We start from the raw sequence: 57,671 nt of genomic DNA, 5'->3' as shown, positions 1-57,671 counted from the left end.
TTCTGCAACGGCCGGCTGGACGCGTTCGAGACCTGGGTGCGATCGCTCAAGCGCCGCGATGTCCTGAGCTACATCGACGTCAATCTGGGGCATGGCGGTTTCATCCAGGGGCATCGATTGATGGCGCAGCTCGACCGCACCCTGGGGGCAGTGGATTTTGCTGACCTGCAGCGCCCGCTGGGGGTGGTGGCCACGGACCTGTACAGCGGCCAGGAGCGCTGGCTGCGCAGGGGGGATCTGGCCAGCGCGGTGCGCGCGTCAATGGCGCTGCCGGGGCTCTTTACCCCGGTCTACCGGGATTCCGAGTGGCTGGCGGATGGCGGGCTGGTCAATCCGGTGCCCATTTCACTGTGCCACGCGATGGGGGCCGATCGGGTGATCGCCGTCAACCTCAGCGACGGCCTGATGGGCCGGCGCATTCCGGCGCAGCCCGCCGATGCCAGCGCCCCACCGGGGGTGCTCGATGTGATCGCCACGGCGGTGAACGTCATGCAGGATCGCATCACCCGCAGCCGCATGGCTGGAGATCCGCCGGATCTGTTGATCGCCCCGCAGCTCGCCCACATCGATCTGCTGGAACTGCATCGTGCCGATGATGCGATCGCCGAGGGCGAGGCGGCGGTTGCGCGTCTGCAGCCCGCCATCGAGACCTTCCTGCGCGACTAGCCGCTCAGTGCAACAATGCGGTTGAGCACCGGCCAGGCCACCAGCATCTGCGCGAAGCGGACTGTGGATGGCTGCGTGGCGCCGTTGACCGGATCACCCGCTGGCGCGTCCAGTCCCACAAAGGCGGAGATCGCATATTCCAGGGTCTCAAGGGCCGTGGGCGCCATGTAGCCGTCGACATGCAGCACATTCACCGATTGGCCGCGGAACTGACTGGGCACGGTGGCCAGCATGAAGGGCATGGCGGTCTGGCGGGTCATGTTGCTCAGATCCACCGGCAGGAACAGCGACTGCTGATCATCGTCACGGGGCGTCACGATCAGTTCCAGGTGATAGCAGGTCTCGGGCATTTCGGCGCTCAGCTGGCCCACGGCCAGTTCGCTGAGCTCGCTGGGGTGGATGCGCAGGATGACATCGGCGACATCCTGCTGGCCGGCGATCCAGCGGTCGTACTGATGGGCCCGTCGCTCGATCTCGGCGGCCACATCGGATTCCGCATAGCCGCGTTCCCGCGTGTCACGGCGCTGCTTCCAGTCGCGCTTCACGGCGGCGGCCGTGTCCACATACACCGAGAAGTCGAGCAGCGGACGGAAAGCCGGATAAAGGGTGTGCAGGCCCTCGATGACCACCACCGGCGTCGGCGTATGCAGGCGCGGCGCGCGGAATGTGCCCGAGGCATGGTCGTACACTGGCACCTCGACCGCTTCGCCGGCGCGCAGGCGCTTGATGTGGCTGACCGCGCGATCGAGGTGGTTGGCCTCGGGATCCAGCGGGGTGCGTCCGGATACGCGGCGCGTCGCCCGATCCTCGGCATGATAGCCGTCAAGACTGATCTGGCTGACCCGCTCGGAGCCCAGCAGCCATTCGATGCCCTGGGTATAGGTGCTCTTGCCGCTGCCGCTGTCGCCGGCGACACCGATGATGATCGGCCGCTCCCGCGCCGCCAGTCGGGCAGGCAACTGATTGGCGCCGGGGCGCGGCGCCTTGTCGGGGGAAAAGCTGGCTGTCATCGCTCGACCTGCGCCGCCATCCGGCCACACGGGCCGCGTAGCGGTATTGTCCGCCGCCGCGGCGGCGTGTCAAACCAGACGGCCCGCGGAGTTGCTCACGGATCAGTGGCCGGTTAGCGTTGGGGCATCATCCAAGGAGTCCCGGAATGGCAATCAAGACAACCGATCTCTGCGACGACCATGCCGACGCGCTGCGTGTGCTGGCCCCGATCTTCGGTGACTACGGCGGCCGCCACGGCTTTGCCGGCGTGATTCAGACCGTGAAGACCTTCGAGGACAACAGCCGGGTGCGGGAGGTGCTCGATACCCCGGGCGAGGGTCGGGTGCTGGTGGTCGACGGCTCGGGATCGCTGCGCTGCGCACTGATGGGCGATCAGCTCGCGGCCAAGGCGCGGGACAATGGCTGGGCCGGGCTGCTGGTGTATGGCTGCGTGCGGGACGCGGCCGATCTGGCCGATCTGGACATCGGCATCAAGGCACTCAACACCCACCCCTGCCGCAGTCAGCCCGACGGCGCGGGCGAGGTGGGCGTCGTGGTGACCCTGGCCGGCGCCACCATGACCCCCGGTGAGTGGCTCTGTGCCGATCGCGACGGTATTGTCATCGCAGAACAGGCGCTGGTGTAAACGGCGCGGCGACTACCGGAGGAGAGTCTGATGCCCAATACCATGCGATCGCTGCTGCGCGAGGGAAACGGATCCCTGCAGGCACTGGGGCCGGAGAGCACGGCCGCCGACGCCGTTGCCCTCATGAACCGGCGCAACATCGGCGCCGTGCTCGTGATGACGCCCGACGAAACCCTGCTGGGGATCTTTACCGAGCGCGATGTGCTGCGGCGGGTTCTGGGTGAGCGGCTCGATCCCGCCACCACGGCCCTCGAGTCGGTGATGACCCGCGAGGTGTTCTGGATCGGGCCTTCGGGCACCACCGATCAGGCCCTTGCCCTGGTGGCCGAGCGCAATGTCCGGCATCTACCGGTCATGGATGAGCAGCACGTGCTGGGAATGGTGTCGGTGCGGGATCTGAGTGCCGCCGTCGTGCGCGAGCGCGACATGGAGGTGGCGGCGCTGACCAGCTACATGCACGGCAGTTACACGGGACACGCGGATGGCTGAATCGGTGCGCCTGGACCGCTGGCTGTGGGCGGCGCGTTTTTTCAAGACCCGGCGGCTGGCGGTGGATGCGATCAAGGGCGGCAAGGTGGAGGTCGACGGCGTGCGCGCCAAGCCGGCCCGGGCGGTCCGTGCCGGTAACCGGCTGCTGATCCGCAAGGGCCCGCAGACCTTCGAAGTGGATGTCGAGGGCCTCGCCGAACAGCGCGGCCCCGCCCCCCAGGCGCAGGCCCTTTACACCGAGACCGAAGCCAGTGTCCGCGCCCGCGAGCGCCAGCGCGACGAGCTGCGGGCGGCCGCCGCCGCCCAGCCGCGGCCTGATCATCGCCCCGACCGCCGCGACCGGCAGCGTCTGGCGGCTTTCAAGCGGGGCGGGCGGGACTGATCAGCGCCGGGCGCCCATGAACTCGCCGAGCAACCGGCCGGTGTGGGACGTGGTGTTGCGGCAGACCTGCTCAGGCGTGCCCTGAGCGACGATGCGCCCGCCGCCATCACCGCCTTCCGGGCCCAGATCGATCAGCCAGTCCGCCTCGGCGAGGATGTCGAGGTTGTGTTCGATGACGACCACGCTGTGGCCTGCCTCCACCAGCCGGTGGAGGACACCGATCAGGCGCTCGACGTCGGCGATGTGCAGGCCCACCGTGGGCTCATCGAGGATGTAGAGCGTCTTCGCCGCCCGTGCACCGCCGGATTCGGGGCGTGCCTTTGCCAGCTCGCTGACCAGCTTGATGCGCTGCGCCTCGCCGCCGGACAGGGTCGGGCTGGGCTGACCCAGGGTCAGATAGCCCAGCCCGGTGTCGCGGAGCAGTCCGAGCGTGTGATGGAGGCGGTGATGGGCGGCGAAGAAGTCCACCGCCCGATCGATCTCCATGTTCAGCACCTCGCCGATCGAGCAGCCGCGCCAGGTGACCGCGAGTGTTTCCGGCGTAAAGCGCTGCCCGTGGCAGCTCTCGCAGGGCACGGTGACATCCGGCAGAAAATTCATCTCCACCCGACGCATGCCCTGACCTTCGCATTCCGGACAGCGGCCGTCGCGGGTGTTGAACGAAAACCGCCCGGGCCCGTAGCCGCGGATACGCGCCTCCTCGGTCTGGGCGAACAGCCGCCGGATCTCGTCGTAGATGCCGACATAGGTCGCGGGGCAGGAGCGCGGCGTCTTGCCAATCGGGGTCTGATCCACCTCGAGGACACGATCCAGGGATTCCCAGCCACGGATGGATCGGCAGCCGCGGGTCGGGCGGTCGGGGTCGCCGCGCCGCCCCAGGCGACCGGCGAGGCTGCCATGCAGGACATCGCGGACCAGTGTGCTCTTGCCCGATCCGGATACTCCGCTGACGCCGATCAGGCGCGCCAGCGGGAGACGGGCGTTGACCCGGCGAAGGTTATGAGCGTGCACACCAGTGAGTTCGATGGCATCGGCGGCATGCGGGTCACGACGCTGACCGCGCAGGGGATGGGTCAGGGGATGCGCCAGCGCGCGCCCGGTCACTGAATCGGGGTTGTCGAGTAATTCCTCGAGGCGTCCCTCGGCGACGATGCGACCGCCTTCCACGCCCGCGCCGGGGCCCAGATCAATGACATGCTCCGCCCGACGGATGGTGTCCTCGTCATGCTCGACCACCACCAGCGTGTTGCCCTTGGCCTCCAGGGCCGAAAGGGTGTCCAGCAGCATGCGGTTGTCCCGGGCATGCAGGCCGATGGTGGGTTCGTCGAGGATGTAGCACACCCCCTGGAGGTTGGAACCGAGCTGGGCGGCCAGCCGGATGCGCTGCGCCTCGCCGCCCGACAGGGTGGGCGCGGCACGGTCGAGGGTCAGATAGCCCAGGCCCACGGCCTCAAGAAAGCCCAGGCGGCTCCTGAGCTCGGCGATGACATCATCGGCGATCAGGGCCTGGCGGGGCTCGAGGGCAACGTCGCGGAAGAACGCCGCCGCCTGCTCCACCGAGAATTCGCCATAATCGGCGATCCCGCGGTCCAGAAACCGCACCGACAGCGCCTCGGGCCGAAGCCGATGGCCATGGCAGGCCGGGCAGGGGCGGGCCGGGTCCTCGTCGGTCTGGCGCCATTGACGCTCCTCCCCGGTCTGGTCTTCATCAAAGCCCTGGATCAGCACGCCCGTGCCAAAGCAGCGCGGGCACCAGCCATGCCGGGTGTTGTAGGAAAACAGCCGCGGGTCGAGCGGGGCGAAACTGCGATTGCAGCCCGGACAGGCGCGTTGGGTGGAATACAGGGTTGACTGGCCGTCGGCGGTGGCGACCCGGACCTGGCCCTTGCCATAGCCGAGGGCATGCTCCAGGGCGCTGTCCAGTGCCTTCTCCCGGGCGGGGTCGGGGGTCAGCGTGACCACCGGCAGGTCGATGTCATGCTCCTGGTAGCGATCCAGCCGCGGCCAATTGTCGGTCGGTTGATCCGTGCCGTCGACATGCAGATGGGTGAACCCCTTGCCGGCCGCCCATTGGGCGAGATCGGTGTAGTAGCCCTTGCGCGCCACCACCAGGGGGGCGTACAGCGTAATGGCCTCGCCACGGTGGTCTTCCAGCAGCCGCGCGGCGATGGACGCCTGGCTCTGCTCCTGGATGGGGCGGTCGCATTGTGGGCAGTACTGCGTGCCCAGCTTGACGAACAACAGGCGCAGAAAATGATGCAGCTCGGTCATCGTCGCCACGGTGCTCTTGTGCCCGCCGCGACTGGTGCGCTGCTCGATGGCCACGGTGGGCGGGATGCCGAACACCGCATCAACATCCGGCCGTGCCGCCGGCTGCACGAACTGACGGGCATAGGCATTGAGCGATTCCAGATAACGCCGCTGCCCCTCGTTGAACAGGATGTCGAAGGCGACCGTGCTTTTGCCCGATCCCGACAGGCCGGTGATGACGGTGAGCTTTTCCTGGGGGATGCGCACATCGATGCCGCGCAGGTTGTGCTCGCGGGCATTGCGGATCTCGACCGCCTTCGGCGGCCGGGGCGTGGTAACGGGGCCGGCAGGCTCGGCCACCGCCACCGCGGTATCGCCTGGGGCGGCCTGCTCGGCCAGGTAGCGCTTGAGCGCGATGCCGGTGTGACTTGCCTCGACCTGCATGACCGTCGCGGGCGGGCCGGCCGCCAGCAGCTGTCCGCCACCGGTGCCGCCCTCCGGACCTAGATCCACCAACCAGTCGGCGGCGCTTATGACGTCAAGATTATGCTCGATGAGAATGACGGAGTGACCCACGGTGAGCAGCCGCTCGAGGGCAGTGAGCAGGACCCGGATGTCCTCGAAATGCAGGCCTGTGGTGGGCTCGTCGAACAGAAACAGCTTGTGGCCGCCGCCGCGCCGGCGGGCCTTGGCCAGGTGCCCGGCCAGCTTGAGACGCTGGGCCTCGCCGCCGGACAGGGTCGGCACCGGCTGACCCAGGGTCATGTACCCCAGGCCCACCGCGGCCAGCGGCTCGAGGCCGCGCAGCACATCCGGCTGATCGGCGAAAAAGCCCCGCGCCTCGTCCACGGTCATGTCCAGACACTCGGCGATGGAAGCCGGTGCGCGGTCGCATTCCGCCGCCGGGGCCAGACGCACCTCGAGCACGGCATCGCGGTAACGGCGCCCGTCGCAGGTCGGGCAGCGCAGATACACATCGGACAGGAACTGCATCTCGACATGCTCGAAGCCGTTGCCGCCGCAGGCCGGGCAGCGGCCGGCACCGGCATTGAAGCTGAACGTGCCGGCGGTATAACCGCGCTCGCGGGCCAGTGGCTCGCGGGCGAAGGCCTTGCGGATCGGGTCGAAGGCGCCGACATAACTGGCCGGGTTGGAGCGTGTGGTGCGGCCGATGGCGGACTGATCCACCAGCACCACCTCATCGATCGGCCGGTCATGCTCGATGGCGTCGTGCTCACCGGGCGGGTCCACCGCCTCGCCCAGCCGTTTGCGCAATCCCCGATAGAGGATCGATTCAAGCAGGGTGGATTTGCCCGAGCCCGAGACGCCGGTCAGGCACACCAGGCGGTTGAGGGGCAGGTCCACGTCGATGCCGGTCAGGTTGTGCTCGCGCGCGCCGCGGATTCTCAGCCACTGCTCCGGCGCCGGCCGCGCCGGCGGCTGGTCGCTGGCCGCCACCTGGCGGCGCCCCTGCAGATAGGCACCGGTCAGGGATCGGGTGTCCGCGGCCAGCGCCTGCGGCGTGCCATTGAACATGATCTGGCCCCCGGCGCGTCCCGGTCCGGGGCCGATATCGATCACCCGGTCGGCGGCGCGCATGATGTCGGGATCATGCTCGACCACCAGCAGCGTGTTGCCGGCATCGCGGAGTTGATGCATCACGCGGGTGATACGCCCGATATCGCGGGGATGCAGACCGATGCTCGGCTCATCGAGCACAAACAGCGTATTGACCAGCGAGGTGCCCAGGGCGGTAGTCAGGTTGATGCGCTGGACCTCTCCGCCGGACAGTGTCCGCGACTGGCGGTCAAGGGTCAGGTACCCCACCCCCACCTGAGCCAGAAAGCCCAGTCGGGTCTGGATGGCCTCGAGGAGCAGGGGCACCGCCTCGTCCATCGGCGGCGGCAATTGCAGGGCGGCAAAGAAGGCCTCGGCCTGACTGAGCGGCCGGGTCATCAGGTCGTGCATGTTCAGGCCCGGCAGGGCCTCAAACCGGGATGCCCCGAGGGTGAGCCCGCGCGGCCGGTGGCGCTCGGCGGGATCCATCGCTGCATTCGCCTCGGCATGATCGCCCAGGCGCCAGAGCAGTGCCTCGGGATTGAGTCGGGCGCCCTCGCAGTCAGGGCAAAGATCGTAGCTGCGATATTTCGACAGCAGCACCCGGACGTGCATCTTGTAGCTCTTCGACTCCAGCCAGTCGAAAAAACCGCGGACGCCATACCAGTCATTGCGGCCGCGACCGTCGCCCTCGAGCACCCACTCACGATCCGCCGCCGGCAGATCACGCCATGGGATATCCGTGGCAACCCCACGGCGGCGTGCATGGCGCATCAGATCCTTCTGGCATTCCGCCGATTTGCCGGACTGCCACGGGCGGATGGCGCCGCCGGCGAGGCTCCTGGACGGGTCGGGAATGACCAGGCCATCGTCAATGCCCATGATGCGACCAAACCCCCGACACGTCTCGCAGGCCCCCACCGGGGAGTTGAACGAGAAAAGGCTGGGGCTGGGATCGCGGTAATGGCGGTCGCAGTCGGCGCAGTGCAGGGCCTGGGAGAAGCGGTGCTCGGCGATCGGCTCGCGCGCATCATCGAGGACCTCCACCACCAGGTGGCCGCGGCCATGCCGGAAGGCGGCCTCGGCGGCCTCCACCAGCCGGTCGCGACGTCCCGCCTCGACCCGGACTCGATCCTGGGTGACACGCAGATGGTGGTCGTCGAGTTCGCGGATGCGGGTATAGCCCTGGCGCTCGAGGAGCGTACGCAGTTCTGCGGCGCTATATTGCTCGGGAATGGGGGTGTCAAAACCGATCACCACCCGTGAGGCGGGACAGCGCTGCTGGAGCTGGTGATAGACCCCCTCGGCGGTATCGCGGGTGACATGGCGGCCGCAGCCGGCGCAGAAAAGCCTTGCGCCCCGCGCGAACAGCAGCTTGAGGTGGTCATTGAGCTCGGTCATCGTGCCCACGGTGGAGCGCGAGGTGCGGACCGGATTGGTCTGGTCGATGGCAATGGCGGGTGGGATCCCCTCGACCCGGTCGGTGGCGGGCCGGTCCATGCGGTCGAGAAACTGCCGCGCGTAGGGCGAGAAGGTCTCCACATAGCGGCGCTGGCCTTCGGCATAGATGGTGTCGAAGGCGAGCGACGACTTGCCCGACCCGGAGACGCCGGTGATGACCGTGAACTCGCCCGTGGGCAGGTCCAGATCCAGGTTGCGAAGGTTGTTCTGGCGGGCACCGCGAATGCGGATGCTGGAATCACTCATCGTTGATCCTCGGGCTTTGGGCAATCAATTGGCGCAGTCGGGCGATCGCCGCCCGGCGTCCTGCCACGCCGCCGGCACGGGCCAGGGCGCCGGCCTGCTGGGGTGTCTCGACCGCGGCGGTGAGCAACGCCCGGTCGTGCGCGGAGCGGACAGCGCCGGCGGCGCTCGATGCCGCCCACCGGCAGAGTGCGCCATGGGTATCGAGCAGCGAGCGATGCCCCAGGGCGAAGGCGCGCAGGTCGGCGGTGTCGATGCGCCGCCGCGCAGACTCGTCCGGCGGGTCGCGCCAGAGCCGCTTGCGCAGCTCAGAAGACAGATCGCGGAGGCTGTGGTTCAGTTGGTCGGGCAGGTGCACCGCCAGGCGCAGGCCGGCCTCCCGACACAGCTGCCTGCCCACCGCATTCAGCCCTTGTAGAAGGATAACCGAGAATGTCCCGCTGCGGGCATCCTGGTGATTGCCCACGCGCACCGGCGTCAACCCGCAGGCCATCCAGAAATCCAGCAACCCGGCCGTCATCCCGAAACTGGTGCCGAGCCAGTCCTCGCCGGCCGCCTGTGCATCCTGCCGGGCCGCTGCGATCAGCCGTCGACCGATTCCCTGGCGCCGGGAGTCGCCACGCACGGCAATGCGCTGGATGCGCCGTCCGTGGTGTCGCGCGGCCCCCGCCACGCCGGCATGAAAGGTGAGCGACTGGGCGATCAGATGCCCGGCGGGGCGGCGTCGGCCCCGGTGGATCTCGTGGCATAGGTCGGCATCCAGACCGCCTTCGATGCGGGCCGCCAGAATGCCGACAATCCGGCCCTGACTGCGGGCGGTGTACAGGCGGATGGCCGGATCGTCGAGCAGCTGGCGCAGATCCCGGGGACGTGTCTGGTAGTGGCCGGCCACGAGCAGGCCGAAGGCATCGCGCAGGTCCGATTCGTCGGCGGCCAGATCCCCGGCGCTGATGGCCGTGACCGTGACCGGACCCGCGGGCGCGGGCCCATCGGGCTCGGCACTCAACAGCAGGAGGCGGTCGATGAGCGCCTCGAGGGGGTCATCCGCCGCCCAGCGGACCGGCTGGTGCATGATCAGATGCTCGAGTGGACGCTGGCTGAGCGCCTCGGCCAGTCGCAGGATCAGGCCCCGACCACTGCCTTCGTAGCCGTGCACCGTGCCCGTCAGCACGCAGCGCGGGTTGTCATTGACCTGTCGAACGATCAGCGGCAGCGGCAGGGCGGCCGCCTCGTCGATGAGTAGCAGTGAGTCGTCCGGCGTGACGTCCTCGGGGGCAATGAACCGCGGGGCCGCGTCCCCGGCGCGGCTGATCGCGGTCGCGGCGGCCGCCCGGGACGGAGCGGTGAGACGGGTGGGACGATGGGGCTCCAGCGCCTGCAGCGCCATGCCGAGGGCGGCGGATTTGCCCCGGCCACGGTCAGCGGTCACCAGTAATGTGCCTCCGCCGGGCCGCTCGGCAAGGGTCGTGATGGCCCGGATGATCCGGCGCTGATCGGTGGTCGGCTGATCATCGGGTGACGTCGCGGACAGGGCGGCGGGCCGCGGACAGGGTATGACCCGAGTGGGGCGGTGCACGGCCGGGTCATGGGCGAGGCAGTCGGCCAGGCGGCGGATGAACACCGAGTCCCCAGCGTCGGCCTGGAGTGGCCAGTCCTCCGCCGGGGGCGTCAGCAACACGGCCATGCCGTTACCGTCGATGGTGCCCACAAGGGCGCCCAGGTCATCCGGATCAAGGCCCACATGGGCATCAATCACCCCCGCCGCGAGGGTCTGGCCAAGCAGCGCTCGCCCATGGCCGGGTCGCAGCGGTTGCAGCCGCGGGGCGAGTGGGCCGGGCCATCCCGTCAGCGGGGCCCCGATCCAGCCGATCCTCGACGCCGGCCACTGCGCGAGCAGTGTCAGCGCCTGATGCCGACAGGTCCCGGCGTCACCCTCGATCCAGATCAGTGATCGCCGGCCGCCCGGCATCACTGATAGCCCGCCGCCTGCAGCCGGAACAACCGGGCGTAGTGGCCGTCGGCGGCCAGCAGCGACTCGTGATCGCCGCGCTCGATGATGTGGCCGGCGTCGACCACGAGGATTTCGTCGGCCATCCGCACGGTGGAAAAGCGGTGTGAAATGAGGATCGCCATACGGTCTTCGGTCAGCGTGCGGAAGTGCTCGAAGATCTCCGCCTCGGCGGCGGCATCCATCGCCGCGGTCGGCTCGTCCAGCACCAGCACATCGGCGCCCTCACGCATGAAGGCGCGGGCGACCGCGATCTTCTGCCACTGACCGCCCGAGAGCTCGCGGCCGTCGCGGAACCAACGACCCAGCTGGGCATGGTAGCCGCCGGGAATCTCCTCGATGAAGGTCTCCGCCAGTCCCTTTTGGGCAGCGCGCTGCCAGCGCTCCTCGTCCTGGAAATGCGCCACGTCGCCGGCTCCGATGTTCTCGCCGACCGGCAGTTGGTAGCGCATGAAATCCTGGAAAATGATGCCGATCCGCTCGCGCAGGGCGGCGCTGTCCCAGTCACGCAGATCGGTGCCATCGAGCAGGATGCGCCCGGCGGTGGGTGCATACAGTCCGGCCAGCAGCTTGATCATCGTGGTCTTGCCCGAGCCGTTGCTGCCCACCAGCGCAATGCTGCGCCCGGGTGTCAGATGCAGCGACACATCGCTGAGCGCGTCACTGTCACTGCCGGGATAGCGAAAGCTCACCGACTCGAAGCGCAGACCATCACCGGGGATGTCGCCGGCGGTGGCCTCGCCCTGACCCACACTCACCGGCTGTTCGAGATACTCGTACAGGTTGGACAGGTAGAGGTTGTCCTCGTACATCCCGCTGATGGCGGTCAGGCTTGCGCTGACCGCGCTCTGGCCCTGTCGGAAAACGCTCAGGTACATGGTCATCTGACCCAGCGTGATGCGCCCGGCGACGGTGGTCACCACGATCCACGCATAGGTGCCATAGAATGCCAGCGTGGCGATCAGCCCCAGGGCAAAGCCCCACAGATCGCGCCGCAGTGTCAGGCGACGGTCCTCGCGATAGAGCCGTTTGAAGATGTCGCGATAGCGCTGCAGCAGCAACGGACCCAGCTGGAAGAGCTTGACCTCCTTGGCGCTGTCCTCGCGGGCCAGAACGGTCTCCAGATACATCTGCCGGCGGGTATCGGGGCTGCGCCAGCGGAACAGCCGAAACGCATCGCCCGAGAACTTCGCCTCGGAGAAAAACTGCGGCAGTCCCGCCAGCACCAGAATCAGCACCGCCCAGGGCGAGAAGCCGAGCAGCAGGCCGGCAAAGCTGGCCAGCGAGATGCCGTTCTGGATCAGGCCGAAGGTGCGGTTGACCAGGCTGAGCGGCCGGCTCGAGGCCTCGCGCCGGGCACGAGTCAACTTGTCGTAGAATTCCGAGTCTTCGAAATCGGCGAGCTGCAGCGACTGGGCCTTTTCCAGAATCATGACGTTGACCCGCTGCCCGAGCTGGGCGCGCAGCAGCGACTGGGCGATCTGGATGGCGCGCTGGGCCCCGGCGATGCCCATCATGATCGCCCCCTCGAGGGCGACCAGCCAGAGCAGTTCGGTGGGAATGCCCTGACTGGCATCAATGGCCGCGACCACCCCATCGACGATCAGCTGTCCGACCCAGGCGGCGGCGGCCGGCAGCAGACCGGCGACGAGCGTGCCGGTGGCCAGCACCAGGGTCAGCAGGCGACTGGTCTGCCAGACCAGTTCGATGGCGCGGCGGCTGTAGCGAAAGACGCCCAGGTACTGTGAGACTGCCATCCACCCAGTCTAACGCGTCAGCGACTGGCGGGGTCGGGCAGCGTGGCCAGGGTCTCCAGAAAGGCTTCGCCGTAGCGCTCGAGCTTGCGGGCGCCGACGCCAGGCAGTGCCGCGAATTCTTCAAGACTGCGCGGATGCTGCTCGACCATCGCGAGCAGCGTGGCATCGTGAAAGATGACGTAGGGCGGAACCCCCTCGGTTTCCGCCAGTCGGCGGCGTTGGGCGCGCAGCGCCGCCCAGGTGTCCGGCGCCATGGCCACATCCGATGCGGCGACCCGGGCCCGGGACTGAGGCCGCTGGGCGGGCAGATCCTCGCGCAGCTCGAGTCCCTGTTCCCCCCGCAGCAGGGGCCGACACGCGTCATTCAGGCGCAGACCGCCATGGCCCTCTGGGTCGGGTTCGAGGTAGCCATGCGCCAGCAGCTGGCGGATCACTGACTGCCAGGTGCTGCGTGACAGGTCGGTGCCGATGGCGAAGGTGCTCAGCTGGTCGTGGCCGCGCTGCCGGATGCGGTCGTTGTCCTGGCCCAGCAGCACGTCGATGACGTGGGCCGCGCCGAACCGCTGCCCGGTACGATAGACGCAGGACAGCAGCCGGCGGGCCGGGTCCGCCGCGTCCCAGGTGCGCGGAGGGGACTGGCAGTTGTCGCAGTACTCGCAGCGTCCGGCATAGTGCTCGCCAAAATGCCCCAGCAGGGTGGGGCGTCGGCACTCGTGGGTTTCGCAAAAACCCAGCAGGGCCTCCAGACGCTGTTTTTCGCGGCGCTTGTGCCCCTCGCCGGCGCTGGATTCGGCCCCCATCTGGCGGATGCGGTAAATGTCCTGCAGGCCATACACCAGCCAGGCATCCGCGGGCAGGCCGTCGCGGCCGGCCCGGCCCGTCTCCTGGTAGTAGGCCTCGAGGGTCTTGGGCAGGTCGAGGTGGGCGACAAAGCGGACATCGGGTTTATCGATGCCCATGCCGAAGGCCACCGTGGCCACCATCACCAGCCCTTCCTCGCGCAGAAACCGGGCCTGGTGGTGGGCGCGCAGGGTCTGCTCAAGCCCGGCATGATAGGCCAGTGCAGGGACGCCACGGGTATTCAGCCAATCGGCGATCTGCTCGGTGGCGCGCCGCGACATGCAGTAGACGATCCCCGACTCACCGGCATGACGGCTGCGGATGAACGCCAGCAGCTGCTCCCGGGGCCGTTCCTTGAGGCCCACTTCGTAGCGGATGTTGGGCCGGTCAAAGCTCGAGACGAACGAGGCGGCGTCATCAGGCAGCAGTCCGCTGCGGATTTCCTCGCGGGTGCGCTGATCCGCCGTGGCGGTGAGGGCAAGCCGCGGGACATGGGGGAAGCGCTCGCCGATGGCGCCGAGCTGCTGGTACTCGGGCCGGAAATCATGCCCCCACTGTGATACGCAGTGCGCCTCGTCGATGGCGAACAGGGCCACGTCGATGGCGCTCAGCCGATGCATCAGATCGCTGTTCAGCAGCCGCTCCGGGGCCACGTACAGCAGATCGATCGTACCGGCCTGCAGGGCGCGCTCGGTCTCGGCGCGGGTCTCGGCGGGCAGGCTCGAATTGAGCGCCGCCGCCCGTACCCCCTGCTGTCGCAGGGCGCTGACCTGGTCGGTCATCAGGGCGATCAGCGGCGAAATGACCACCGCGACCCCGGGGCGCACCAGCGCCGGGATCTGGTAGCACAGGGATTTGCCGCCCCCCGTGGGCATCAGCACCAGGGCGTCACCGCCATTGATGACATGCTCGATGATTTCGGCCTGGCGGCCACGGAACTGCGAATAGCCAAAGACCGATTCCAGGATCTGGCCGGCTTCGGTGACCGCCGGGGGGCTCGACATCGCGTTGTGCATGGGCTGGATCAATGGGCGTCCGGTTGACTGAATGCCCCTATCCTATCGCCACCGGGTGCGTGCCGTCAGTGGAAATCCCGTGATCGGGTCTGCAGTTCGCCCAGAAGGTGGCTGTGATCCTCGAGTCGTCCGGCAATCAGGTGGCAGACATCGTCGCGCTGCTCCCAGATACCGATGACGCCGAGCAGACGCGCGCCGATCACCTGCGGGCGCTGGCGCTCGGCAAGGTCCTTCCAGACCACCACGTTGACGCTGCCGGTTTCGTCTTCGAGGGTCAGAAAAACCACGCCACCCGCCGCGCCCGGGCGCTGGCGATTGATGACCAGGCCCGCTGCCCGGGCAATGCGGCGATGACCGTGATCGGCCAGTTCCGTGGCCGGTCGAAACCCCTGTTCACGGAGTCGTGGCCGAAGCAGCGCCAGCGGATGGCGGCCCAGGCTGAGCCCCAGGCCGCGATAGTCGCCCAGCAGATCCTCGGCCTCGGAAGGTGCGGGCAGGTCCGGCGTGGATTCCCGGGCCGGCGTTGATGCAAGCAGCGGGCCGCGCGCCTCGATGCCCAGCACCTGCCACCAGGCCCGGCGGCGATGCCCGCCGATGCCGGCCAGGGCCCCGGCGTCGGCCAGTGCCCGCAGGCTGCCCCGGTCGAGACGGGCGCGCCGGGCAAGATCGGCGACATCGCGAAACGGCCCGTCCTGCTCGCGGGTCTGGCACAGGCGCCGCGCGGCCTGTGTGCTCAGTCCGCGGACCAGGCGCATGCCCAGTCGCAGACTGGGTGCCGCCGTCGAGTCGCGATCGCGCTCGAGGGTGGAGTCCCAGTCGCTGAAACGCACATCAACGCCGGTCACCTCGACGCCATGGGCACGGGCGTCGCGAACCAGCTGCGCGGGGGCGTAAAAGCCCATGGGCTGGCTGTTGAGCAGTGCACAGGTGAAGACCGCCGGGTAGTGGCACTTGAGCCAGGCCGAGACATAGACGAGCAGGGCAAAACTGGCGGCATGGGATTCGGGGAAGCCGTAATCGCCGAACCCGCAGATCTGCTCGAACAATCGCTCCGCGAACTCGGGTGCATAGCCACGCTCGCGCATGCCCTCGAGTAAACGCTCCCTGAATGGCCCCAGCCCGCCACGCTTTTTCCAGGCGGCCATGGCGCGACGCAGTGAATCGGCTTCGCCCGGGCTGAAGCCCGCCGCGACAATGGCGAGCTGCATGACCTGCTCCTGGAAAATCGGTACGCCCAGGGTGCGCTCGAGGACGCCGCGAACGGCGTCGCTGGGATAATCCACGGCTTCCTGCCCGGCCCGGCGTCGCAGATACGGGTGCACCATGTCGCCCTGAATCGGTCCCGGACGAACGATGGAAATCTCGATGACCAGATCATAGAAGCAGCGTGGCCGAAGCCGCGGCAGCATGGCCATCTGCGCCCGCGACTCCACCTGAAAGACCCCCACGGTATCGGCACGACCCAGCATGTCGTAAACCGCCGGGTCCTCGGCCGGGATATCCGCCAGCGCCAGCGGGCGTCCGTAATGCCGCTCGATCAGTGCCAGGCTGCGCCGGATGGCGCTGAGCATGCCCAGGGCCAGGCAGTCGACCTTGAGCAGTCCCAGTGTCTCGAGGTCGTCCTTGTCCCACTGGATGATGCTGCGTCCGGCCATGGCCGCATTCTCGGTGGGCACCAGCTCGCTGAGCGGGCCCTGACTGATCACGAAACCGCCGACGTGCTGGGAGAGGTGACGCGGGAATCCCACCAGTTCATGGACCAGTGTCAGGAGGCGATGGATCATGGGATTGTCCGGGTCGAATCCCGCCTCGATGAGTCGCTCGGGCTCGATGGACTGTCCATCCCACCACTGCAGGGTGCCGGTGAGGCGTTCGATCTGATCGCCATCCAGTCCCAGCGCCTTGCCGACGTCGCGCACTGCGCTTCGGGGGCGGTAGCAGATCACCGTGGCGGCCAGGGCCGCCCGATGCCGGCCGTATTTGCGGTAGATGTACTGAATGACCTCCTCGCGCCGGTCGTGCTCGAAGTCGACATCAATGTCCGGCGGTTCATTGCGCTCGCGCGAGATGAACCGCTCGAACAGCAGACTCGACCGGGCCGGATCCACCGCGGTGATCCCCAGGCAATAGCAGACGGTGGAGTTGGCCGCCGAGCCGCGCCCCTGGCAGAGGATGCCCTGGCGGCGGGCGAATTCGACCATGTCGTGAACGGTCAGAAAGAACGGTTCATAGGCCAGCTCGCGGATCAGGGCGAGCTCGTGCTCGATGGCCGCGTGGACCGATGCCGGGGCGCCGTCGGGCCAGCGTGCCCGGGCCCCGGCCTCCACCCGGTCGCGCAGCCAGCTGGCGGGGGTATGCTCGGCGGGGACCAGCTCTTCGGGGTATTCATAGCGCAGTTCGTCGAGACTGAAATGGCAGCGCTCGGCGATCCGCAGGGTTTCGCTGATCATGGCCCGCGGATAATCGCGGGCGATGTGCCGTCCCGGGCGCAGATGACGTTCGCCATTGGCCATCGCGGCCGCGCCCAGCTCGCTGAGCCGTCGGCCGTGGCGGATGGCGGTGAGGGTGTCCTGCAATGCCCTTCGCCCGCGGCGATGCATCACGATGCCACCGCTCGCCACGGCCGGCAGGTCATGACGATGGGCAAGGTCCTGGCAATGCCGGATTCTTTCGGCGTCGCGGCCATCGCGCTGGATGGCGGTGCTAAGCCAGGCCCGATCGGGGAATGTGCGCCGGATCCAGGCAGCGTCTTCCGCGGGGCTGTCCGGCTGGGTGACCAGCAGTGCCAGACAGCCGGGGACACCATCCTGAAGATCGCTGCGCTCGAGCCGATAGTGACCCTTGTCGGCCTGGCTGCGGCCCAGTGCGATCAGCGCTGACAGCCGGGCATAGGCCGACCGGTCCGGAGCCAGCAGTACCAGGTGCAGGCCGTCCGCCAGCCGGAATTCACTGCCGATGATGAGCGACAGGTCGCCATCGCGGGCGGCGGCATGGGCCCGGACCACACCGGCGAGGGAGCATTCATCGGTCAGCGCGAGTGCCCGGTAGCCAAGGGCCGCCGCCCGGCGCACCAGCTCTTCGGGATGTGAGGCCCCGCGCAGAAAGCTGAAGTTGCTGATGCAGTGAAGCTCGGCATAGGCCGCGTCGACGTTTGCCATGATGGGTCAGCCGAGCAGTCGTCGAGCGAAACCCGGTACGGTGAGGCCCATGACCGCCACGGTCAGCATGATGGCGCCGAGTAGTCCGAACGGGCCGAGGGCCTCGCCCAGCAGGGCCCAGGCCAGTAGCGCCGCACCCAGTGGCTCCAGCAACACGAGGATGCTCGAAATGGTGGCTGTGGTGTGGCGCAGCCCACTGAAAAAGCAGACATATCCGAGCGTAGTGGGGATCAGCGCCAGATAGGCGAGGGCCGGTACCGTCAGGGCCGCGGTCTCGATCAGCGGTGCCAGACCCTCCATGGATAATGCCGGCACCATCACCAGTGCACCCACTCCGAACCCCAGCGCGGCGCTCTGCATGGGGTGGACGTGATCGGCGGCATAGCGACTGATCAGGGTGAAGGCGGCATACACGCCGGCCGCGAACAGTCCGTAGCCGACGCCGGCCCAGAGGCCTTCACCAATGTTCATGGCCTGGGGGGAGATCACCAGCAGGGCGGTGCCGGCAATCGCGAGGGCCAGGGCCGTGAGGACGCGGCGGGTCAGTGCTTCGCCCAGCAGCAGCGTGCCCAGCAGGGCAACAAGAACCGGCGCCAGGCAGAGAGTGATCAACGTGGCCAGACCGGCACCGATCTTTTCCACCGAGCTCAGATATCCCACCTGGAAACCCGCCTGGGCCAGCCCGAGCAGCAGTAGCCAGCGGCCGGTGGCGGGTGGCAGGCGCAGGAAGCCGCGCCCCTGGTGGAGAAGGCCGATTGCCGTGAACAACGGCGCGGCCACGGCTAGCCGGATGAACGCCACCATCAATGGCGAGATCTCGGTCTGCTCGAACAGCACCCGCGAGACGACCCCGGTGGTGCTCCAGAGCAGGGCCGCCACTGCCACGAGCGCCATGCCCCGGCCCGGCGTGAACCTGAAGTGACCCGCGGGCATATCAGGCGAATATCCCGTGCAGATACCAGTCGCGCGGTCCGCGCCGATTACGGAATATCCAGACGCGGCGTCCCTCGGCGGTGCATGCGTGGTAGTAGTCGCGGGTGACATCGAGCCCGTCCCACCAGCCGGTCTCGATGCGCTCGGGCCCCGTCTCGAGCACCAGCGGGGCGTTGTGGTACTGCGGGCGTCCCTGGCAGCTGCGCAGTGGCAGCGGACGTTCGAGCAACCAGGCGGGTCGCGCGCCGGTGCAGGGCGAGGGCGCTGACGGGTCGACCCTAGCAGGCCGTCGATAGGCCCAGGCCCGCTCGGGTCGATGTTCGGCCATGGGGGTGATCATGCAGACGCGTTCCTCGCCGAGTCGGCTGTCGAAGGTTTCGATGAGTGCTTCCCAGTTCGCGTCCCGCGCCGGCCGGTCATCGCGGTCGAGCAGGTCGAATGCCCCGCTTGTCGCCTGCATGGCATGGAAGCGGCCAGCGCGCAGAGTAACTGCGGTGACGTCGGCCGTCAGCTCGAGACGCTCGAAACGTCGCTCGACCAGCCATTTCAGGTGACTGGCATCGCGGGTTGGCGACATGACCCCCACGGGCAGGCAGGTTGGATCGCGGTCGCGGTGCCAGAGCATGAACCACAGCCGCATGATGGCAGTATCGCGCTCGCGCAGATGGCTGCAGAGCGTATCCAGCAGCTGCTGGATCAAGGGATGGAGGCCGGCCACGTCCGCAACCGCCTCGGGGCAGTCGATGAGTTGCTCGAACTGACCGGGCGGCTGCCAGTTCTGGCGTGGATCGGGGCGCTCTCCATGGGCCCGCTGGAGTGTTTCGAGCAGCGGGCGGCCCAGTCGCCGGGTGGCGCCATCGCTGGGCAGCGACCGGACGGCATCCACGCATTCGCAACCCAGACCTTCCAGGGCGTCGCGAACCCGTTTTTCCAGCGGCAGTGCGTGGACTGGCAGGGGCGCGAGCCGATCGGCCAGTGCCGCGCGGGTCGTGACCGGCGTGCTGTCGCCCGCCCGGGCCAGCATCCACGCCGCAGTGGGTGTCGGGGCGATGCCGGTTCCGGCCCGATGCCCGCGTTGCTCAAGGCCCGCCGAGATCCGCTGACGCAGTGACTCGAGCCCCTGGAAGTAGTGCAGGCTTCCGGCCACCTCCAGAAGCAGCCCCTCGGGCGGCTGGAGGCTTACCCGCGGCGTGAACTGCAGGGCCCAGGTCGCCAGGTGCTCCAGCGTGCGGCGTTCGCGCTGGGGATCGCGGATGCGGTGAAGCCCCGCTTCGCTGATTGCCCGGGCAGCTGTCGGCAGCATGCCGGGGCGGATCCCCAGGCGTCGCGCCGGCCGGTTGGCACCGATGACACGGCCCGCCTCGGAGACAAACAGCGGTTGGGCGTTGTCCTCGCCGCTGCTGAAGCACTCCACCGGCAATTCGCGGAAATGCAGGCACAACCAGAGCATTGCCGTTCATTCACCCATGAGGGAATGGCCCCTCAGTCCTCCAGCGGCAGGGGCTGTTGTGTGCGCACGGGCGCCGTCGACCAGCTGTCGAGTGCCACCGACCCGGGCGGTGTGCCCCGGCACTTGAGTACCCGGAGGTTGAGCTGCTGAGCGCTGCTCTCCCCGAGTGCCAGCCGGAGTGCCGCTGGTGAGCGCTCCTGCGCGGCGGCGGCGTCACGGAACAGCAGGGCGAGACTGTCCCCGGATTCGGCTGCCAGCTGAAGACGCCGCAGGCTGCGATCGTCACAGCGGCTGGGCCAGGCCAGCACGGCCGCGCAGGTCCCGCTTCTGAGGGCCTGTTCGATGGACCACAGCGCCTGGGGCTGATCCCCTGGGTGGACGATCAGCAGCCGCGACAGGTCGATCCCCTGGGCGGCGAGTGCCGGTGCATAGGGCACGAAGGGGGGAGCGATCATGGCGATCCATCGACCGCTGCGCGACAGCCGTGCGAGGGCCGGCATGACCAGCCGCAGCTCGCCGACGCCATGGCCCTCGTGGAGGATCTCGGTGAGGGCGCTGCCGGGAAAACCGCCACCGGGCAATACCCGATCCAGTGCCGCGAAGCCGCTGGGTATATGGTCGAGGGCGGCGTCCGAACCCCCGCGCTGCGGATCGTTGGCGCGCCAGATGCCGGGCTGGTCAAGCAGCTCGTGAATGGCTTCCTTCATGATGAACCTCCTGTCGATTCAGCGTTAGAGCCCGGAACGGATGACACCGACACCGATTCCCTCAATGACGAGTTCCTCGTGTCGCAGGTCGAGTTCAATGGGCGCGAATTCGGGGTTTTCCGGGAGCAACCGGACCCGATGGCCGGTGCGGGAGAAACGTTTGACGGTGACCTCGTCCTGAATGCGGGCGACGACGATCTGGCCGTCGCGGACGTCGGTGGTGGAATGCACGGCGAGCAGGTCGCCGTCGAGGATGCCGGCGTCGCGCATGCTCATGCCGCGGACCCGCAGCAGATAATCCGCATCCGGCGAGAACAGACCGTCGCTGACCCGGTAGTGGTGGTCGATATGTGCTTCCGCCAGTAGGGGGCTGCCCGCCGCCACACGGCCGACCACCGGCAGTCCGTCCGCCTCGGCGGCGTCGACATCGTCGCTGGCGACGACCCCCCGGTCGCAGAGGCGGATGCCGCGTGATGCGCCGGGTTGAAGGGTGATGAAACCCTTGCGCGCGATGGCCCGCAGGTGCTGCTCGGCGGCGTTGGCCGATCGGAATCCGAGCTCCGCCGCGATTTCGCTGCGTGTGGGCGGGTAGCCGGTACGCGCCAGAAAGCGCTGGATAAGCTGGAGGATCTGATCCTGACGAGGTGTCAGCGTGTTCATGGTTGGCGACCGATATGGCTTCGATGTAACTGTTAATCTATACAGTACTGTATGGATATTCAATACCCATAGGCGCTAGAATCTGAAACATGGTGAAAGTGAGCGACAATCCGGTCGTCGATCGGCCCGGTGATCAGTCCGCGGCGGAGTGGATCGCCGCCATGCCCCGGTCGCCGGGGGCGGAAGAGCGCGCCCGGCTGACCGCGGCCTGGAAGTACGCCGCCGCTCATTATGGTGATGATCGGCGTGCGGCCGGGGACCGCCGCTTCGATCATGCCGTCGCGGTGGCGGACATCCTGAGCAGCCTCGAGCTTGACGCCGATACCGTGATTGCGGGGCTTCTGCACGACCTGCCGGACGCGGGCGGGCCGGACCTCGCCGCCATTGCCGGGCAGGCCGGCGCCACGGTCGCCAGCCTCGTGGAGGGTGGTCTGCGGATGGGGCAGGTCAGTCGTCTGCATGCGGGGTCGGGTAGCGCGCAGGAGGGCACGCGTGCCGAGGCGCTGCGCAAGATGCTGCTGGCGATGGCGCGGGATATTCGGGTGGTGTTTCTGGTGCTGGCCGAGCGCCTGCATGATCTGCGCCTTCTGGGCGCCCTGCCCGAGGCCGAACGCCAGCAGGTGGCCCGTGAAACCCTCGACCTGCACGCGCCGCTGGCGAACCGGCTGGGCATCTGGCAGATCAAGTGGGAGCTCGAGGATCTGTCGTTCCGCTATCTCGACCCCGACAGTTACAAGCGCATCGCCCGGCTGCTGGCCGAACGCCGGGTCGATCGCGAGCGTTTCATCGAGGCCATGAAAGCGCGTCTGGGCACGCATCTGGCCGAGGCGGGCCTGAACGCCGAGATCAGCGGCCGGCCCAAGCACATCTACAGCATCTGGCGGAAGATGCAGCGCAAGGGACTGGGTTTTGACGAGCTCTTCGACCTGCGCGCGGTGCGTGTGCTGGTGGACACCGTGCCGGCCTGCTACACCGCGCTGGGGATCATTCACAGCCTCTGGCAGCCGATTCCCCGCGAATTCGACGACTATATCGCCAGCCCCAAGGAGAACGACTACCGCTCGCTGCATACCGCCGTGATGGGCGAGGGTGGACGCCCCGTCGAGGTCCAGATCCGCACCCGCGAGATGCATGACCAGGCCGAACTGGGCATCGCCGCCCACTGGCGCTACAAGGAGGGTCGCAGTGCCGATCCCGACTTCGATGCGCGGGTTGCCTGGCTGCGTCAGCTACTCGAATCGACACCGGACAGTGAAACCGATGGCGATCTCATCGACCGTTTCCGTGCCGAAATCTTTGAGGACCGCGTCTATGTGATTACGCCCGGGGGCGATGTGGTCGACCTGCCCAGGGGCACCACGCCGCTGGATTTCGCCTACACCATTCACAGCGAGATCGGGCATCACTGCCGGGGCGCGCGGGTCAACGGGCGAATGGTCCCCCTGACTCACTCCCTGCAGAACGGCGACCAGGTCGAGATCCTCACCGCCCGCCATGCCCGGCCCAGTCGCGACTGGCTCAACCCGGCACTGGGCTATCTCAACTCGCCCCGCTCGCGGGCCAAAGTGCGCGCCTGGTTCCGTCAGCAGGATCAGGACAAGACCATTCAGCTGGGCCGCGAGCTGCTCGAGCGCGAACTCCATCGGCTGGGGCTTGCCGACGTCAATCTGGAGTCACTGGCCGCGCGGTCACGCTACGCCCGGCTGCCCGATTTTCTGGCTGCCCTGGGGCGGGGCGATGTGACCGGCGGGCAGATCGCCCATCTGCTGCGTGACCGGCTGCTGCCCGCCGAGCCCGAAAGCCGCGAGCAGCTTCTGCGCCGCCGCAGTGGCAGTGCCTCGACCCCCACGGATCCCGAGGACGACATCAGCGTCTATGGCGTTGGCAACCTGATGACGCGGATGGCGCGCTGCTGTCAGCCCACGCCGGGTGACGCCATCCTCGGCTTCATCACCCGCAATGAGGGGGTCACGGTCCATCGCAGCGACTGTGCGAACATCCGGCGGTTGCAGGAGACGACGCCGGAGCGCCTCATCGAGGTCAGCTGGAGTCGTGGGTCGGGGCGTGCCTATCCCGTGGATATCGTGGTCGAGGCCTATGATCGCCCGGGTCTGATCCGCGACATCTCGTCGCTGCTCAATAACGAGGGCATCAATGTGACGGCGGTCAACACCCGCACCGATCCTGATGATCAGGTGGCGCGCATGGTCATGACCGTTGAGGTGGCGGACGTCGATCAGCTGAGCGGAGTCATGCAGCGGATGGTGGGTCTGCGCAATATCCGCGATGTCCACCGGGCGGTCTGAGGCATGACAACGTCGGGTGACCGCAGGCGCTGGTGGCTGGGTGCCGGGTTGATCGGTCTGGTTCTGGCGCTGTCCAGCGCCGGCGTTCAGGCCCGTCCGGCATGCGGGGCAACGGGGGCGACTCCGCTCACGGCAATCCTCGGTCTGAAGGGTGAGGCCCTGCCGGCCGGCCGGGAGGTTGAGGTCCAGGCCCTGGTCAGCGGGCGTTTCCCCGGCGACTCCGGACTGAACGGGTTCTATCTGGTCTCCGAGTCATCGCCGGCCGGGATTTTCGTCTATGCCCCCGATCTGGCAACCGCCGAAACCCCGGATCGCCAGACGCGCCTGCGGATCCGCGCCCATACCGGGCGTTACCGCGGACGGATCCAGCTCGAACGGGTCGTGGCCATGTCTCGCTGCGGGGTGGGTACGGTCGACCCCGTCCGGCTGGAGCCGGGGGATCCGACGACCTACGCACGTCTGCGCGACCGCCCGGTGCGCATCGACGAGTCGCTCAGCATTGCCGAAGTCTACAATCTGGGGCGCTATGGCAGTCTGCGCCTCGCCCGGGGCGGGCGGCCGTTTCATCCCAACAACGGGGTTGAGGGCGGCGAGCGGCTGGACCTGCTCCTCGATGACGGCAGCTATCGGCGCGACCCGCGGCCGGTTCCGCACACCCGGGATGGCATCCGACGGGCCGGCGACCGGGTCGAGCGGGTGACCGGGATCCTCACCCGCGCCTTCGGGCGCTGGCGCATTCATCCCACCGAGCCGCCGTCCTTCCAGGCCCGCAATCCGCGCCCGGCGGCGCCACCCCGCGGGCCGGGCCTGCGCCTGGTGCAGCTCAACCTCCAGAACTACTTCACCGACCGCCGTGGCCGCGGTGCACCAACCGAGCGCGCCTTCGAGCGCCAGCGCGAGCGCCTGCGGGACCTTGTGCAGGCCCTCGATCCGGATCTGCTGGTTCTTCACGAGGTCGAGAACAATGCCGCTACCGTCGACAATCTGGTCAACCTGCTGAACGCCTCGACGCCGCCGGGGGATGATTATCGGGCGGCCGTGGATGGCCGGGGTGACGCAGTCATTCGCAGCGTCGTGCTGTATCGCCCCGATCGCCTGAGCCGGCGGACGGCTGACCACCAGGCGCACCCCGTCCATCCGCGGCAGCCCATTGTCGCCCGGTTCCGGACGCCGGCGGGGGCTGAATTCCGCGTGGCGGCCGCGCATTTCAAGTCCCGGGGTGGCTGCCCGCAGCGCGGCGATGTCGATCGCGGCGAAGGGTGCTGGGCGGATCGGCGCCAGGCCCAGAGCCGGGCGATGATCGACTGGCTGGCGGGCCGTCCCGCGTCGGACACGCCATTGCTGGTGCTGGCCGACCTCAATGCCTATCCAGCCGAGCGGGCGGTTGGCGCATGGACCACCGCCGGGTATCACGACCTGCTGGCGCGTCATGTGACGCCCCTCGACCGGTATACCTACAACTACCGCGGTCGTGCCGGCTACCTCGATCACGCACTGGCCAACCGCGGCATGCTCGCGCGCATCGCCGCGGTCCGCGTCTGGCCGATCAATGCCGATGAGTCCGCGCACCTGGCGCGCGAGGGGCATGGCGTCTGGCGGCTGTCGGATCACGATCCGATCATCATCGACCTGCACCCGCCGACGTCGTGAGCGCATTGGGCGACATCGCCATGTTGCGCTGCTAATGTAGTCATCGCATTGTCATATCGCCGGGGAATCCCATGGACGAGACCGCGATCGAGCTGCGCGGGATTTACAAGCGTTTTGGTGATCTGGAAGTCATCAAGGGCATCGACCTGACCGCCCGGCGCGGGGAGGTGGTGGCGCTGATCGGGACCAGTGGCTCGGGCAAGAGCACCCTGCTGCGCTGCGTCAACCTGCTTGAGCGCCCGGATGCCGGCGAGATCCTGTTCAACGGTGAGTCCATTGATCTGCGCGCCGGCCGCGACGGTACGCTGCGCCCCGCCCACCACGAGCAGATCACCCGGGTGCGCGCGGGCATCGGGTTCGTGTTCCAGAACTTCAATCTCTGGCCTCACATGAGCGTGCTTGAGAACGTCATTGAGGCGCCGATCCATGTCTCCGGCCTTTCCCGCCGTCAGGCCGTTGCCGAGGCCGAGCATCTGCTCGAGAAAGTCGGGCTCGGCGATAAGAAGGACGCCTATCCGGCGTTCCTGTCGGGCGGCCAGCAGCAGCGCGCGGCCATTGCCCGGACGCTGGCGATGAAGCCCGCCGTCATCCTCTTCGACGAGCCCACCTCCGCCCTTGACCCCGAGCTGGTGGGCGAGGTGCTGGGCGTGATCCGGCAGCTCGCCGAAGAGGGCCGGACCATGCTGATCGTGACCCACGAGATGCGCTTTGCCCGCGATGTCGCCCATCGCGTCGTATTCCTCGACGCCGGACGCATCGAAGAGCAGGGGCCGCCCTCCGAGGTCTTCGGTCAGCCCCGATCAGAGCGCTGTCGCGCATTTCTCGCAACCCATCTATCGGAAGCCAAAGGAGTGACACTGTCATGATCCGTTCCCTGTTCGCCCTGCTGCTCGGCAGCCTCATCGCCCTGCCCGTATCGGCCCAGGACACACTGCGAATCGCGACTGAGGGCGCCTATCCGCCCTTCAACTTCATCGACGCCTCGGGCGAGGTCAAAGGATTTGATGTCGACATCGCCGAGGCCCTGTGCGCCGAAATGGGCGCTGACTGCGAGCTGGTCACCCAGTCCTGGGATGGCATCATCCCCGGCCTGATTGCGGGTCGCTACGACGCCATCATCGCCTCGATGTCCATCACCCCCGAGCGTCAGGAGGCCGTGAGCTTCAGCGAGCCCTACTATTCCAACAAGCTGCAGTTCATTGCCCCCAACGAGAGCGATTTCGGCCCGTCTGATGCGTCCGATGCCGTGATCGGCGCCCAGCGCGCGACCATTGCCGCCCAGTGGTTGCAGGACAATGTCCCCGAGGCCGACATCCGGGTCTACGACACCCAGGAGAACGCCTATCTGGACCTTGAAAGCGGTCGCCTGGATGCCGTGCTCGCCGACGTCTACGTGAGCTACGAGTGGCTCGAGAGCGACGAAGGCGCCGCTTACGAGTTCAAGGGCGACCCGGTCTACGACGATGACAAGATCGCCATCGCCGTGCGCAAGGGGGACGAGGCCCTGGCCGCGCGTTTCAGTGAGGCCATTGAGGCGATCCGCGCCGACGGGACGTATCAGGCGATCAACGCCGAGTACTTCCCCTTCGATATCTACTGATCCGCCGGGCGACTGCGCATGGATCTTCAGGGGTTTGGCGCGCAGCTCGCCGCTGGCACCTGGGTGACGGTACAGCTTGCCATCGTCAGCATGGCCTGTGCCGTCATTCTGGGTCTGCTGGGTGCCAGTGCGAAGACCGCCGGGCCGGCGCCTGTGCGGGCGCTGGGCACGCTCTATACCGGCACGGTCAGGGGGCTGCCCGAGCTGCTGGTGATCCTGCTGGTGTATTTCGGCGCGGCCAACGCGATCAACGCGGTCGCCTCGATGCTGGGCTACACCGGGTATATCGCGCTGTCGCCGTTCATGGCCGGCGTGATCGCGCTGGCGTTCAACTACGGCGCCTACATGACCGAAGTCTTCCGTGGGGCCCTGGCGACGATACCGGCGGGGCATCGCGAAGCGGGGCTGGCGCTGGGGATGGGGCGGGCCCGGATCTTCCGGCGCATTGTCCTGCCACAGGTCTGGCGGGTCGCCCTGCCGGCCAGCGGCAATATCTTTCTCTCGCTCATCAAGGACACGGCACTGGTCTCGGTCATCGGCCTTGAGGATCTGATGCGCGAGACCTCCGTGGCGGTGGGCTACAGCAAAGAGCCATTCACCTTCTATGTGGCGGCGGCTTTCATTTATCTGGGGCTGACGGCGCTCACCACGCTCGCGATCCATTGGCTTGAACGGCGGACCACGCATGGCATGAGGACGCTGGCCGGATGAACTGGCAGGTAATGATCGAGAGCCTGCCGGCGCTCGCCGAGGGGGCCCTGCTGACCCTTGAGCTGGTCGCCGTTTCGGGGGTCCTGGGGTTGGTGCTGGCGGTGCCCATGGCAATGGCGCGTGTCTCGCCACGCGGGTGGGTGAAGGCCTTGCCCATGGCGCATATCTATTTCTTTCGGGGCACGCCGCTGCTGGTGCAGATCTATCTGGTCTACTACGGCAGCGGGCAGTTCGAGGCGATCCGAACGTCGTTTCTCTGGCCCTATCTGAGTGAGGCGTACTGGTGCGCCATCATCGCCTTTACCCTGAATACGTCGGCGTATACCGCCGAGATCCTGCGTGGGGCCCTTCAGTCGGTGCCACGCGGTGAGGTCGAGGCGGCCGAGGCGGTGGGCATGACCCCGGCGCTGATCTGGCGTCGCATCCGCCTGCCCCGGGCGTTCCGGATCGCGCTGCCGGCGTACAGCAACGAGGTGATCCTCATGCTCAAGGGCAGCGCGCTCGCGAGCACCATTACGTTGATGGATCTGACCGGGGTGGCGCGGACCATCATTGCCCGAACCTACACGCCCATGGAGCTGTTTCTGGCCGCCGGACTGCTCTATGTGCTGCTCACGTTCATGATCCTGGGCGGGTTTCGGCTGCTCGAGAAGCGGTTGAACCGGCATCTGCAGCCGCGTTGAAGGCCCGCACTGCCTGGGCGCCCGTCCACGGCAGATCGACCTGATCGCCGGCATCGGCCCCCAGTAGCCCACGACGCCGTGGGTCGATCACCCACTCCAGGCGCGTGGCGAAGGGCCGAAACCCGGCGCGCTGGTAAAAACCCAGTGCCGCCACCGAGTCTTCGCTGCAGGTATGCAGCCAGATCCGGCGGGCCCCCAGCGCCTGCGCACCGGCGAGCGCGCTGCCCATCAGCCGCTGGCCCAGGCCCTGGCCACGGGCGCCGGGCACGAGTCCGCAGTGAAGGATTTCCGCCTGACCATCGCGACGCAGGATCAGTTCGCAGAACCCCGCGAGCCCGCCCCCCTGGTCGAGGCGCCAGCAGCGATGATCGGGATTGTCCAGGTCACGGGCGATGGCGGCCCGCCCCTGAGCCAGCCGATCGGACCAGAGCCACGGATTGCCGACCCGGTGATACGCCTGAAGATAATCCTCCACACCGGGGAACCAGCGCCGGGCCTTTTCAGCCCAAGCAGTCGTCGAGTCAACGGGCTGCTCAAGAAACACCACCCGTGAGCTGTAGCCGAATTGATCGGGCCGGCAGTAACGCTGGAAGGGGTCAAGCGGATCGTTCATGGTGGAATGCACTCGTGGTTGGTTGATATCGCGCAGCGATTGTTGACACGACAGCGCAACAGGCTGGTACTTTGCTGGCTTATATTCGAACAGAACAGACTGGATGGAGTCACCAATGTCGCATTTACCCATTTGTCACTGGACGCGGCGCGCCGTCTTCACGCTTGCGATCGCCGCAGTCGCTGCGACGGGGCTCGCCCAGGCCCAGAGCTCGGACGGAGGATCGTCGAGCCGCCAGGAGCTGCAGTCCCTGCAGCAGTCGCTGGCCTCAATCCGCGAGGAGGCGATTAACGAGAACCCCGGTCTGGCGGACCGTCAGCAGTCGCTGGAAGACCGCATGATGTCGCGGATGCGCGACGAGGGCGTCAGCCCCCGGGAGGACGTCAAGCGCCTCCAGGATATCGCCCGTGAGCTGCGTGGCGGCGAAGTGGCCGAGGAAGACCGCGCGGCGATGATGGAAGAGTATCAGAGCACGCGTCAGGCGCTGTTACAGGCGCGTCGCACTGCCATGCAGGACAGCGGCATTCAGGACGACCAGATGCAGCTGCAGGAAGACATCGTCGACGCCATGTCCGATATCGATGACAGCGTCCCGGAGATGATCGACCGCTTTGAGACCCTCCGCGGCAATGTCCAGTCGCAGCGCCAGTCGGGTAGCGGCGCGCAGTAAGCGTCCGTCAGGGGGAGCAGGGCATGGATCTGACGCTGGGAACGCCGTCATTGCTGTTTCCAGCGGTGTCCCTGCTGCTGCTGGCCTATACCAACCGGTTCCTCGCGCTGGCCTCGCTGATCCGGGATCTGCAGGCCCGCTACTCCAGCACCCAGCGGCGCAGCCTGCTGGCGCAGATTGATAATCTACGTCGGCGCGTGAAGTTGATTCAGTACATGCAGGCCGCCGGCGTTGGCAGCCTGATGGCCTGTGTCGCCAGCATGTTCCTGTTGTTCGGCGGGTTTGTCCTGGTGGCCCGGTGGCTGTTCGGCCTCAGCCTGATTCTGATGATGGTCTCGCTGGCCCTGTCGGTGCGCGAGATCTGGATATCGGTGAACGCCATCAATATCCAGCTGGCCGATATGGAGTCGGAGCGATGAATGCCCTGCCAGGGGTGATCCTGCCCGGTAATGACCCGCGGCAGTCGCTCCGGGTGCGACGCTTCCTGCTGGCGGCCACCGTCTACGGCCTTGCCATCGCCCTGATGGGCCTTTATGTCCGTCAGGGGCTGCTGGCGATCCCCGAGTGGCAATTTCTGAGCCTGGTGATCGTGCTGGTCAATGCGGGGCTCTACGCGCTTCTCCGCAGCGGCCGCAACGAGCGTTTCGTTGACCCCAGCCTGACCGGGCTCCAGATGTTCATGGTCTGTCTGCTGATGGGGCTGACCATGTACCTGCTGGACGGCGGCCGGGGCGGTCTTCTGCTGCTGTTTCTGGTGTTGCTGATGTTTGGGGTGCTGCGCCTCAATGCCCGACAGTTCACCGCGCTGGGCGGTTTCGCGTTGCTCTGCTATGCCGTGGCGGTGGGGGCCGTCTGGCAGCAGCGGCCGGAGGCGTTCAACGCCCAGGTGGAGCTGCTGCATCTGGTGGCGCTCAGCACGCTGGTGCCCTGTGGCGGCTTTTTCGCCAGTCATGTCAGCCGGCTGCGACGCCTGCTGCGGGACCGTCAGATCGAACTGCAGCGGGCCCGCGAGGAGGCCCATGACCTGCGGGTGCTTGACCCACTGACCGGCATCAGCAACCGCAGCGCCATCATCGCGTTCATCGACCAGGAGTGGCAGCGCGCCGAGCGCCTTGACCAGCCGCTGGCGGTGATCTTTGTCGACCTGGTGCACTTCAAGCGGATCAATCGCGAATACAGCCATGCCACCGGCGACGACGTCCTGCGTGAGGTCGCGCGGCGGCTGCGGGGCTGCGTCCGCGACATTGATGGGCTGGGCCGGTACGGCGGCGAGGAGTTCCTGGTGGCATTGCCCGACGCCGACGCCGATGAGGCGGCCCGTGTGGCGGAAAGACTCCGCAGCTGCATCGAAGGCCAGCGCTTTGCCGCCCTGCCGGTCCGCGAGCGTGTGCGCTGTGCGCTGGGTACCAGCATGTTCCATTCATCCGACCCGGACATCTGGCAGGCCATTGAGCGCGCCCGGATTGATTCCGAGTCGGGCTAGACGAACGGGAGTCAGAACCGATGGCCGTCGATGCAGCGCCCACCCATGACCCGGTCAACGAGGCCGATGAAATTGCGGCGGTCGATCTCGGCTCCAACAGTTTTCATATGATCATCGCGCGGCCCGATGAGTCGGGGCTGCGCACCCACGACCGGCTGCGTGAGTCGGTCCGACTGGCAGCCGGGCTGGATGCCGAGAAGCGGCTGTCCGCCGATGCCCGGGCCCGGGCGCTTGCCTGTCTTGAGCGCTTCGGTCAGCGCGTCCGCGAGCTCCCCGAAGGTGCCGTGCGGGCGGTGGGCACCAACACACTGCGGCAGTCGCGTGACAGCCGGGCGTTTCTGCGCGAGGCCGAACAGGCGCTCGGCCACCCGATCCAGATCGTCTCCGGCTACGAAGAGGCGCGACTGATCTATCTGGGGGTCGCGCACAGCATCGCCGATGATGAGGATCGCCGCCTGGTGATGGACATCGGCGGTGGCAGCACCGAATTCATTATTGGTGAGCACTTCGTCCCGCGCGAAATGGAAAGCCTGCACATGGGGTGTGTGAGCACCACGCAGCGGTTCTTCAGTGACGGGGTGATCACCGACAAACGCCTGCGGCAGGCCGAGATCGCCGCGCGTCGGGAGCTTGAGCCAATCGCCGATCGCTACCGGCGATTGGGATGGGAGCGGGCCATCGGTGCCTCCGGGACCATTCGCGCCATTGAGCGGTGCCTGCGCGAAAATGGCTGGACCGCCGGTGGGATTGATCCGAAGGGGCTGCAGAAGCTGCGCCGGGCGCTGGTCAAGGCGGGCGATATCAAGCGCCTGAAGTTGGATGGCGTCAATGCCTCGCGGGCTGAAGTGTTGCCCGGTGGGCTGGCGGTGCTCCTGGGTGCTTTCCAGCAACTCGGTCTCGAGCAGATGGAGGCCGCGGATGGGGCGCTGCGCGAGGGGCTGTTATTTGATCTGATCGGGCGGATCCGGCATGCCGACGTGCGCACGGCGAGCGTTCGGGCGATGGCCGAGCGCTACCACGTCGATCAGGATCAGGCGCGTCGCGTGGCAACGCTGGCCGATTCCCTGCGCGGCGAGGTGGCGACCGACTGGGGGCTGGTCACACCGGCCGCTCGGGATACCTTGCAGTGGGCCGCCTGGGTGCACGAGATCGGCCTGGACATTTCCCACAGCCAGTACCACAAACACGGCGAGTACATCGTGCGGCACAGCGACCTGGCCGGCTTCGCCCGCGAGGAGCAGCAGTTGCTGGCCACGCTGATCCGGGCCCATCGACGCAAGTTCCCGCGTAATGCCTTCCGTGAGCTGCCCGAGGACTGGCAGACCGCCTCGGTCCGACTGGCGGTACTGCTGCGTCTTGCGGTGACCCTGCAGCGCGCGCGCAGCGACGAACCCCTGCCGGCACTCACTCTCAAGGCTGCCGGGCGCAAGCTCACCGTGCGCTTTCCCGCCGGCTGGCTGGATGACAACCCGCTGGTTGAAGCCGACCTGAGCGAGGAGGCCGGCTTTCTCGAGGCAGCGGGTTTTCGCCTGCGGATCAATCGCGACTGATCAGCCGTCCTCGCCGTAGCCCTGGAGCAGCGCGGTCTGGGCGCTCACGCCGGTCTCATCGGCCCCGGGGGTGAGGCGGCGGTACTCACCATCGGCATCCAGCACCCAGGCCTGCGTGTTATCCGCAAGATAGGTCTGCAGATCGGCGAGCACCCGGTCGCGGAGCTCGGCATCGAGGAGCGGGAAGGCCGCCTCGACGCGCCGGAAGAAGTTGCGCTCCATCCAGTCCGCCGAGCTGCAGTAGAGCTCCGGGTCGCCGTTGTTGGCGAAGTAGAACACCCGCGTGTGCTCGAGGAACCGCCCGATGACCGAGCGCACCCGGATGGTGTCACTGACCCCCTCGACGCCGGGACGCAGGCAGCACATGCCACGCACGATCAGGTCGATCCCGACACCCGCCTGGGATGCCGCGTACAGCGCCCGGATGACCTTGGGTTCGACCAGCGAGTTGACCTTGATGATGATCCGGGCCGGTCGGCCGGCCTCGGCGTGGCGCTGCTCGCGGGCGATCTTCTCGAGAATGCCGGGATGCAGGGTGAACGGTGACTCGAGCAGATGACTGAGCGCCGAGACCTTGCCGAGGCTGGTGAGCTGGAGGAACACGCGATGGACGTCCTCGCCAATGGCCGGGCGGGTCGTCATCAGGCCATAGTCGGTGTAGAGCCGGGCCGTGCGTGAGTGGTAGTTGCCGGTCCCAAGGTGGACGTAATGGCGCAGCCGACCGCTTTCCCGGCGTACGATCAGCATCAGTTTGGCGTGGGTCTTGTGACCCACCACCCCATAGACCACATGCGCACCGGCCTCCTGCAGCCGGTTGGCAAGCCCGATGTTGGCCGCCTCGTCAAATCGGGCGCGCAACTCCACCACCACGGTCACCTCTTTGCCGCTGCGCGCGGCGGTGACCAGATGATCGACCACCGCCGAGTCGGGGCCGGTCCGGTACAGGGTCTGCTTGATCGCCAGCACGTCGGGATCCTGGGCTGACTGGCGCAGCAGCTCGATGACCGGGGCGAACGACTCGAAGGGGTGATGCAGCAGGATGTCGCGCCGCCGCATGACCTTGAAAATATCGCCGGTGTGGCTGAGTTCCGCCGGCAACCCGGGCTTGAAGGCCGGGTACTTGAGGTCGGGCCGGTCGACCAGGTCACAGACCGCGAACAGCCGGTTGAGATTGACCGGTCCGTTGACCTGATAGAGGGCCTCGGGCTCGAGTTCGAACTCCTCGAGCAGGAAATGCGCCATGTGCTCGGGGCAGTTGGCGGCCACCTCGAGGCGCACGGCATCGCCATAGCGCCGTGATGGCAGCTCGCCCTCCATGGCCCGGAGCAGGTCATCCACTTCCTCCTCGTCGACATACAGGTCCGAGTTGCGCGTCACCCGGAACTGATAGCAGCCGGTGGTCTTCATGCCCGGGAACAGGTCGGTGACATGGGCGTGGATGACCGAGGACAGGAACACGAAGTCGTAGGTACCGCCGCCATCGAGCTCCGGTGGCAGCTGGATGATGCGGGGCAGGGCCCGTGGCGCCTGGACCACCGCCATGCCGCTGCTGCGCCCGAAGGCGTCCTTGCCTTCCAGCGAGATGATGAAGTTGAGGCTTTTATTGAGGACCTGCGGGAACGGATGCGCCGGATCCAGCCCCAGCGGGCTGAGGATGGGCAGGAGCTCGGTCTCGAAATAGCTGCGGATCCAGTCCTGCTGCGCCTGCGTCCATTCGTTGCGGCGCAGAAAGCGGATATCCGCCGCGGCCAGCGCCGGGGTGACCTCATCATTGAGCAGCCGGTACTGCTCGTCCACGAGGGCATGGGCGCGTTCGCTGATCTCGCGCAGCACCTGCTGGGGCGTCCGGTTGTCCGGCCCGCTCTGGCCCACGCCAAGTTCCCGGGCCTGGCGCAGACCCGCCACCCGGATCTCGAAGAATTCGTCCAGGTTCGAGCTTGCGATGCAGAGGAACTTGAGCCGCTCGAGCAGCGGATTGGAGTCGTCGGCCGCCTGCGCGAGGACCCGCTCATTGAAGGCCAGGAGGCTCAACTGACGGTTCAGGTAGAGCCCGGGGTGGTGGAGGTTGTCCGATTGCATTGCGTCGCTGTCCTTTAAAGTCGCCGCCCAGCATAAACCGGTTCGGTTGCGATGAGGTTACGTGCGCGCTCTGCCTCGGTTCAGGCGACCCGGTTATAGCCGTTGAGGGCGGCGACGCGATAGCCCTCGGCCATGGTCGGATAATTGAATGTGGTGTTCATGAAGTAGCGCAGGGTGTTGTTGGGGGCCGGCTGCGCCATGATCGCCTGGCCGATGTGGACGATCTCGGCGGCCTGGTCGCCAAAGCAGTGGATGCCGAGGAGCTCCAGCGTATCGGCGTGGAAGAGCAGCTTGAGCATGCCCACCGTCTGTCCCGAGATCTGTGCCCGCGCCAGATCCTTGAAAAAGGCGTGGCCGATCTCATAAGGGATCTGGGCATCGGTGAGTTCGCCCTCGGTGCGGCCGACGGAGCTGATCTCGGGGATGGTGTAGATGCCGGTGGGTACGTCATGCGCCAGCCGATACTCGCAGTGTCCCTCGAGCATATGGGTCGCCGCGTAGCGCCCCTGGTCGTAGGCGGCGCTGGCCAGACTCGGATACCCCACCACATCGCCGATGGCATAGATCGATGGCTGCGCGGTCTGGAAGTCGTCGTTGACCTCCACCTGACCCCGACCGTTGGGCTGGATGCCGATATGCTCCAGCCCCATGCCATCGGTGTTGCCGCTGCGCCCGTTGGCCCACAGCAGCAGGTCCCCGCGCACCCGCTTGCCCGACTGCAGGTAGAGGGTCACGCCGTCGTCGTCGGCCTCGATGGACTGGTACTGCTCGCGGTGACGGATGACAACGCCGTGCTCACGCAGATGATAGGAGATGGCATCGGAGATTTCGTCGTCAAGAAACGCCAGCATGCGCTCACGCGTGTTGATCAGGTCGACCTTGACGCCGAGGCCGCGGAAGATCGAGGCGTATTCACTGCCGATGACGCCGGCACCATAGATGATCAGGCTGCGGGGCGTATGTTCCAGGGACAGGATCTGGTCGCTGTCGCAGATGCGTGGATGAGTGAAATCAACATCCGCCGGGCGATAGGGCCGTGAACCGGTGGCGATCAGGAAATGCCGGGCCGTCAGGCGCTCGGTGCGGCCGTCCGCACCGGTCAGCGCGAGGGTGTGCTCGTCCTCGAAGCGCCCCTCGCCGGTAAGCACCGGGACGTTGTTGCGCAGATAGAACCCACTGCGCAGGCCGACCTGCTGATCGATGACCGACCGGGCGTGACGCAGCATGGTCTGGAATGACACATGCCGGGGCTCGCCGGCCTCGCGGAACAGGGCGGAGCTGTTGTACTCCATGAGCCGGCGGACATTGTGGCGCAGCGCCTTGGAAGGAATCGTGCCCCAGTGCGTGCAGCCGCCGCCCACCTCGCTCAGCCGCTCGATCATGGCGACACGCTGACCGCCCTTGGCAAGCTTCATCGCCGCGCCTTCGCCGGCCGGCCCGCTGCCGAGGACGAGCGTGTCGTAATGCTGATCACTCATGGGGTTCATCCTCCTCGCGTTGTGTTTTATTTTAGCTGGACGCCATTAGAGAACAAAATTCACACCAACGGTGACGGGGAAGAGTCAATGACTGAGCGTGTCGAGCGGGCGGGATTACAGGTAGCGAGACCCCTGGACGATTTGATCGGCCAGGCGGCGATCGTCGGCACGGGCGTTGACGAGACCCGGTTCTGGGAAGGCCTTGCGGAACTGGTCGACGAGCTCGGCCCCCGCAACCATGCCCTCCTCGCGCATCGCGATACCCTGCAGCGACAGATCGATGAGTGGCATCGCGCCCACCCCGGCGAGCATTCAAGCGCCGCGTATCGGCGGTTCCTCGAAGAAATCGGCTACCTGCAGCCGCCCACCGGAGCGGTCGAGGTCAGCACTGAGAACGTGGACGACGAGATCGCCCGCATCGCCGGTCCGCAGCTGGTGGTGCCGCTCAACAACGCCCGCTACGCCCTGAATGCCGCCAATGCCCGTTGGGGCAGTCTCTATGATGCGCTCTACGGCACCGATGCCATTCCCGACAGCGAGGGGCTTGAGCGCGGTACGGCCTTCAACCCGGACCGTGCCCGCCACGTCGTGGCCTGGGCGACCGCCTTCCTGGACGCCAATTTTCCGCTCGCGGCGGGCAGTCACGCGGATGTGACGGCCTACCGGGTGGCGGCCGGCGAGGGCGACCAGACACTGCGCGTGACCCTGACCGGAGGCGGCGAGACCGGCCTCGCGGACCCCGACCAGTGGGTGGGTTACGCCGGGACGGCATCGGCCCCCGAAGCCGTCCTGCTGCGGCGTCATGGCCTGCATGTCGAGATCAGCATCGATGCCGATGATCCCATTGGCCGGACTCACCCCGCCGGCGTGCGCGATCTGGTCATGGAATCGGCGGTCACCTCGATCCAGGACTGTGAGGATTCGGTGGCCGCGGTGGACGGCGAGGACAAGGCACAGGTCTATGCCAACTGGCTGGGGCTGATGCGGGGCGACCTCGAGGAGCGCTTCTACAAGCAGGGCCGCGAGGTCGTGCGAACCCTCAATCCCGATCGTGCCTACACCGGGGCCGACGGGCAGCCGCTGAATCTACCCGGACGCAGCCTGATGCTGGTCCGCAACGTCGGGCATCTGATGACGACGCCGGCGGTCCTCGACGCCCGGGGCAACGAGATCCCGGAGGGGATCCTCGACGCCCTGTGCACCGCGATGATCGCCATGCATGACCTGCAGCGCGACGGCGGCAACAGCCGCACTGGCAGCGTCTATATCGTCAAGCCGAAAATGCATGGACCCGACGAGGTGGCGCTGACCGTGGCGCTGTTCGCCCGCGTCGAGCAGATCCTCGGGCTGGCCGACAACACGCTCAAGATCGGCGTGATGGACGAGGAGCGGCGCACCACCCTTAACCTGCAGCGCTGCATTGAGGCGGCCCGCGAGCGGCTGATTTTCATCAACACCGGCTTCCTCGATCGCACCGGCGACGAGATCCACACCAGCATGGAGGCCGGGCCGATGATCCGGAAGGCGGCCATGAAGCAGTCGCGCTGGCTGAATGCCTATGAGGACTGGAATGTGGATACCGGGCTGGCCTGCGGGCTGCCGGATCATGCCCAGATTGGCAAGGGGATGTGGCCGATGCCGGATCGCATGGCCGATATGCTCGAAGCCAAGATCGGCCATCCACGGGCCGGCGCCAACTGCGCCTGGGTGCCGTCACCCACGGCCGCCACCCTGCATGCCACTCACTACCACCAGGTGGACGTTCGGGCCCGGCAGGCCGAGCTGGCGGGCCAGTCGCGGGCGACCATCGACGATCTGCTGACAATTCCCGTCGCCACCGACACGCAGTGGAGCGATGAGGAGATCGGCGCCGAGCTCGACAACAACTGTCAGGGCATTCTCGGCTACGTGGTGCGCTGGATCGATCAGGGGATCGGCTGTTCCAAGGTCCCGGACATCAATGACATCGGACTGATGGAGGATCGCGCGACCCTGCGTATCTCAAGTCAGCACATCGCCAACTGGCTCCATCACGGCATCGTCAGCGAGGATCAGGTGATGGCCGCCATGAAGCGGATGGCCGCGGTGGTGGATCGGCAGAACGCCGATGATCCGACCTATACGCCAATGGGCCCCGGCTTTGGGGGCGCAGCCTTCCAGGCCGCCTGTGATCTGGTCTTCAAGGGCCGCGAGCAGCCCAGTGGCTATACCGAGCCGTTGCTGCATGCCCACCGTCTGGCGCTCAAGGGCGGCGCTTAAGGCTCCCGCATCGGGCATAAAAAAACCCGGCCACATGGCCGGGTTTTCCGTCTCCGCCGGATGGCGGTGGGTCAGGCGGCCTGGTGGCTGCGCTGAGCCAGATCCCGCAGCACGTAGTGCAGGATCCCGCCGTTGCGGAAATAGCCCCACTCGGTGGGTGTGTCGATGCGCACCCGTGCCTCGAAGCTCTTCACCTCGCCATCCGGCGTCACTGCCCGGACGGTGACCGAATCCGGCTCTGAATCGAGACTGCCGACGCTGAACGTCTCCTCGCCGGTCAGGCCAAGGCTTTCGGCATTCTCACCCTCGGCGAACTGCAGCGGAACCACGCCGAAGCCAACCAGGTTGGATCGGTGGATGCGCTCGTAGCTCTCGGCGATGACGAAGCGGACGCCCAGCAGCGCAGTGCCCTTGGCCGCCCAGTCACGACTCGAGCCGGTGCCGTACTCCTTGCCGGCCAGCACGACGAGCGGGGTGCCCTGCTCTTTGTAGCGCATCGCGGCATCGAAGATCGAGGTCTGCTCGCCGGTGGGGAAGAACGTGGTCCAGCTGCCCTGCGTGCCGGGTGCCAGCTGGTTTTTCAGCCGCACGTTGGCGAAGGTGCCGCGCATCATGACCTCGTGGTTGCCCCGCCGGGAGCCGTAGCTGTTGAAGTCCTGCGGCAGGATACCCAGCGAGCGCAGATATTCACCGGCGGGGCTGTCCGCCTTGATGGCGCCGGCCGGGGAGATGTGGTCGGTGGTGATTGAATCGCCCACCTTTACCAGGCAGCGTGCCTGCTTGATCTCCGAGATATCGCCCGGCTCCATGTCCATGCCCTCGAAGTAGGGGGGGTTGCGGACATAGCTCGAATCCGGCCACTCGTAGGTCTGGCCTTCCGGCGCCGGCAGCTCGCGCCAGGTCTTTGACCCTTCGAACACGTTGGCGTACTGCTCGCGGTACATCTTGTAGTTGATGTACTCCTCGATGATGTCCGAGATCTCTTTCTGGCTGGGCCAGATATCCTTGAGATACACCGGATTGCCATCGGCGTCGTACTCGAGGGGATCGTGGGCGATGTCCTTGGCGACGCTGCCGGCGAGGGCATAGGCCACCACCAGCGGCGGCGAGGCCAGATAGTTGGCCGGCACGTCCGGATGGATGCGGCCCTCAAAGTTCCGGTTGCCCGACAGCACGCCGGCGACATTCAGATCGCCCTCGCGGATGGCCTCACTGATCGGCTCGGGCAGAGGCCCGGAGTTGCCGATGCAGGTGGTGCAGCCAAATCCGACCACGTCAAAGCCGAGTGCCTGGAGCGGCTCCATCAGCCCGGCCTCGCCGAGATAGGCCGGCACCACCTGCGAGCCGGGCGCGAACGAGGTCTTCACCCACGGCTTGCTGGTCAGGCCGCGCTCGCGGGCCTTCTTGGCGACCAGCCCCGCGGCTACCAGCACGGCCGGGTTGGAGGTGTTGGTGCAGGAGGTGATCGCGGCGATGACGACATCGCCGTGCTTGAGCATGAACTCCTCCCCCTCGTTGTTGACCTTGATGGCGCCCTTCTCATGCCAGAGCGCCTGACCCGGGGCCGTGGAGCCGCCCTCGCCCTCGAAGCGGGCTTCTTCGGCATCGGGCATGGTGCCGCGAGCGGTGAGCTCCTCTTCGAGGTACTCGAGGAAGGCCGACTTGGCATTCGTCAGCGGGATCCGGTCCTGCGGCCGGCGCGGACCGGCGATGCTGGGTACGACGTCGCCCAGATCGAGCTCGACCACGTCGGTATATTCCGCCTCGCGCGAGCCGGTCTCGCGCCACATGCCCTGCTCGCGGGCATAGGCCTCGACCAGGTCGATGGTTTCCTGGTCACGCCCTGAGACGCGGAGATACTCGATGGTCTCCTTGTCGATCGGGAAAATGCCACAGGTCGCGCCGTACTCCGGCGCCATGTTGCCGATGGTCGCGCGGTCGGCGAGGGGCAGATTGTCGAGGCCGTCGCCGAAGAACTCGACGAACTTGCCGACGACGCCCTTCTTGCGGAGCTGCTCGGTCACGGTCAGGACCAGATCGGTGGCGGTCGCGCCTTCCCGCAGCTCGCCGCTGAGACGGAACCCGATCACTTCGGGGACCAGCATGGTGATGGGCTGGCCGAGCATGGCGGCCTCGGCCTCAATGCCGCCCACGCCCCAGCCCAGCACGCCAAGCCCGTTCACCATCGTGGTGTGCGAGTCGGTGCCGACCAGCGTGTCGGGGTAGGCCTGGGTGCCGTTTTCGGTTTCCTTGGTGAATACGCCCTTGGACAGGTACTCGAGGTTGACCTGATGCACGATGCCGGTACCGGGCGGAACCACGCGGAAGTTGGAGAAGGCCTTCTGACCCCAGCGCAGGAACTTGTAGCGCTCTTCGTTGCGCTTGAACTCGATCTTGCTGTTGAGATCGAGCGCATTGGACGTGCCGAAGTGATCCACCATGACCGAGTGGTCGATGACCAGATCCGCCGGCTCAAGGGGGTTGATCAGGTCGGGATTGCCGCCCAGGCGTTTCATCGCATCGCGCATCGCCGCCAGGTCCACGACGGCCGGCACACCGGTAAAGTCCTGGAGCACGACTCGCGCCGGCATGAATGACACCTGGTTGCCGGGCCCGCCATGCGGATCCCACTCAGCGATGGCCTTGATCTGCTCGGGACCGATGTTCTTGCCGTCCTCCTTGCGCAGCTGATTCTCGAGCAGCACCTTCAGCGAGAATGGCAGCCGGTCGATGTCGTACTGGTCCTTGAGCGCGTCGAGGCGGTAGATCTCGTACTGCTTGCCCTTGACGTCCAGTGTCCCGCGGGCATTGTAGCTATTGCTCATGACTTCCTCCCGGAATCGGCGTGCGCATCGTGCACGTCCTTTGTGTGGGGTCCGTCGACCCGTGTGAATCCATTATTTTACATGACCCGGCCGCCATGAGCATGCACTTTCAGCGACGCACGCCGGGGGTCACGCCGCGGCCTTCAGGGTCCGGGCCGTCTCGATGAGGGCACGACGCCCGAGCACCAGGCGCAGTCGGCCGCCGCCGTTCATCTGCCAGAGTCCCGCCGCCCGGATGGCCGCCAGCAGCAGGGCCCGGATCAGTGCCGCGTTGCGGCTGTCCTGCAGGTGGTGGGCATGTCCCTGAACCATGATCCGGGGCCTCAGCGGGCTGATGTGCTCGCTGTACAGGTCGCCCAGATGGTGGATGACGCTGTCATGGTCAATCTGGCCGAAATAATCCGCCTGGTGGCGCGTGCGCTCAAGTCCGGCGGCGAGGGCGGTCAGGCGGGCGCGGTCGCGACGCAGCCGCCGTTCCAGCTGCAGGACGGCGACCAGATAGCGCGTCAGGTGCATGGACTGCGGTTGGGCGAGATGGCTGATCAGCAGATCCAGCCCCCGCCGCAGCGAGGCATCGCCGCCGTAAAGGCCGGTCACGGAGCCGCTGTAATCGCCCAGCAGTCCGCGCAGGCAGGTGCGGGTGGCTTCGGCATCGTGCTGACCGCGATCGGCGATGTCGCGCACCCCGTCCAGCGCCTGAAAAACCGCTGCCATCGCCGCGGCACGGGCTTGCTCAGGCGACGCCAAGGATCGGGCTCCCCGCAGCCGGCAGCCGCGTCTGGATGATGCCGCCGCCCAGGCACAGCGATCCGTCATAGACCACCACCGACTGACCCGGGGCCACCGCCCGCTGGGGTTGATCAAAGTCGAGCTGCCGGCGACCGTCGTCCAGCGGTGTCAGCCAGCCCGGCTGATCCACCTGACGATGTCGCAGCCGGGCAGTGCAGCGGATCGGCTCCATCGGGCCGCGACCATCCACCCACTGCCACTGGTCGGCGATCAGCCCGTCGTTCTGCAGCGCCGGGTGGTCATGGCCCTGCACCACGATCAGCCGGTTGCCGGCCATGTCCTTGTCGGCGACGTACCAGGGCAGCCCGGGGTGCGCGGCACTGCCGCCCAGATTCAGGCCACGGCGCTGCCCCAGCGTGTAGAAGGCGAGGCCGTTGTGCTCGCCCAGGGTTTCGCCGTCCAGTGACACGATCGGCCCGGGGCGGCGATCGATGTAGCGCCCGAGGAATCCCTGGAAGTCGCGCTCGCCGATAAAGCAGATGCCCGTGCTGTCGGGTTTGTTGAAATTCTCGAAGCCGGCCTCGTCGGCGAGCCGCCGCACCTCGGGCTTGGTGCGCCCGGCGAGCGGAAACAGTGCGGCCTCGAGCTGGGTCTGCCCCAGTGTATACAGAAAGTACGTCTGATCCTTATCGGCATCGGCGGCGCGCTCGAGCGTGCGTGCGCCCGGCTCGCCCCCCACCCGGGCGTAGTGGCCGGTAGCCACCGCATCGGCACCCAGACGCCGGGCATGGTCAAGAAACGCCCGGAACTTGATACGCTGGTTGCACAGAATGTCGGGGTTCGGGGTTCGGCCGGCCTGGAACTCGCGCAGACAGTGGTCGAACACCTCGGTACGGTACTCGGCGGCAAAGTTCGCCCGATGCAGCGGGATACCGAGCGTATCCGCCACCTGGCGGGCATCGGCGAAATCGGCCTCGGCGGTGCAGTGGGTGTCGGTATCGTCGTCTTCCCAGTTCTTCATGAACAGGCCCTCGACCCGGTAGCCCTGTGCCTTCAACAGCCAGGCACTGACCGCGGAGTCGACACCGCCCGACAGACCGACAATGACGTGTGATGTGTGCTGCATGCTGAAATAATAACACTGGCGATGCGGCATGGACCTTTTACTCGCGGGTCAGTGTCCTCATATCCGTATAGGTAGCCTTGGGATGATCGGTTGATGACTGAAGAGAACGATCCGAAACGCGACGACGATTTATCGGTCGAAGAAGCTGAGCCGACCGTCAAGCAACCGCCGCTCTACCGCGTCGTGTTGCTCAACGATGACTACACGCCCATGGAGTTCGTGGTGGAAGTGCTCCAGACGTTTTTCCGCATGGACCGTGAGCAGGCCACGCAGGTGATGCTCCACGTCCATACCCGGGGCAAGGGCGTCTGCGGGGAGTTCAGCCGCGACGTGGCCGAAACCAAGGTGGATCAGGTCAATGACTATGCACGCGAAAATGACCACCCATTGATGTGCACGCTCGAGCCGGCCTGAGGGGCCGACCGGACCTGGGGTGACCGGGTTTTCCCAACAAGATTGTAAGTGAGATAGCGATGCTGAGCAAAGAGCTGGAATTCACGTTGAACCTCGCCTTCAAGGAAGCGCGTGACAAGCGTCATGAGTTCCTTACCGTGGAGCATCTTCTGCTCGCGCTGACCGATAACCCGGCGGCGCTCGAGGTGCTGCGTGCCTGCGAGGCCGATCTCGAGAGCCTGCGACAGGATCTTGAGGCGTTCCTCGACGAAACGACGCCGCTGCTGCCGGCCAACGACAACCGCGAGACACAGCCGACGCTGGGCTTCCAGCGGGTCCTGCAGCGGGCGATCCTGCATGTCCAGTCGTCCGGGAAAAAGGAAGTGAGCGGCGCCAACGTGGTGGTCGCGATCTTCAGCGAACAGGAGTCGCAGGCGGTGTACTTCCTGCACAAGCAGAACATCTCGCGGCTGGATGCGGTGAATTTCCTGTCCCACGGGATCTCGAAGAACGGCAGCGAGGAGGGCGGCGACGAGTCCGAGCCCTCCCGCGAGGATAGCGAGACCACCGAGGACGGCGAGAGCAGCAATCCGCTTGAGAGCTTTGCCACCAACCTCAACACGCGGGCCCGGCAGGGCCGGACCGATCCGCTGATCGGCCGCAAGTTCGAGGTTGAGCGCACCATCCAGATCCTCTGCCGGCGGCGCAAGAACAACCCGCTGTACGTCGGCGAGGCCGGTGTGGGCAAGACCGCCATTGCCGAGGGGCTGGCCAAGCTGATCGAGGACGGCGATGTGCCGGAGGTGCTCGCCGACTCGACGATCTACTCGCTCGACATGGGCGCGCTGGTGGCCGGCACCAAGTACCGCGGCGACTTTGAAAAGCGTCTGAAGGGGCTGCTCGCGCAGCTCAAAAAGCAGAAGCACGCGATCCTTTTCATCGACGAGATCCACACCATCATCGGCGCCGGATCGGCGTCAGGTGGCGTCATGGACGCGTCCAATCTGCTCAAGCCCATGCTGGCGAGCGGCGAGCTCAAGTGCATCGGCTCGACCACCTATCAGGAATTTCGGGGCGTCTTTGAAAAGGATCGGGCGCTGGCCCGGCGGTTCCAGAAGATCGATGTGGCCGAGCCCACGGTCGACGAGACGGTCCAGATCCTGCGCGGGCTCAAGGACCGGTTCGAAAAGCACCATGGCGTGCGCTTCACGAACCCTGCGCTCGAGTCGGCGGCGGAGCTGGCGGCGAAGTACATCAGCGACCGCTTCCTGCCCGACAAGGCCATCGACGTGATCGATGAAGCAGGTGCCAATCTGCGCCTGCTGCCGCCGTCGAAGAAGAAAAAGACGGTCAGTGTTTCGGATGTGGAGACGATCATCGCCAAGATCGCGCGGATTCCGCCCAAGCGGGTGTCCACATCGGACATGCGTCTGCTCGAGACCATCGAAAGGGATCTCAAGCGGACCATCTTCGGTCAGGACGAGGCCATCGATACGCTCGCGACCACCATCAAGATGTCCCGGGCTGGACTGCGCGACACCGGCAAGCCGGTGGGCAGCTTCCTGTTCGCCGGGCCGACCGGCGTCGGCAAGACCGAGGTCACCCGTCAGCTGGCCGAGACCATGGGCATCAACCTGATCCGGTTCGACATGTCGGAGTACATGGAGCGGCACACGGTCTCGCGCCTGATCGGGGCGCCGCCAGGGTATGTCGGTTTTGACCAGGGCGGTCTGCTGACCGAGGAAGTGCTCAAGCATCCGCACTCGGTGGTGCTGCTCGATGAGATCGAAAAAGCCCATCCGGATGTGTTCAATCTGCTGCTGCAGGTGATGGATCACGGCTCGTTGACGGATAACAACGGCCGTCATGCGGACTTCCGTAATGTGATCCTGGTGATGACCACCAACGCCGGGGCCGAGGAGCAGAGCCGGCGCACGATCGGCTTCACGCCGCAGGATCAGAGCAGTGATGCCATCGAAGTCATTCGCAAGCAGTTCACGCCCGAGTTCCGTAACCGGCTGGATGCCATCATTCAGTTCAACGGGCTGGCACCGGAGGTGATTCAGCGGGTGGCGGACAAGTTCATCCGCGATCTGCGCCATCAGCTGGCCCAGAAGCGGGTCACGTTGGATGTCAGCGATCCGGCCCGCAACTGGCTCGCTGAGCAGGGCTATGATCCCAAGATGGGTGCACGGCCAATGGCCCGCCTGATTCAGGACAAGCTCAAGCGGGCCCTGGCGGACGAACTGTTATTCGGCAAGCTGACGAATGGCGGGCATGTCCGGGTCGATCTGGATGAGACCGGCGAGTCGCTCGCGTTTCAGATCGACACGCCCGAGCCGGTCGAGTAGGCCGGCTTAGCGGGCCCGGAAGACGATGCGCCCCTTGTTGAGGTCATAGGGGGTCAGTTCGACGGTCACTTTGTCGCCGCGCAGGATCCGGATGTAGTGCTTGCGCATCTTGCCGGATATGTGGGCGGTGACGACGTGGCCGTTCTCGAGCTCGACACGAAACATGGTGTTGGGCATCACCTCGGTGATCGTGCCCTGCATGCGGATGTTCTCTTCCTTCGCCATTCAGCCTTTACTCTTCCTGATAAAACGCCTGATTCTACCCGAGGCGGGGTCGTTCACCAATCGCCGCAGGCCTCAGCCCTCGGCGATCCAGCCCTGGGGTGACAGCCGCTCGTGGGGATGGAAGCCGGTTTTATAGTCCATTCCCGGGCAGCCGGCAATCCAGTAACCCAGATAAAGCCAGTCGCGCTGGCGACGCCGCGCTTCCTCGATCTGTAGCAGGATGGCCAGCGTCCCCAGGCCGCGATGGGTGAGTTCGGGTTCGTAGAACGTATAGACCGCCGAAAAGGCCGCGCCGGTGTCGTCGGTGACGGCGACCCCCAGCAGCTGGTCACTGCCGGTCTGGCGCATCTCGAGAAATGCCGTGGGGCACCATTCCGAGGTCAGGTACTGCCAGTACAGATCGGCGTCGGCATCATCCATGCCGCCGCCGGGGTGCCGGGCCGATACGTAGCGGCTATAGAGCGCGAAGTGTTCGGCGGAATAGCGAAAGCCCACGTCGCGCAGGTAGACATCGGCATTGTCGCGGCGGCAGCGCCGGTGCCGGCGCCGCGGCTGGAAGCGCGCCACGGGGATGCGAATGCTCTGGCACAGCTGACAGCCGGGGCAGGCATTGCGGTAGAGATGCTCGCCACCACGCCGGAAGCCCTGGGCGAGCAGGGCGTCGTAGAGCTCGGCGGTGGGGGTGAGCCGCGGATCGACAAAGTCGAACTGCGAGGGCCGGTCATGGAGGTAGGGGCAGGGCCGGTAGCCCGTGCCGAACAGTCGGATCGATTGCGTCGGGGCGTCAGAGCCGGTCATCAGCCCCGCCAGTGACGCGTGACGTCGTCGCGCTCGATGGACAGCGTCCACGGCCCGAGGCGCGTGGCAGCGCGCTGGCTGGCGGCCAGCTGCAGCAGAAACCGTCGCCGGGGCAGCGTCTCGGCCCCCAGGCTCAGCAGATGGTCGGTGGGCATCTGGCAGTCAAGGAAATCGAACTGCCAGATATCCAGCTGGCAGAGCAGCCAGGCCAGCGCGATCTTGCTGCCGTTGGTGGCATGACTGAACATCGACTCACCAAAGAACGCGCGACCGGTGGATACTCCGTAGAGACCGCCAATGAGGCGATCATCGCGCCAGACTTCGATGGAGTGGGCAAGCCCGCGCTCATGCAGCCGGCAATAGGCATCGGCCATTTCCGGGGTTATCCAGGTGCCCGGCTGATCAAGCCGCGGCGCGGCGCAGGCGGCCACCACCGCTTCGAAGGCGGTATCCAGTGAGACATGGTGGTCGCACCGGCGGAGTTGCCGCTGCAGTGACCGGCTGACGTGGAATCGTGCCGGGACGATGATCGCGCGCGGGTCAGGGCTCCACCAGAGAATGGGCTCGCCGGGCGAATACCAGGGAAAAATCCCGCGTCGATAGGCCGACTCGAGGCGTTGCGGTGACAGCGTCGCACCAATGGCCAGCAGGCCTTCCGGGTCGGTCATGGCGCTGTCCGGGTCGGGCAGCGGCGTTGTCTCGTCGTCCGGCGCAAGCCAGGGAATGGGCAGTCGGGGCTCAGCCACGCGGCAGGGTTTCCAGTACGTCGGCGCGGTAGGGGCCTTCGGCAGTGAGGGTGTCGGCGTATTCGGCAACCGCTGGTCGCTCGCGGGCAAGAAAGTCGTCCACCGCCGCCTGAAACCGGTCGTCGCGCAGATGATGCGCCGAATGGGTCAGCACCGGCAGGAATCCCCGCGCCACCTTGTGCTCGCCCTGGGCGCCGGGTTCGAACCGATCCATGCCTTCACGGATGCAGTACTCGATGCCCTGGTAGTAACAGGCTTCGAAGTGCAGATCGTCATACTCCGCGGCGGCGCCCCAGTAGCGCCCATAGAGCGTGTCGTCGCTGCGCAGGCAGATCGCCGCGGCCACCGGCTCGTCGTCGGCCTCGGCCACGAAGGCCACCAGCCGGTCACCGAGTTGATCGCCGAGTTCGACAAAGCAGTCCCGGGTGATGACCGGCCGATTGCCGTGGGCGAGGAACGTATCGACGTAGAAACCGTGCAGGGCGGTCCAGAGCTCCGGCGACATCTCATCGCCGTGCAGCGTGCGCAGGGTCAGGCCCTGTTCGTCCACCCGGCGGCGCTCGCGGCGGATGTTCTTGCGCTTTTTGGCATTCAGACCGCCGAGAAAATCATCAAAGTCGTGGTAGCCGGCGTTGCGCCAGTGATACTGACAGCCATCCCGGCGCGAGTAGCCCGCCGCCTCCAGTTCAGCCATGTCAGCGTCGTTGGCGAACAGCCAGTGGACCGAACTGATGTCGAGGGCGTCCACCACCTGCCGGGCTCCGTCGGCGAGTGCCTGACGCGCCCCCTCCACCGGGTAGTCGTGGTTGATCAGCATGCGCGGGCCGTTTACCGGGCTGTAGGGCACTGCGATGATCAGCTTGGGGTAGTAGTCGAGGCCGTTGCGCTCATAGGCATGCGCCCAGGCGAAGTCGAAGACGAACTCGCCCCATGAATTGCCCTTGAGGTAGGCCGGCGCCGCGGCGACGAGTGTGTCGCCGTCTTCGAGGACCAGGTGATGCGGAACCCAGCCATTGTCCGCTGAGACCGCCCCATGGCGTTCGAGGGCCGCCAGGAATTCATGCCGCAGGAACGGGTTGTCGGTCCCCGTCAGCGCATTCCACCGCGCCGGCGCGATTTCGTCGATGGCCGATAAAGCTCTGATTTGCATGTCTGGACAGACCACGGTAAGCACCCGGAAGTGCCCACACCCATCGCTGCGAAAGGTCGACCGCCTACTGTACACTCAACGCCATGGCAGGCAAGACAACCGCACGGCGACTGACCGGGCCCGGCGGTCAGCACATCAGTCGGGTTCTCCGGGAGGCGGCCCTGCTGTTGCTGATGGCGGTGGCCGGTTTCCTGATGCTCTCGCTGCTGACGTACACGCCGGCCGACCCGGGCTGGAGTCAGTCCGGGCCGACCCGCGGTGTCGGTAACGCCGGCGGTGTGGTCGGCGCCTACTGGGCGGATCTCAGTCTCTACCTGTTTGGTTACCTCGCCTACCTGTTCCCCGTGCTGCTCGGCCTGCTGGCCACGCTCGTCTATCGCTGGCAGCGGCGTGACGGCGCCGTTCACTGGGGCATCATCGGGGTGCGGGTGGCTGGCTTCGTGATCACCCTGCTCGCCGGTGCGGCCGTGGCCCGCCTGCACATCGAGCCGGTGGCCGGCACCGTGCCGCTCAGTTCGGGGGGTGTGCTGGGCAATCTGGTCGGCGACTGGGGGCGCGAGGCCTTTAGCTTTACCGGTGCCACGCTGCTGGCACTGGCGGTGTTTCTGGCCGGGGTGACGCTGTTCACGGGGCTGTCGTGGATCTCGCTCATGGATCGGCTGGGTCAGCTGGTGCTGGCCCAGGGCAAATACCTGCTGGCGCTGCAGGGTGCGCTGCAGAGCGGAATCACCGCGCTGCGCTCGGCCGGCTCGCGGCAGGCCGCCCGATACGCCGAGCGGCGCCGTGACCGCCAGCGCCAGAAGCCCGCCATCGCGGCACCGGCCCCCGCGTCACCGGCCCCCGCCGCGCCTGCGCCCAAGCCCGCGCCGGCGCGGGCGGCGAGTGGCAATCGGGCCGAACAGCGCCAGCTTTTTGAGACGCCGCCGCCCAATGGTGGCCATCCGCCGGTGTCACTGCTGGATTCGCCCCAGGCCGAGCAGCCCGGTTACAGCCACGAGGCGCTCGAGGCGATGTCCCGGCTGGTTGAGACCAAGCTGGGGGATTTCGGTGTCGAGGTGGAGGTGGTCGCCGTTCAGCCCGGTCCGGTGATCACCCGTTTCGAGCTCAAGCCCGCGGCCGGGGTGAAAGTCAGTCAGATCAGCAATCTGTCCAAGGACCTGGCACGCGCCCTGTCGGTGACGGCGGTGCGCGTGGTGGAAGTCATTCCCGGCAAGTCGGTGGTGGGGCTCGAGATCCCCAACGAGCATCGTCAGGTCATCGCGCTGTCCGAGATCATTCGGGCGGATGCCTTCGAGAAGGCCGATTCGCCCCTCACGCTGGCGATCGGCAAGGACATCGGTGGTTATACCCAGGTGGTCGACCTGGCGAAGATGCCGCATCTGCTGGTGGCCGGCACCACCGGCTCGGGCAAGTCGGTGGGCATCAACGCCATGATCATCAGCATGCTTTATAAAAATGCCCCCGAGCAGGTGCGCATGATCATGATTGATCCGAAAATGCTCGAGCTCTCGGTGTATGACGGCATCCCGCACCTGCTGGCGCCGGTGGTCACGGACATGAAGGAGGCGGCGAATGCGCTGCGCTGGTGTGTCGGCGAGATGGAGCGGCGCTATCGCGTGATGTCGGCGCTGGGGGTGCGCAATATCGGCGGGGCCAACCGCCGGATCCGCGAGGCGCGGGATCGTGGTGAGCCGCTCACTGATCCGCTCTGGAACCTCGGGGGCGACCGGGTCGAGCCGACGCTGGATGGCGAGGCGCCGCAACCCCCGGTGCTCGAGCCCATGCCCTACACCGTGGTGGTGGTCGATGAATTCGCCGATATGATGATGATGGTCGGCAAGAAGGTCGAAGAGCTCATCGCGCGCCTGGCGCAGAAGGCCCGTGCTGCCGGCATTCATCTGATTCTGGCCACCCAGCGGCCGTCGGTGGACGTCATCACCGGGTTGATCAAGGCGAATATCCCCACGCGGATGGCCTTTCAGGTGTCCTCGCGGGTGGATTCGCGCACCATCCTTGATCAGATGGGGGCGGAGTCCCTGCTCGGGCATGGCGACATGCTGTACATGGGGCCCAGCAGTCGCGGCCTGCCCGAGCGGGTGCACGGCGCATTCGTCTCGGATGCCGAGGTGCATCGGGTGGCCGAGCATCTCAAGCAGAGCGGCTCGCCGGACTATGTCGACGGGATTCTGGACGAGGGCGGCGGGGACGCCGCCGGCGTCGGCGCCCTGCCGGGTGAAATGAACGCGGGCGTCGGCGAGTCGGACCCGCTCTACGACCAGGCGGTGCGAATCGTCACCGAGACCCGCAAAGCCTCGATCTCGGGGGTTCAGCGACGCCTCAAGGTGGGCTATAACCGCGCGGCCCGCCTGGTCGAGGAAATGGAGGCGGCCGGCATCGTCGGACCGCTACAGGCCAATGGCTCGCGCGAGGTGATCGCGCCACCACCGCCGGGGGATTGATGGACCGCAGAATCGACAACAGGATCCGGGGCTGCCTGATGGCCGTGCTCGGCGCCTGCGCAGCGCTGGCTGGCACAGCCGTGGCCGAGCCCGATACACCCACGCCGCTGGACCGGCTGGCGGCGTATTTCGAGTCGGTGGAAACCCTCGAGGGTGAGTTCCGCCAGACCACCCGTGACGAGGCCGGTACCGTGGTGGAAGAGGCCGCCGGGTCGTTTGTCATGGCCCGCCCCCAGCGCTTCATCTGGGACTACGACAAGCCCTGGGAACAGCTCATCGTGGCCGATGGCGAGCAGCTCTGGGTGCACGATGTCGCCCTCGAGCAGGTGGTGGTCCGGCCGCTGGACGACGCCCTGGGGGTGGGCGCCGCGCAGCTGCTGAGTGGCGATTTCGCCAACCTGAAAGACAATTTCGACCTGTCGGTGACCGACGACGGCCGGATTCGGATGCGACCCACCGATCCGGCGTGGAATTTCCAGCGCGTGCATCTCACGCTTGAGGACGGAGTGCCCGCCATCATCGAGGTCCAGGATGGCATGGGCCAGCGCGTGAGCGTTGAACTGCTCGCCATCGAGCGCAATCCAGACGTTGACTTTGAGCGTTTCGAATTCGAACCGCCCGAGGGCGTGGATGTGATGCAGGGCGCATGATCGACCGCACCCGTCCGCTGGCCGACCGCATGCGGCCGCGCCATGCGGATGAATTCGCCGGCCAGTCGCACCTGTTGGCCCCGGGTCGGCCGCTGGGGGAGGCGCTGGCGGCCGGCCGGCCGCACTCGATGGTCCTGTGGGGACCGCCGGGCACTGGCAAGACAACGCTGGCACGGATGGTCGCGACAGCGGCGGATGCGGAGTTTCTGACCCTCTCCGCAGTCATGGCCGGGGTCAAGGATATCCGCGAGTCGGCGGCCCGCGGTCGGGCCAACCGCGAGGCCGGACGTCAGACCCTGCTGTTCGTCGACGAGGTGCATCGCTTTAACAAGGCCCAGCAGGATGCCTTTCTGCCGTATATCGAGGACGGCACGCTGCTGTTCATCGGTGCCACCACTGAAAACCCCTCGTTCGAGCTCAACAACGCGCTGCTCTCCCGGGTGCGCGTCTATGTGCTGCGTACCCTCGAGCCCGAGGCCATCGGTCGGTTGATCGATGCGGCGATGGGGGATGCCGAGCGCGGCCTCGGGGATACGCCCCTGCAGCTCGACCCCGCGGCGCGCGAGGCACTGACCCAGCTGGCCGACGGTGATGCCCGCACGGCGCTGAGCCTGCTGGAGGTGGCCGCGGACCTGGTGGGCGACGACGGGGTCATCGGTGTGGACCGGGTCCGCGAGGCGGCGGCCGGCGGCCGGGCGCGCTTTGACAAGGGCGGGGATGCCTTCTACGACCTCATTTCGGCCCTGCACAAATCGGTGCGTGGCTCGGCACCCGACGCCGCACTGTACTGGTACGCGCGCATGCTCGAAGGCGGCTGCGATCCGCTGTACATCGCCCGTCGGGTGGTGCGCATGGCCTCGGAAGACATTGGCAATGCCGATCCGCGTGCCCTGCAGGTGGGCCTCGATGCGTGGCAGGCCCAGGAGCGGCTGGGCTCACCCGAGGGCGAACTGGCGATCGCCCACGCCATTACTTACATGGCCTCGGTGCCCAAGAGCAACGCCGTGTACAGCGCCTTCAACCAGGCCATGGCCGATGCCCGCAGCGAGGGGTCGCTCGAGGTGCCGGTGCATCTGCGCAATGCCCCCACCCGGCTGATGAAATCCCTCGGCTATGGGCATGCCTATCGGTATGCCCACGACGAGCCCCACGGCTACGCCGCCGGTGAGCAGTACCTGCCCGATGCACTGGCGGGGCGGCGCTACTACCAGCCCACCGAGCGCGGCCTCGAGCGCCGCATCGCCGACCGACTGGCATGGCTGGCCGAGCTGGATGAGGCGGCGGGGCGGCGCTGATTGGCTACGATGGCCATCGGGTTTCGCGTACACTTCGGCGGTCTTCTCGAGGAAGAGTCAGGCGATGGCATTTGTCGGTGAATATCTGGCGGTAGCCAGTGGCGGGGCGATTGGCGCGGCACTGCGCTACGGCGCCACGGCGGCGGTCCACGGCGTGCTGCCCCGGGCCTTTCCCTGGGGAACGCTGGCGGTGAACGTGGTCGGCAGCCTCCTGATCGGGGTGGCCTTCGTCCTGCTTGTGGAGCGGAGTCTGCCCGGCTCAAGCCTGCGGCTTTTCTTTGCCGTTGGCGTGCTGGGGGCGTTCACCACGTTTTCAACCTTCTCGCTAGACACCATCGCGCTGTACGAGGCCGGTGCCGGTCTGCAGGCGGCGGCCTATGTCCTGGCGAGCGTGACCACCTGCCTGCTGGCAACGCTCACGGGCATTCTCATCACCCGCAGTTTCTAGGACACGAGCCAATCGATGCTTGATCAAAAAACCCTCCGGCAGAATCCTGACGCGGTGGCCGAGCAGCTGGCGCGGCGCGGTCATGCCTTTGATGCCGAGCACTATGCCGGGCTCGAGGCGCGGCGCCGCGAGCTGCAGTCGCGCACCGAATCCCTCCAGCACGAGCGCAATGCCCAGTCGCGGGCGATCGGTCAGGCCAAGCAGGCCGGCGAGCCGGTGCAGCCTCTACTGGATGCGGTCGCTGATCTGGGTGAGGCGCTCAAGACCGCCCAGTCCGAGCTCGAGACCCTGCAGGCCGAGCTGCGCGCCATCCAGCTGGGACTGCCCAACCTGCCCCATGACACGGTGCCGCACGGTCGCGACGAGGCGGACAATATCGAGGTCCGACGCTGGGGCACGCCGCCAACCTTCGACTTCGAGGCCCGCGATCATGTCGAGCTCGGCGAGGCGCTGGGTGGCGGACTGGATTTTGCGGCAGGAGCGAAGCTGTCGGGGGCGCGTTTCGTGGTCATGCGCGGGGGCGTTGCAAGGCTGCACCGGGCACTCGCGCAGTACATGCTGGACGTGCATACCGAGCAGCATGGCTATCACGAAACCTATGTCCCCTACCTGGTGGGCGAAGAGGCGTTGACCGGGACCGGGCAGCTGCCCAAGTTTGATGAGGATCTGTTCTCCATCGCCGGGTTCGAGCCGTCGCTGCGGCTGATTCCCACCGCCGAGGTGCCGCTCGCCAACCTGGCGGCCGGCGAGATCATCGAGGCCGATCAACTGCCGCTGGGTTATGTCTGTCACAGCCCCTGCTTTCGTTCCGAGGCCGGCTCCTACGGGCGTGATACCCGCGGCATGATCCGCCAGCATCAATTCGACAAGGTCGAGCTGGTGCAGCTGACCCGTCCGGACGACTCCTACGCGGCCCTCGAGCGGCTGACCCGGCATGCCGAGATCATCCTCCAACAGCTCGCACTGCCGTATCGGGTGGTCACGCTCTGTGGCGGCGACATGGGCTTCGCGGCCGCCAAGACCTACGACATCGAAGTCTGGCTGCCCGGTCAGGCGAGCTACCGGGAGATCTCCTCCTGCAGCAATACCGAGGCTTTCCAGGCGCGCCGCATGCAGGCGCGCTGGCGCCACCCCGATACCGGTCGTCCCGAGCCGTTGCACACCCTGAACGGCTCGGCGCTGGCGGTGGGGCGTTGCCTGGTGGCGGTGCTCGAGAACTACCAGCGGGCCGATGGCCGTGTGGCCATCCCCGCCGTGCTCCAGCCCTATATGGGCGGGTGCGAGTGGCTGACACCATGAGTCGGGATGTCGACGCGGCCATTCGCGGCTGGCGCGAACAGACCATTCCGGCGGCTGGCGAGCCCGACTCGCTGCTCGCCTACCGCTGGTTCGGCTCAGTGCGGGCCGTGGTCGAGGCCGAGTCGGATTATCTGGTCCTGATGCGCATCGAGACCGATCCGGCCTCGCGGGGCCGCGGCGAGGCGAGTCAGGCGCTGGAGTGGCTGAAAACGCTGTGCGATCGCCATGGCGTGACGCTGCTCGGGCAGGCCAACGTCGACGAGGCGGGCGGCCTGGCGCAGACCGCGCTGCTCGACTGGTATGCCCGGCACGGGTTTGAAATCGATACCAGCCGCCGCGGCGGGCCGCTGGTCTGGTATCCGCGCCGTCCGGCGCCGGCTGACTAGCGCGGCGACGCCGTGGCCGGTCGCAGGCCGATGCGCCCGTCCGGCCCCAGCACCCGGCGCTGCAGCCAGCCCAGCAGAAGCCCGTAGGCGGGCAGGAACAGCAGCAGCGAGATGCCCAGCTTCATGGCATAGTCCACCGCCGCGATCTCCGGCCAGTGGGCGGCCATGAAGGGGTCGGGGCTGCGGTAGAAGGCAATGCCGAAGAACGCCACGGTGTCGGCGAGATTGCCGAACAGGGTGGAAACCGCCGGAGCCACCCACCAGCGGGCCGAGGCCCGCAGGCGATCGAACAGCTGGATGTCGAGCAGCTGGCCGAGGGCATAGGCCATGAAACTGGCGATGGCGATCCGGCCGACGAAGCTGTTGAGCGTGAGCAGCGCCTCGCTCCCCTGGAAGCTGCCCTGCTGGAACAGCACGCCAAGTGCATACGACACCACGAGTGCCGGGCCCATGGCAAAAAAGATGATCCGCCGGGCGGCGTACTTGCCGAAGGTCCGTACCGTCAGGTCCGTGGCAAGGAAAATGAAAGGAAACGAGAACGCGCCCCAGGTGCTCTGCACCCCGAGAAGTGTCACCGGTAGCTGCACCAGGTAGTTGCTGGCGGCGATGATGGCGATATGCGCCCCGGCAAGCACCAGCAGGGCGCGGCGATACTGTTCAGGAGTGACCATTTTCATGGGTACGGAGTATAGCAGCCCGACAGCGCCACGCACGCCCGGGGCGGCGCGCCGGCGCGTGATGGCGCTGGCATGGCCGCTGATCGTGTCCAACCTGACGGTGCCGCTGCTGGGCCTGGTCGACACCGCGGTGGTCGGTCACCTGTCCGACAGCCGATATCTGGGCGGGGTGACGCTGGGCGCGACGCTGTTCAGTTTCCTCTACTGGGGGTTCGGCTTTCTGCGCATGGGCACGACGGGTCTGGCGGCCCAGGCCTGCGGGCGGCAGGATCAGGACGATCTCATCCGGCTGCTGGGACAGAGCCTGATGCTGGCAGCGGTGATTGGTCTGGCGCTGATCGCCCTGCATCCGCTGTTGATCCCCGCAGGCCTCGCGCTGCTCGACGGAAGCGCGGCGGTCACCGCCGAGGCCGATACCTACGCCCGCATCCGCATACTGAGCGCGCCGGCCGTGCTGGCCAACTATGCGCTGATCGGCTGGTTTCTGGGGCGCGGCTACAGTCGCATCACCCTGGTGCTGATGATCGTCAACAATGTGGCCAATATCCTGCTCGACCTGCTATTCGTGGTGGGACTTGGCATGACCACCGACGGCGTCGCGCTTGCCAGCGTGATGGCCGACTACCTGGCGCTGATCGTTGGGGCCGGCTGGGCATTGCATGCCTGGCGGGGCTGGGGGTGGCGCCGGGTGACCGGTGTCTTTGGCCCCGTCGCGGGGTATCGGCGGTTGCTGGGGGTGAACGCGGCGCTTTTCATTCGCACGCTGTGCCTGCTGTTCGCGTTCGCCTTCTTCCACTCCCAGGGCGCGCAGCTGGGGGATGTCACCCTGGCGGCGAACGCGGTGCTGCTGCAGTTCGTGTTGCTTGCCTCCTACGGACTTGACGGGTTCGCGCATGCCACCGAGTCACTGGTGGGCCAACAGATCGGCGCCGATGACGAGGCCGGCTTCCGACGGGTGGTGCGGGCCGCGCTGGAATGGTCGCTGGCGACCGCGATGCTGGCGAGTCTGGGCTTTGCGCTGGGGGGCGAGGCGCTGATCCGGCTGCTCACCGATCTTCCCGATGTGCGGGCCATGGCCGAGCGCTTTCTGCCCTGGATGGTGGCCATGCCATTGCTGGCGGTGGCCAGTTATCTGCTTGATGGCATTTTCATTGGGGCGACACGAACCCGAGCCATGCGGGACACCATGGTGGTGGCGGTGGTGGCCGGTTATCTGCCGGTCTGGTGGCTGTCGCAGCCCCTGGGCAACCATGGCCTGTGGCTGGCCTTCGTGAGTTTTACCCTGGCCCGCGGTGTACTGCTGGGTGCGGTGTTCTGGCGCAGCTGGCGGCATCGCACCTGGTTTGCCGCAGCGCTGGACGCCTGACGCCTAGAGCATCGCGAGCAGCGCGGTCAGCAGCGCATCGTTCTGGGCCGGGGTTCCGACGCTGATGCGCAGATGATCGCGCAGCCGCGGGGTGTCGAAATGGCGCACCAGGATGCCCTGGTCCTTGAGCCCGGCGTACAGCTGCGCGGCGCCGGCCGCAGCGCCCTCAGGCACCCCCGCCAGGCAGAAGTTCGCCTGGCTGTCGGGCACCGTGAAGCCCGCCTCGCGCAGGGTCCCGGTCAGGCGCTGGCGTTCATCACGCACCGCCGCCCAGCTGGCCCGGGCGCTGGATTGATCCGCCAGCGCGGCGGCGCCCAGGTGATCAGCCACCGCATCGACGCTGTAGCTGTCCCGGGTCTTGGTGGCGATCGGCTCGATCAGGCCAGCCGGGCCGATGCCGTAGCCAAGCCGCAGTCCGGCCAACGAATAGCCCTTGGACAGCGTCCGCAGAAT

General features: G+C 66.9%; 46 protein-coding genes (2 of these 46 cut by a window edge). 24 read left to right on the top strand and 22 right to left on the bottom strand.

Annotated elements, in window-relative coordinates:
• Window positions 1–666: the 3' portion of a patatin-like phospholipase family protein gene (locus BBH56_RS06030; RefSeq protein ID WP_148122265.1), read on the top strand. The gene continues 168 nt to the left of window position 1, outside the view; the window shows 666 of its 834 coding nt (coding positions 169–834); the start codon falls outside the window, past its left edge; the stop codon is at window positions 664–666.
• On the opposite strand, the gene BBH56_RS06025 is transcribed toward BBH56_RS06030, so the two are convergent.
• Window positions 663–1,676: a phosphoribulokinase gene (locus tag BBH56_RS06025; protein WP_148122264.1), complete on the bottom strand. Its 1,014-nt coding sequence runs from the start codon at window positions 1,674–1,676 to the stop codon at window positions 663–665. The genes BBH56_RS06030 and BBH56_RS06025 overlap by 4 nt on opposite strands.
• Window positions 1,677–1,822: 146 nt before the next feature.
• Between BBH56_RS06025 and rraA the strand changes: the two genes are divergently transcribed.
• From rraA to BBH56_RS06010, 3 genes are read left to right on the top strand one after another with little or no spacing between them, the layout of a single operon-like run.
• The gene (gene rraA / locus BBH56_RS06020) at window positions 1,823–2,302 is read left to right on the top strand and encodes a ribonuclease E activity regulator RraA (protein ID WP_069134240.1); all 480 of its coding nucleotides are present in this window, start codon (window positions 1,823–1,825) and stop codon (window positions 2,300–2,302) included.
• A 30-nt stretch (window positions 2,303–2,332) separates the two neighbouring features.
• Complete coding sequence (locus BBH56_RS06015) at window positions 2,333–2,791, top strand: CBS domain-containing protein (RefSeq protein ID WP_144348167.1); 459 nt, start codon at window positions 2,333–2,335, stop codon at window positions 2,789–2,791.
• Window positions 2,784–3,173, top strand: coding sequence for an RNA-binding S4 domain-containing protein (locus BBH56_RS06010; RefSeq protein WP_148122263.1), 390 nt, complete (start codon window positions 2,784–2,786; stop codon window positions 3,171–3,173). The genes BBH56_RS06015 and BBH56_RS06010 overlap by 8 nt, the downstream gene beginning before the upstream one ends.
• On the opposite strand, the gene uvrA is transcribed toward BBH56_RS06010, so the two are convergent.
• The 9 genes from uvrA to lexA form a co-directional block, all read right to left on the bottom strand.
• Window positions 3,174–8,687, bottom strand: a complete 5,514-nt coding sequence (uvrA, locus tag BBH56_RS06005) for an excinuclease ABC subunit UvrA (RefSeq protein ID WP_148122262.1) — start codon at window positions 8,685–8,687, stop codon at window positions 3,174–3,176.
• Complete coding sequence (locus tag BBH56_RS06000; protein WP_148122261.1) at window positions 8,680–10,653, bottom strand: GNAT family N-acetyltransferase; 1,974 nt, start codon at window positions 10,651–10,653, stop codon at window positions 8,680–8,682. Before BBH56_RS06000 ends, uvrA begins: the two co-directional genes overlap by 8 nt.
• Window positions 10,653–12,449 carry an ABC transporter ATP-binding protein gene (locus BBH56_RS05995; protein ID WP_148122260.1) on the bottom strand — a complete coding sequence of 599 codons (1,797 nt, stop codon included), beginning with the start codon at window positions 12,447–12,449 and terminating at the stop codon, window positions 10,653–10,655. Before BBH56_RS05995 ends, BBH56_RS06000 begins: the two co-directional genes overlap by 1 nt.
• Before the next feature lie 17 nt (window positions 12,450–12,466).
• Window positions 12,467–14,305, bottom strand: a complete 1,839-nt coding sequence (recQ, locus tag BBH56_RS05990; RefSeq protein ID WP_069134245.1) for a DNA helicase RecQ — start codon at window positions 14,303–14,305, stop codon at window positions 12,467–12,469.
• 65 nt (window positions 14,306–14,370) lie between these two features.
• The gene (locus tag BBH56_RS05985; RefSeq protein WP_198515196.1) at window positions 14,371–17,463 is read right to left on the bottom strand and encodes an error-prone DNA polymerase; all 3,093 of its coding nucleotides are present in this window, start codon (window positions 17,461–17,463) and stop codon (window positions 14,371–14,373) included.
• Window positions 17,464–17,469: 6 nt separating this feature from the next.
• The gene (locus BBH56_RS05980; protein WP_198515195.1) at window positions 17,470–18,357 is read right to left on the bottom strand and encodes a DMT family transporter; all 888 of its coding nucleotides are present in this window, start codon (window positions 18,355–18,357) and stop codon (window positions 17,470–17,472) included.
• 40 nt (window positions 18,358–18,397) lie between these two features.
• On the bottom strand, window positions 18,398–19,846 hold the full coding sequence (locus BBH56_RS05975) for a Y-family DNA polymerase (RefSeq protein WP_148122257.1): 1,449 nt from the start codon (window positions 19,844–19,846) through the stop codon (window positions 18,398–18,400).
• Window positions 19,847–19,878: 32 nt separating this feature from the next.
• Window positions 19,879–20,553 carry a translesion DNA synthesis-associated protein ImuA gene (imuA, locus tag BBH56_RS05970; protein ID WP_069134249.1) on the bottom strand — a complete coding sequence of 225 codons (675 nt, stop codon included), beginning with the start codon at window positions 20,551–20,553 and terminating at the stop codon, window positions 19,879–19,881.
• Between the two features lie 24 nt (window positions 20,554–20,577).
• Complete coding sequence (gene lexA, locus BBH56_RS05965) at window positions 20,578–21,213, bottom strand: transcriptional repressor LexA (protein WP_148122256.1); 636 nt, start codon at window positions 21,211–21,213, stop codon at window positions 20,578–20,580.
• Window positions 21,214–21,302: 89 nt separating this feature from the next.
• On the opposite strand from lexA, the gene relA reads away from it, so the two are divergent.
• From relA to BBH56_RS05935, 6 genes are all read left to right on the top strand, one after another.
• Window positions 21,303–23,519, top strand: a complete 2,217-nt coding sequence (gene relA, locus BBH56_RS05960) for a GTP diphosphokinase (RefSeq protein WP_148122255.1) — start codon at window positions 21,303–21,305, stop codon at window positions 23,517–23,519.
• A 3-nt stretch (window positions 23,520–23,522) separates the two neighbouring features.
• Window positions 23,523–25,169, top strand: a complete 1,647-nt coding sequence (locus BBH56_RS05955) for an ExeM/NucH family extracellular endonuclease (RefSeq protein WP_148122254.1) — start codon at window positions 23,523–23,525, stop codon at window positions 25,167–25,169.
• Between the two features lie 71 nt (window positions 25,170–25,240).
• The gene (locus BBH56_RS05950) at window positions 25,241–26,035 is read left to right on the top strand and encodes an ABC transporter ATP-binding protein (protein WP_069134253.1); all 795 of its coding nucleotides are present in this window, start codon (window positions 25,241–25,243) and stop codon (window positions 26,033–26,035) included.
• Entirely contained in the window at window positions 26,032–26,769 is a 738-nt protein-coding gene (locus BBH56_RS05945) for an ABC transporter substrate-binding protein (RefSeq protein ID WP_083217700.1), read from the top strand. The genes BBH56_RS05950 and BBH56_RS05945 overlap by 4 nt, the downstream gene beginning before the upstream one ends.
• An 18-nt stretch (window positions 26,770–26,787) precedes the next feature.
• Window positions 26,788–27,480: an ABC transporter permease gene (locus BBH56_RS05940; RefSeq protein ID WP_148122253.1), complete on the top strand. Its 693-nt coding sequence runs from the start codon at window positions 26,788–26,790 to the stop codon at window positions 27,478–27,480.
• The gene (locus tag BBH56_RS05935) at window positions 27,477–28,163 is read left to right on the top strand and encodes an ABC transporter permease (RefSeq protein WP_069134255.1); all 687 of its coding nucleotides are present in this window, start codon (window positions 27,477–27,479) and stop codon (window positions 28,161–28,163) included. Before BBH56_RS05940 ends, BBH56_RS05935 begins: the two co-directional genes overlap by 4 nt.
• Here BBH56_RS05935 and BBH56_RS05930 read toward each other — a convergent pair.
• Window positions 28,099–28,776 carry a GNAT family N-acetyltransferase gene (locus BBH56_RS05930; protein ID WP_157809112.1) on the bottom strand — a complete coding sequence of 226 codons (678 nt, stop codon included), beginning with the start codon at window positions 28,774–28,776 and terminating at the stop codon, window positions 28,099–28,101. The two genes, BBH56_RS05935 and BBH56_RS05930, sit on opposite strands and share 65 nt — an antisense overlap.
• A gap of 115 nt (window positions 28,777–28,891) precedes the next feature.
• Between BBH56_RS05930 and BBH56_RS05925 the strand changes: the two genes are divergently transcribed.
• The 4 genes from BBH56_RS05925 to ppx are packed head-to-tail and all read left to right on the top strand — an operon-like array spanning window position 28,892 to window position 32,479.
• Window positions 28,892–29,446, top strand: coding sequence for a hypothetical protein (locus tag BBH56_RS05925; RefSeq protein WP_069134257.1), 555 nt, complete (start codon window positions 28,892–28,894; stop codon window positions 29,444–29,446).
• Window positions 29,447–29,469: 23 nt separating this feature from the next.
• Window positions 29,470–29,865 carry a DUF2721 domain-containing protein gene (locus tag BBH56_RS05920; protein ID WP_069134258.1) on the top strand — a complete coding sequence of 132 codons (396 nt, stop codon included), beginning with the start codon at window positions 29,470–29,472 and terminating at the stop codon, window positions 29,863–29,865.
• On the top strand, window positions 29,862–30,929 hold the full coding sequence (locus BBH56_RS05915; RefSeq protein WP_069134259.1) for a GGDEF domain-containing protein: 1,068 nt from the start codon (window positions 29,862–29,864) through the stop codon (window positions 30,927–30,929). Before BBH56_RS05920 ends, BBH56_RS05915 begins: the two co-directional genes overlap by 4 nt.
• 20 nt (window positions 30,930–30,949) lie before the next feature.
• Window positions 30,950–32,479: an exopolyphosphatase gene (gene ppx / locus BBH56_RS05910; protein WP_148122251.1), complete on the top strand. Its 1,530-nt coding sequence runs from the start codon at window positions 30,950–30,952 to the stop codon at window positions 32,477–32,479.
• Here ppx and ppk1 read toward each other — a convergent pair whose 3' ends face one another.
• Window positions 32,480–34,558, bottom strand: coding sequence for a polyphosphate kinase 1 (gene ppk1 / locus BBH56_RS05905; RefSeq protein ID WP_144348184.1), 2,079 nt, complete (start codon window positions 34,556–34,558; stop codon window positions 32,480–32,482).
• A gap of 80 nt (window positions 34,559–34,638) precedes the next feature.
• Window positions 34,639–36,036: a Si-specific NAD(P)(+) transhydrogenase gene (sthA, locus tag BBH56_RS05900; protein ID WP_148122250.1), complete on the bottom strand. Its 1,398-nt coding sequence runs from the start codon at window positions 36,034–36,036 to the stop codon at window positions 34,639–34,641.
• 87 nt (window positions 36,037–36,123) lie between these two features.
• On the opposite strand from sthA, the gene BBH56_RS05895 reads away from it, so the two are divergent.
• Window positions 36,124–38,295 carry a malate synthase G gene (locus tag BBH56_RS05895; RefSeq protein WP_148122249.1) on the top strand — a complete coding sequence of 724 codons (2,172 nt, stop codon included), beginning with the start codon at window positions 36,124–36,126 and terminating at the stop codon, window positions 38,293–38,295.
• A 71-nt stretch (window positions 38,296–38,366) separates the two neighbouring features.
• Here BBH56_RS05895 and acnA read toward each other — a convergent pair whose 3' ends face one another.
• The 3 genes from acnA to mnmA form a co-directional block, all read right to left on the bottom strand.
• On the bottom strand, window positions 38,367–41,120 hold the full coding sequence (acnA, locus tag BBH56_RS05890; protein WP_148122248.1) for an aconitate hydratase AcnA: 2,754 nt from the start codon (window positions 41,118–41,120) through the stop codon (window positions 38,367–38,369).
• 129 nt (window positions 41,121–41,249) lie between these two features.
• On the bottom strand, window positions 41,250–41,867 hold the full coding sequence (gene hflD / locus BBH56_RS05885; protein ID WP_198515194.1) for a high frequency lysogenization protein HflD: 618 nt from the start codon (window positions 41,865–41,867) through the stop codon (window positions 41,250–41,252).
• Entirely contained in the window at window positions 41,854–42,975 is a 1,122-nt protein-coding gene (gene mnmA / locus BBH56_RS05880) for a tRNA 2-thiouridine(34) synthase MnmA (RefSeq protein ID WP_069134279.1), read from the bottom strand. The genes hflD and mnmA overlap by 14 nt, the downstream gene beginning before the upstream one ends.
• Window positions 42,976–43,068: 93 nt before the next feature.
• Between mnmA and clpS the strand changes: the two genes are divergently transcribed.
• A complete protein-coding gene (gene clpS / locus BBH56_RS05875; RefSeq protein ID WP_148122246.1) occupies window positions 43,069–43,389 on the top strand; it encodes an ATP-dependent Clp protease adapter ClpS in 321 nt (106 codons plus the stop codon).
• A 59-nt stretch (window positions 43,390–43,448) separates the two neighbouring features.
• Window positions 43,449–45,719 carry an ATP-dependent Clp protease ATP-binding subunit ClpA gene (gene clpA, locus BBH56_RS05870; protein WP_148122245.1) on the top strand — a complete coding sequence of 757 codons (2,271 nt, stop codon included), beginning with the start codon at window positions 43,449–43,451 and terminating at the stop codon, window positions 45,717–45,719.
• 6 nt (window positions 45,720–45,725) lie between these two features.
• Here the strand turns inward: clpA and infA are convergent, their stop codons facing one another.
• The 4 genes from infA to BBH56_RS05850 form a co-directional block, all read right to left on the bottom strand.
• Entirely contained in the window at window positions 45,726–45,944 is a 219-nt protein-coding gene (infA, locus tag BBH56_RS05865) for a translation initiation factor IF-1 (RefSeq protein WP_110882994.1), read from the bottom strand.
• A 72-nt stretch (window positions 45,945–46,016) separates the two neighbouring features.
• The gene (locus tag BBH56_RS05860) at window positions 46,017–46,742 is read right to left on the bottom strand and encodes an arginyltransferase (RefSeq protein WP_198515193.1); all 726 of its coding nucleotides are present in this window, start codon (window positions 46,740–46,742) and stop codon (window positions 46,017–46,019) included.
• The gene (gene aat, locus BBH56_RS05855) at window positions 46,742–47,488 is read right to left on the bottom strand and encodes a leucyl/phenylalanyl-tRNA--protein transferase (RefSeq protein ID WP_148122244.1); all 747 of its coding nucleotides are present in this window, start codon (window positions 47,486–47,488) and stop codon (window positions 46,742–46,744) included. The genes BBH56_RS05860 and aat overlap by 1 nt, the downstream gene beginning before the upstream one ends.
• Window positions 47,481–48,638 carry a GNAT family N-acetyltransferase gene (locus BBH56_RS05850; protein WP_148122243.1) on the bottom strand — a complete coding sequence of 386 codons (1,158 nt, stop codon included), beginning with the start codon at window positions 48,636–48,638 and terminating at the stop codon, window positions 47,481–47,483. The genes aat and BBH56_RS05850 overlap by 8 nt, the downstream gene beginning before the upstream one ends.
• A gap of 83 nt (window positions 48,639–48,721) precedes the next feature.
• Here BBH56_RS05850 and BBH56_RS05845 point away from each other — a divergent pair, with 83 nt between their 5' ends.
• The 6 genes from BBH56_RS05845 (at window position 48,722) to BBH56_RS05820 (ending at window position 55,175) form a co-directional block, all read left to right on the top strand.
• Window positions 48,722–51,097, top strand: coding sequence for a DNA translocase FtsK (locus BBH56_RS05845; RefSeq protein WP_148122242.1), 2,376 nt, complete (start codon window positions 48,722–48,724; stop codon window positions 51,095–51,097).
• Window positions 51,097–51,747, top strand: coding sequence for an outer membrane lipoprotein chaperone LolA (gene lolA / locus BBH56_RS05840; RefSeq protein WP_110882998.1), 651 nt, complete (start codon window positions 51,097–51,099; stop codon window positions 51,745–51,747). Before BBH56_RS05845 ends, lolA begins: the two co-directional genes overlap by 1 nt.
• Window positions 51,744–53,042: a replication-associated recombination protein A gene (locus BBH56_RS05835; protein ID WP_148122241.1), complete on the top strand. Its 1,299-nt coding sequence runs from the start codon at window positions 51,744–51,746 to the stop codon at window positions 53,040–53,042. The genes lolA and BBH56_RS05835 overlap by 4 nt, the downstream gene beginning before the upstream one ends.
• A 64-nt stretch (window positions 53,043–53,106) precedes the next feature.
• Window positions 53,107–53,490: a fluoride efflux transporter CrcB gene (gene crcB / locus BBH56_RS05830; RefSeq protein ID WP_110883000.1), complete on the top strand. Its 384-nt coding sequence runs from the start codon at window positions 53,107–53,109 to the stop codon at window positions 53,488–53,490.
• Between the two features lie 15 nt (window positions 53,491–53,505).
• The gene (gene serS / locus BBH56_RS05825; protein WP_148122240.1) at window positions 53,506–54,789 is read left to right on the top strand and encodes a serine--tRNA ligase; all 1,284 of its coding nucleotides are present in this window, start codon (window positions 53,506–53,508) and stop codon (window positions 54,787–54,789) included.
• A complete protein-coding gene (locus BBH56_RS05820; protein ID WP_157809111.1) occupies window positions 54,786–55,175 on the top strand; it encodes an N-acetyltransferase in 390 nt (129 codons plus the stop codon). The genes serS and BBH56_RS05820 overlap by 4 nt, the downstream gene beginning before the upstream one ends.
• Here BBH56_RS05820 and BBH56_RS05815 read toward each other — a convergent pair.
• Window positions 55,172–55,846, bottom strand: coding sequence for a 7-cyano-7-deazaguanine/7-aminomethyl-7-deazaguanine transporter (locus BBH56_RS05815; RefSeq protein WP_318262509.1), 675 nt, complete (start codon window positions 55,844–55,846; stop codon window positions 55,172–55,174). The genes BBH56_RS05820 and BBH56_RS05815 overlap by 4 nt on opposite strands.
• Before the next feature lie 4 nt (window positions 55,847–55,850).
• Between BBH56_RS05815 and BBH56_RS05810 the strand changes: the two genes are divergently transcribed.
• A complete protein-coding gene (locus BBH56_RS05810) occupies window positions 55,851–57,218 on the top strand; it encodes an MATE family efflux transporter (protein ID WP_148122238.1) in 1,368 nt (455 codons plus the stop codon).
• Window positions 57,219–57,221: 3 nt separating this feature from the next.
• On the opposite strand, the gene hisC is transcribed toward BBH56_RS05810, so the two are convergent.
• Window positions 57,222–57,671, bottom strand: partial view of a histidinol-phosphate transaminase gene (gene hisC, locus BBH56_RS05805; protein ID WP_148122237.1) — the 3' end only. It continues 621 nt past the right edge of the window; the window shows 450 of its 1,071 coding nt (coding positions 622–1,071); its start codon lies off the right edge, out of view; the stop codon is at window positions 57,222–57,224.

The sequence above is a fragment of the Spiribacter roseus genome, from assembly GCF_002813635.1.
In the GTDB taxonomy this organism is placed as follows: Bacteria; Pseudomonadota; Gammaproteobacteria; order Nitrococcales; family Nitrococcaceae; genus Spiribacter; species Spiribacter roseus.
This window is presented reverse-complemented; position numbering and strand designations above follow the sequence as displayed.

Excerpts from the sequence above, each read along its gene's own strand:
- BBH56_RS05915 (WP_069134259.1), top strand. The coding sequence starts at position 29,862 with ATGAATGCCCTGCCAGGGGTGATCCTGCCCGGTAATGACCCGCGGCAG.
- BBH56_RS05810 (WP_148122238.1), top strand. The coding sequence starts at position 55,851 with ATGGGTACGGAGTATAGCAGCCCGACAGCGCCACGCACGCCCGGGGCG.
- uvrA (WP_148122262.1), bottom strand. The coding sequence starts at position 8,687 with ATGAGTGATTCCAGCATCCGCATTCGCGGTGCCCGCCAGAACAACCTT.
- BBH56_RS05920 (WP_069134258.1), top strand. The coding sequence starts at position 29,470 with ATGGATCTGACGCTGGGAACGCCGTCATTGCTGTTTCCAGCGGTGTCC.
- rraA (WP_069134240.1), top strand. The coding sequence starts at position 1,823 with ATGGCAATCAAGACAACCGATCTCTGCGACGACCATGCCGACGCGCTG.
- BBH56_RS06000 (WP_148122261.1), bottom strand. The coding sequence starts at position 10,653 with ATGCCGGGCGGCCGGCGATCACTGATCTGGATCGAGGGTGACGCCGGG.
- BBH56_RS05820 (WP_157809111.1), top strand. The coding sequence starts at position 54,786 with ATGAGTCGGGATGTCGACGCGGCCATTCGCGGCTGGCGCGAACAGACC.
- BBH56_RS06025 (WP_148122264.1), bottom strand. The coding sequence starts at position 1,676 with ATGACAGCCAGCTTTTCCCCCGACAAGGCGCCGCGCCCCGGCGCCAAT.
- acnA (WP_148122248.1), bottom strand. The coding sequence starts at position 41,120 with ATGAGCAATAGCTACAATGCCCGCGGGACACTGGACGTCAAGGGCAAG.
- crcB (WP_110883000.1), top strand. The coding sequence starts at position 53,107 with ATGGCATTTGTCGGTGAATATCTGGCGGTAGCCAGTGGCGGGGCGATT.
- sthA (WP_148122250.1), bottom strand. The coding sequence starts at position 36,036 with ATGAGTGATCAGCATTACGACACGCTCGTCCTCGGCAGCGGGCCGGCC.
- lexA (WP_148122256.1), bottom strand. The coding sequence starts at position 21,213 with ATGAACACGCTGACACCTCGTCAGGATCAGATCCTCCAGCTTATCCAG.
- BBH56_RS05975 (WP_148122257.1), bottom strand. The coding sequence starts at position 19,846 with ATGCTCTGGTTGTGCCTGCATTTCCGCGAATTGCCGGTGGAGTGCTTC.
- BBH56_RS05980 (WP_198515195.1), bottom strand. The coding sequence starts at position 18,357 with ATGGCGCTCGTGGCAGTGGCGGCCCTGCTCTGGAGCACCACCGGGGTC.
- imuA (WP_069134249.1), bottom strand. The coding sequence starts at position 20,553 with ATGAAGGAAGCCATTCACGAGCTGCTTGACCAGCCCGGCATCTGGCGC.
- BBH56_RS05955 (WP_148122254.1), top strand. The coding sequence starts at position 23,523 with ATGACAACGTCGGGTGACCGCAGGCGCTGGTGGCTGGGTGCCGGGTTG.
- infA (WP_110882994.1), bottom strand. The coding sequence starts at position 45,944 with ATGGCGAAGGAAGAGAACATCCGCATGCAGGGCACGATCACCGAGGTG.
- BBH56_RS05945 (WP_083217700.1), top strand. The coding sequence starts at position 26,032 with ATGATCCGTTCCCTGTTCGCCCTGCTGCTCGGCAGCCTCATCGCCCTG.
- BBH56_RS05850 (WP_148122243.1), bottom strand. The coding sequence starts at position 48,638 with ATGCAAATCAGAGCTTTATCGGCCATCGACGAAATCGCGCCGGCGCGG.
- BBH56_RS05940 (WP_148122253.1), top strand. The coding sequence starts at position 26,788 with ATGGATCTTCAGGGGTTTGGCGCGCAGCTCGCCGCTGGCACCTGGGTG.
- BBH56_RS05930 (WP_157809112.1), bottom strand. The coding sequence starts at position 28,776 with ATGAACGATCCGCTTGACCCCTTCCAGCGTTACTGCCGGCCCGATCAA.
- relA (WP_148122255.1), top strand. The coding sequence starts at position 21,303 with ATGGTGAAAGTGAGCGACAATCCGGTCGTCGATCGGCCCGGTGATCAG.
- lolA (WP_110882998.1), top strand. The coding sequence starts at position 51,097 with ATGGACCGCAGAATCGACAACAGGATCCGGGGCTGCCTGATGGCCGTG.
- BBH56_RS05895 (WP_148122249.1), top strand. The coding sequence starts at position 36,124 with ATGACTGAGCGTGTCGAGCGGGCGGGATTACAGGTAGCGAGACCCCTG.
- serS (WP_148122240.1), top strand. The coding sequence starts at position 53,506 with ATGCTTGATCAAAAAACCCTCCGGCAGAATCCTGACGCGGTGGCCGAG.
- BBH56_RS05925 (WP_069134257.1), top strand. The coding sequence starts at position 28,892 with ATGTCGCATTTACCCATTTGTCACTGGACGCGGCGCGCCGTCTTCACG.
- BBH56_RS05860 (WP_198515193.1), bottom strand. The coding sequence starts at position 46,742 with ATGACCGGCTCTGACGCCCCGACGCAATCGATCCGACTGTTCGGCACG.
- BBH56_RS05845 (WP_148122242.1), top strand. The coding sequence starts at position 48,722 with ATGGCAGGCAAGACAACCGCACGGCGACTGACCGGGCCCGGCGGTCAG.
- BBH56_RS05835 (WP_148122241.1), top strand. The coding sequence starts at position 51,744 with ATGATCGACCGCACCCGTCCGCTGGCCGACCGCATGCGGCCGCGCCAT.
- clpA (WP_148122245.1), top strand. The coding sequence starts at position 43,449 with ATGCTGAGCAAAGAGCTGGAATTCACGTTGAACCTCGCCTTCAAGGAA.
- clpS (WP_148122246.1), top strand. The coding sequence starts at position 43,069 with ATGACTGAAGAGAACGATCCGAAACGCGACGACGATTTATCGGTCGAA.
- BBH56_RS05985 (WP_198515196.1), bottom strand. The coding sequence starts at position 17,463 with ATGGCAAACGTCGACGCGGCCTATGCCGAGCTTCACTGCATCAGCAAC.
- BBH56_RS05950 (WP_069134253.1), top strand. The coding sequence starts at position 25,241 with ATGGACGAGACCGCGATCGAGCTGCGCGGGATTTACAAGCGTTTTGGT.
- BBH56_RS06010 (WP_148122263.1), top strand. The coding sequence starts at position 2,784 with ATGGCTGAATCGGTGCGCCTGGACCGCTGGCTGTGGGCGGCGCGTTTT.
- BBH56_RS06015 (WP_144348167.1), top strand. The coding sequence starts at position 2,333 with ATGCCCAATACCATGCGATCGCTGCTGCGCGAGGGAAACGGATCCCTG.
- ppk1 (WP_144348184.1), bottom strand. The coding sequence starts at position 34,558 with ATGCAATCGGACAACCTCCACCACCCCGGGCTCTACCTGAACCGTCAG.
- BBH56_RS05935 (WP_069134255.1), top strand. The coding sequence starts at position 27,477 with ATGAACTGGCAGGTAATGATCGAGAGCCTGCCGGCGCTCGCCGAGGGG.
- BBH56_RS05995 (WP_148122260.1), bottom strand. The coding sequence starts at position 12,449 with ATGGCAGTCTCACAGTACCTGGGCGTCTTTCGCTACAGCCGCCGCGCC.
- ppx (WP_148122251.1), top strand. The coding sequence starts at position 30,950 with ATGGCCGTCGATGCAGCGCCCACCCATGACCCGGTCAACGAGGCCGAT.
- recQ (WP_069134245.1), bottom strand. The coding sequence starts at position 14,305 with ATGCACAACGCGATGTCGAGCCCCCCGGCGGTCACCGAAGCCGGCCAG.
- BBH56_RS05815 (WP_318262509.1), bottom strand. The coding sequence starts at position 55,846 with ATGGTCACTCCTGAACAGTATCGCCGCGCCCTGCTGGTGCTTGCCGGG.
- mnmA (WP_069134279.1), bottom strand. The coding sequence starts at position 42,975 with ATGCAGCACACATCACACGTCATTGTCGGTCTGTCGGGCGGTGTCGAC.